32 protein-coding genes, 1 riboswitch and 1 other annotated feature (1 of these 34 only partly in view) are annotated in these 45,788 nt (G+C 47.3%); all 32 genes read left to right on the forward strand.

Annotated features, from left to right (window positions below):
- Positions 1-79: 79 nt before the first annotated feature.
- Positions 80-1,321 carry an MFS transporter gene (locus OIM03_04240; protein HJI73489.1) on the forward strand — a complete coding sequence of 414 codons (1,242 nt, stop codon included), beginning with the start codon at positions 80-82 and terminating at the stop codon, positions 1,319-1,321.
- 394 nt (positions 1,322-1,715) lie between these two features.
- Complete coding sequence (locus tag OIM03_04245) at positions 1,716-2,960, forward strand: MFS transporter (GenBank protein HJI73490.1); 1,245 nt, start codon at positions 1,716-1,718, stop codon at positions 2,958-2,960.
- A 73-nt stretch (positions 2,961-3,033) separates the two neighbouring features.
- On the forward strand, positions 3,034-4,149 hold the full coding sequence (menC, locus tag OIM03_04250) for an o-succinylbenzoate synthase (GenBank protein ID HJI73491.1): 1,116 nt from the start codon (positions 3,034-3,036) through the stop codon (positions 4,147-4,149).
- A 73-nt stretch (positions 4,150-4,222) separates the two neighbouring features.
- Entirely contained in the window at positions 4,223-5,383 is a 1,161-nt protein-coding gene (locus tag OIM03_04255; protein ID HJI73492.1) for a M20 family metallopeptidase, read from the forward strand.
- A gap of 77 nt (positions 5,384-5,460) precedes the next feature.
- Positions 5,461-6,573 (forward strand): o-succinylbenzoate synthase, encoded by a 1,113-nt coding sequence (gene menC, locus OIM03_04260; GenBank protein ID HJI73493.1) that lies wholly within the window; start codon positions 5,461-5,463, stop codon positions 6,571-6,573.
- Positions 6,574-6,920: 347 nt separating this feature from the next.
- On the forward strand, positions 6,921-7,052 hold the full coding sequence (locus OIM03_04265) for a hypothetical protein (GenBank protein HJI73494.1): 132 nt from the start codon (positions 6,921-6,923) through the stop codon (positions 7,050-7,052).
- Between the two features lie 67 nt (positions 7,053-7,119).
- Positions 7,120-8,133 carry an alpha/beta fold hydrolase gene (locus OIM03_04270; GenBank protein ID HJI73495.1) on the forward strand — a complete coding sequence of 338 codons (1,014 nt, stop codon included), beginning with the start codon at positions 7,120-7,122 and terminating at the stop codon, positions 8,131-8,133.
- Between the two features lie 64 nt (positions 8,134-8,197).
- Positions 8,198-8,429 (forward strand) — a binding site (T-box leader).
- Positions 8,430-8,488: 59 nt separating this feature from the next.
- A complete protein-coding gene (locus OIM03_04275; GenBank protein HJI73496.1) occupies positions 8,489-9,361 on the forward strand; it encodes a transporter substrate-binding domain-containing protein in 873 nt (290 codons plus the stop codon).
- Between the two features lie 128 nt (positions 9,362-9,489).
- The gene (locus OIM03_04280; GenBank protein ID HJI73497.1) at positions 9,490-10,848 is read left to right on the forward strand and encodes a M20/M25/M40 family metallo-hydrolase; all 1,359 of its coding nucleotides are present in this window, start codon (positions 9,490-9,492) and stop codon (positions 10,846-10,848) included.
- A 145-nt stretch (positions 10,849-10,993) separates the two neighbouring features.
- A complete protein-coding gene (gene dusB / locus OIM03_04285) occupies positions 10,994-11,989 on the forward strand; it encodes a tRNA dihydrouridine synthase DusB (GenBank protein ID HJI73498.1) in 996 nt (331 codons plus the stop codon).
- Between the two features lie 456 nt (positions 11,990-12,445).
- Positions 12,446-12,937, forward strand: coding sequence for a 5-(carboxyamino)imidazole ribonucleotide mutase (purE, locus tag OIM03_04290; GenBank protein ID HJI73499.1), 492 nt, complete (start codon positions 12,446-12,448; stop codon positions 12,935-12,937).
- Between the two features lie 26 nt (positions 12,938-12,963).
- Positions 12,964-13,827, forward strand: a complete 864-nt coding sequence (locus OIM03_04295) for a phosphoribosylaminoimidazolesuccinocarboxamide synthase (GenBank protein ID HJI73500.1) — start codon at positions 12,964-12,966, stop codon at positions 13,825-13,827.
- A 155-nt stretch (positions 13,828-13,982) separates the two neighbouring features.
- Positions 13,983-15,404 (forward strand): amidophosphoribosyltransferase, encoded by a 1,422-nt coding sequence (purF, locus tag OIM03_04300; GenBank protein ID HJI73501.1) that lies wholly within the window; start codon positions 13,983-13,985, stop codon positions 15,402-15,404.
- Between the two features lie 19 nt (positions 15,405-15,423).
- Positions 15,424-16,482: a phosphoribosylformylglycinamidine cyclo-ligase gene (gene purM / locus OIM03_04305; GenBank protein HJI73502.1), complete on the forward strand. Its 1,059-nt coding sequence runs from the start codon at positions 15,424-15,426 to the stop codon at positions 16,480-16,482.
- A 241-nt stretch (positions 16,483-16,723) separates the two neighbouring features.
- Positions 16,724-17,437: a 2,3,4,5-tetrahydropyridine-2,6-dicarboxylate N-acetyltransferase gene (dapD, locus tag OIM03_04310; protein HJI73503.1), complete on the forward strand. Its 714-nt coding sequence runs from the start codon at positions 16,724-16,726 to the stop codon at positions 17,435-17,437.
- Positions 17,437-18,588 carry an N-acetyldiaminopimelate deacetylase gene (locus tag OIM03_04315; GenBank protein ID HJI73504.1) on the forward strand — a complete coding sequence of 384 codons (1,152 nt, stop codon included), beginning with the start codon at positions 17,437-17,439 and terminating at the stop codon, positions 18,586-18,588. Before dapD ends, OIM03_04315 begins: the two co-directional genes overlap by 1 nt.
- Positions 18,589-18,660: 72 nt before the next feature.
- Positions 18,661-19,842: an aminotransferase class I/II-fold pyridoxal phosphate-dependent enzyme gene (locus OIM03_04320; protein ID HJI73505.1), complete on the forward strand. Its 1,182-nt coding sequence runs from the start codon at positions 18,661-18,663 to the stop codon at positions 19,840-19,842.
- A 207-nt stretch (positions 19,843-20,049) separates the two neighbouring features.
- The gene (gene purN, locus OIM03_04325; protein HJI73506.1) at positions 20,050-20,670 is read left to right on the forward strand and encodes a phosphoribosylglycinamide formyltransferase; all 621 of its coding nucleotides are present in this window, start codon (positions 20,050-20,052) and stop codon (positions 20,668-20,670) included.
- A 77-nt stretch (positions 20,671-20,747) separates the two neighbouring features.
- Complete coding sequence (purH, locus tag OIM03_04330; GenBank protein HJI73507.1) at positions 20,748-22,289, forward strand: bifunctional phosphoribosylaminoimidazolecarboxamide formyltransferase/IMP cyclohydrolase; 1,542 nt, start codon at positions 20,748-20,750, stop codon at positions 22,287-22,289.
- Between the two features lie 14 nt (positions 22,290-22,303).
- The gene (gene purD, locus OIM03_04335; protein HJI73508.1) at positions 22,304-23,581 is read left to right on the forward strand and encodes a phosphoribosylamine--glycine ligase; all 1,278 of its coding nucleotides are present in this window, start codon (positions 22,304-22,306) and stop codon (positions 23,579-23,581) included.
- Positions 23,582-24,002: 421 nt separating this feature from the next.
- Positions 24,003-24,181, forward strand: a riboswitch (cobalamin riboswitch).
- Between the two features lie 158 nt (positions 24,182-24,339).
- Positions 24,340-24,771 carry an OmpH family outer membrane protein gene (locus tag OIM03_04340; GenBank protein HJI73509.1) on the forward strand — a complete coding sequence of 144 codons (432 nt, stop codon included), beginning with the start codon at positions 24,340-24,342 and terminating at the stop codon, positions 24,769-24,771.
- 86 nt (positions 24,772-24,857) lie between these two features.
- On the forward strand, positions 24,858-25,322 hold the full coding sequence (locus OIM03_04345) for a hypothetical protein (protein ID HJI73510.1): 465 nt from the start codon (positions 24,858-24,860) through the stop codon (positions 25,320-25,322).
- A 328-nt stretch (positions 25,323-25,650) separates the two neighbouring features.
- A complete protein-coding gene (locus OIM03_04350; GenBank protein ID HJI73511.1) occupies positions 25,651-26,139 on the forward strand; it encodes a Plug domain-containing protein in 489 nt (162 codons plus the stop codon).
- Positions 26,140-26,165: 26 nt separating this feature from the next.
- On the forward strand, positions 26,166-28,436 hold the full coding sequence (locus OIM03_04355; protein ID HJI73512.1) for a TonB-dependent receptor: 2,271 nt from the start codon (positions 26,166-26,168) through the stop codon (positions 28,434-28,436).
- Positions 28,437-28,453: 17 nt separating this feature from the next.
- Positions 28,454-39,244, forward strand: a complete 10,791-nt coding sequence (locus tag OIM03_04360) for an autotransporter outer membrane beta-barrel domain-containing protein (GenBank protein HJI73513.1) — start codon at positions 28,454-28,456, stop codon at positions 39,242-39,244.
- Between the two features lie 374 nt (positions 39,245-39,618).
- Positions 39,619-40,014, forward strand: a complete 396-nt coding sequence (locus tag OIM03_04365; protein HJI73514.1) for a hypothetical protein — start codon at positions 39,619-39,621, stop codon at positions 40,012-40,014.
- A gap of 260 nt (positions 40,015-40,274) precedes the next feature.
- Entirely contained in the window at positions 40,275-41,159 is an 885-nt protein-coding gene (locus OIM03_04370; protein HJI73515.1) for a phosphate ABC transporter substrate-binding protein, read from the forward strand.
- Between the two features lie 159 nt (positions 41,160-41,318).
- Positions 41,319-42,230 carry a phosphate ABC transporter permease subunit PstC gene (gene pstC, locus OIM03_04375; GenBank protein ID HJI73516.1) on the forward strand — a complete coding sequence of 304 codons (912 nt, stop codon included), beginning with the start codon at positions 41,319-41,321 and terminating at the stop codon, positions 42,228-42,230.
- Positions 42,227-43,162: a phosphate ABC transporter permease PstA gene (gene pstA, locus OIM03_04380; GenBank protein ID HJI73517.1), complete on the forward strand. Its 936-nt coding sequence runs from the start codon at positions 42,227-42,229 to the stop codon at positions 43,160-43,162. Before pstC ends, pstA begins: the two co-directional genes overlap by 4 nt.
- Positions 43,159-43,977: a phosphate ABC transporter ATP-binding protein PstB gene (gene pstB, locus OIM03_04385; protein ID HJI73518.1), complete on the forward strand. Its 819-nt coding sequence runs from the start codon at positions 43,159-43,161 to the stop codon at positions 43,975-43,977. The genes pstA and pstB overlap by 4 nt, the downstream gene beginning before the upstream one ends.
- 106 nt (positions 43,978-44,083) lie before the next feature.
- Complete coding sequence (locus tag OIM03_04390; protein HJI73519.1) at positions 44,084-44,773, forward strand: response regulator transcription factor; 690 nt, start codon at positions 44,084-44,086, stop codon at positions 44,771-44,773.
- A gap of 50 nt (positions 44,774-44,823) precedes the next feature.
- Positions 44,824-45,788, forward strand: the 5' portion of a protein-coding gene (locus OIM03_04395; protein HJI73520.1) for a cell wall metabolism sensor histidine kinase WalK. 1,003 nt of this gene lie beyond the right edge of the window; 965 of the gene's 1,968 nt are visible here — the first part of the coding sequence; the start codon lies at positions 44,824-44,826; its stop codon lies beyond the right edge, outside the window.

Raw genomic sequence — 45,788 nt, forward strand, 5'->3', positions numbered from 1 at the left:
GCTCACGGGCAAAGAAGTCCATGCATCCGTATTTTTTGCATGGGTTTTTTAGTAGGTTTGGGAGTGTAGGAGGTCATCTATGGGTTGGGTGAAAAAGTTTCAAAGCGAAAACAAGTATGTGGTATTCTTCTTCCTCTATATAGGGTTCTGTATATCCTATATAGACAGGTCCGCCATAGGGCTCGCGCTTCCTTCGATTTCGAAGGACTTCGCCCTTGCGCCCACGCAGATGGGCGTCGTCATCAGCGCATTCTTCATCGGCTATTCCATCATGCAGATTCCTGGCGGCTGGCTGGCTGACCATTTCGGGTCCAAGACGGTCATCTGCGTTGCATTGACACTCTGGTCCATCTTCACCTTCACGACCGGCCATGCATCGACGCTGGCAGGACTCCTCTTCCTGCGTTTCGTATTCGGCCTCTGCGAAGGTCCGTATGCCGGTTCCTGCTACAGAGCCATTGCTGAATACTTCCCGCGTGAGCTTCGTCCTGCATTTACGACAGGCATTCTTTCCTCGAATTACATCGGAAGCGCCATTGCACCGATCATCATCGTGCCGCTCATCCTCTTTTTCGGATGGAGAGGCATGTTCCAGGCATTAGGCTGCATCGGCCTTGTTTATGTATTTTTCTATATTTTTTGTGTCAAACAGACAAAACCGGCAGAAGAAGTCAAAGCCGGCAAGAAAGAAAACAAGACAAAGTACTTCCTGCATCTGATGAAATTCTCCATCATCTGGAAACTTGTCCTCTGCGCATTCTGCGTATCCTGCATCAATAAAGGCCTCGATGCCTGGATGCCGACGTACCTCATCGCAGAACGCGGTATCAACCTGAAAGCCGTCGGCTATGTAACGCCGATCCCGTTCATGGCTTCCTTCCTGTCAACGGCAGGCTGCGGCTGGCTCATGAACAAGTATTTTGACAAGAAGGAAAATTACATGATCGCCATCTGCGCAGTCATGACCGCCATTTTCCTCTACCTGATGTACAATGCGGAAACTCTTTTCTGGGTCGTCGTATTCCAGTGCGGTGTTTACTTCTTCAAGGCATGCATCTTAGGTTCTGCTGTTGCTATCGTCCTTAAGATCGTCACCGGTTCCATTGCAGGCTCCGCTTCCACGCTCGTCAACATGGGCGGCCAGGTAGCCGGCTTCATTTCGCCAGTCATCATGGGCTACCTTGTTTCTGCATTCAACGGTTCCTTCAATGCCGTATTCTATTACCTGATTGCTGCTGCAGCACTCTGCGCAGTGAGCGCACTCCTGATCCCGAAGAGAAAAGAAGATATGCTTGATCTGGGTGAAGGCAGCGAAGAATAAGTTTCATAAGAGCTGTGAAAATGACACCCGTTTTTGCAGCTCTTTTAATTTTCTCCGGGGCATGACTGTCAGGGGCCTTATTGGAAATAAGGGACAGGAGGGAGGCGCTGTCTTTAAGTCAACCACATAGATTAATGTCGATTCAAGCGATATGTCCGAAAAGAAATACTCGATAAACTGCGAGAAAAGTTCCCTATTTGAGACACAATAAAGGTCTGTTAAGGACATTGTCTTTTACTTATGATTAGCGTAAGTGAGACGACAATTTCATAACATCGGTTCTGGAAGAACCGGCTCACGGGTAATGGGGCCCATGCTGCAGATCTTTTATGCTGGCATGGCTTTTTTTGTAGGTTTTTCTTTAGGAAAAGGGGTAAGGAAAAGGAGTGTTTCTATGGGTTGGCTTAAAAAGTTTCAAAGTGAAAACAGGTACGTAGTGTTCTTCTTTCTCTATGTAGGGTTCTGTATTTCCTATATAGACAGATCCGCTATCGGGCTCGCACTTCCTTCGATTTTGAAGGATTTCGCCCTTGCGCCCACACAGATGGGCGTCGTCATCAGTGCATTCTTCATCGGCTACTCGATCATGCAGCTGCCTGGCGGCTGGATGGCCGACAAGTTCGGGTCGAAGTCAGTCATTCTGATTGCGCTCACCTTGTGGTCTATTTTCACCTTCACGACCGGCCATGCTTCCTCTCTTGCAGGACTCCTTTTCCTGCGTTTCGTATTCGGTCTCTGCGAAGGCCCGTATGCCGGTGCCTGCTACCGCGGCATTGCAGAATACTTTCCGCGTGAACTTCGTCCTGCATTTGCCACAGGCGTCCTGTCCTCGAACTATATCGGCAGCGCCATTGCTCCAATCATCATCGTGCCGCTCATCCTCTGGTTCGGATGGAGCGGTATGTTCCAGGCATTAGGCTGCATCGGACTTGTTTATGTATTTTTCTATGCATTCTTCGTCAAGCAGGTAAAACCGGCAGAAGAAGAAAAAACCGGCGCCAAGAAGGGAAGCAAGAAGGAATATTTCGTGAAGCTTCTCCATTTCTCTATCATCTGGAAACTCGTCGTCTGCGCATTCTGCATTTCCTGCATCAATAAAGGCCTCGATGCCTGGATGCCGACGTACCTCATCGCAGAACGCGGCATCAATCTGAAAGCTGTCGGCTATGTAACGCCGATCCCGTTCATGGCATCTTTCCTTTCCACCGCTGTCTGTGGCTGGATCATGAACAAGTATTTCGACAGGGTAGAACAGTACATGATCGGCATCTGCGCTGTCATGACCGCTGTCTTCCTGTACCTCATGTATAATGCAGAAACCCTTTTCTGGGTCGTCGTATTCCAGTGCGGCGTTTACTTTTTCAAGGCATGCATCTTAGGCTCTGCCGTTGCTATCGTCCTTAAGATTGTTACCGGAAACATTGCAGGCTCGGCTACGATGATCGTCAACATGGGCGGTCAGGTGGCAGGCTTCATTTCTCCGGTCGTCATGGGATATCTTGTTTCTGTATTTAATGGTTCCTTCAACGCTGTTTTCTACTACCTGATCGGCGCTGCTTCCGTCTGCGCTTTGAGCGCATTCCTTATTCCGAAGAGAAAAGAAGCGATGCTTGATCTGGGCGAGGGCAGTGAAGAATAAACGGAGCGGATTTTCCGCTTTCCCTTGCAGTATATTTCAATGATTGTAGAATGGAAGTTAAGGAGGCAAAAGTATGAAAATTTCTAAAGTAGTTGTCCGCAGAATGAGTCTTGATTTCAAGGTGCCTTTCCGCACCAGCTTCGGACTGAATACGACAAAGGATTTCTCCATCGTCGAACTGCATGACAGCGACGGCAATGTGGGCTATGGCGCCTGCTCGGCGTTCATGCGCCCCTGGTACAATGAAGAGACGACAATGGGCGCTCTCTTCATTATCAAGGAATACCTGATTCCGGCTCTCTTCGATGCAGGCGATTTCAAAGATCCGGAATGGTTCTTCGACCATACATCCTGGATCCGCAGAAACCGCATGGCACGCGCTTCTGTAGACTGCGCTCTCTGGGAACTGTACTCCAAGGAACTCGGCATCCCTGAATACAAAGCTCTCGGCGGCGTCAAGGATTCTGTCGAAGCCGGCGTTTCCTTGGGCATTGAAGATACACCTGACAAGCTTCTTGCTACGATTGAAAAGTACATGAAGCAGGGCTACCGCCGCGTCAAATGCAAAATCAAACCGGGCTATGATATCAACTACATGAGAGCTGTCAGAAAAGAATACGGCGACATCATGCTCATGGTTGATGCCAATTCTGCATATACGCTCGCTGATATCGACCTCTTCAAGGAAATGGATGAACTGGGCCTTCTCATGATCGAGCAGCCTCTGGCATCCGATGATATCGTAGACCACCGCCACCTGCAGGCTGCCATCAAGACACCGATCTGCCTTGATGAAAGCATTGACAGTGTCGATGATGCCAGAAGAGCCATCGAACTTGGCAGCTGCAAGATCATCAACATCAAAGTAGCCCGCGTAGGCGTCCTGACTGAAGCCAGAAGAATCCAGAAATTCGCCGGTGAAAAGGGCGTTTATTCCTGGTGCGGCGGCATGGTCGACGACGGCGTCGCAAGAGGCCACAACATGGCTGTTGCTACCCTCCCGTACTACCGCTATCCGAACGATATCCCGGGAAGCGACCGCTACTATGCGGATGACATCGTAACCCCGTCCACATTCATTGACGATCATGCCATGATTCATCTGCCGCAGCTTCCGGGCACCGGCTTCGAACTGAATCAGGAAGTCGTTGAAAAACATACTCTTGAAAAGTGGGAATTCACAAAATAATCAAATAAAGAAGGAGCGCGGAGGGGAAGCCGTCCGCGTTTCCTGCTGTCATTTTTGAAACGGAGGAAAGGTTATGACGACAAGAGATAAAGCATACGAATGGATTGACGCGCATAAGGACGACATGGTCGACTTGTGGAAACAGATGGTGACCATCGATTCCGGCATCGGTGTCAAGGAAGGCGGCATGGAGATGGGCAATCTCTGTGCAGGCATCCTTGAAAAGCTGGGATTCTCCATCCGCCGCGTATCCTATGAAAAATGCGGCGATACGATCATCGGCGAACGCGGCGATCTGTCCAAACCATACACGATCCTCATGGGTCACATGGATACGGTATTCTTCAAGGGCGAACCTGAAAAGCGTCCGTTCACCATTAAAGACGGCAAGGCATACGGCCCGGGCGTCCTTGATATGAAGGGCGGCGTCTGCATCCTGCTCTCCACCCTGGAAGCACTCCATGCAGCTGGATTTGATGATTTCCCGTGCAAGGTCATCCTTGTTGCCGATGAAGAACCAGCGCACGTATTCTCCAATGCGCCCGAAGTCATCGAGAAGGAATCCAAAGGCGCCAAGTGCGCATTCAACTTTGAAACAGGCTTCCCGGATCACGCGCTGGTCGTCCAGAGAAAAGGCTGCTGGCGTTTCTTCATTGAAACCTTCGGCCGCGGCTGCCATGTAGGCAATGATCCGCAGAACGGCAGAAGCGCCATCCTTGAAATGGCTCACAAGATCATTGAAATCGAGAACCTGACCGACTACTCCAAACAGTACAATGTCAATGTCGGCACAATCGAAGGCGGCACGGTAGCCAATGCGGCTCCGGCTCACTGCAAGGTGGAATGTGATTTCCGCTACGTCCATCCTGAAGATCTCCCCATCCTCAGAAAGAAGGTCGAGGAAGTCTGCGCCAAACAGTATGTGCCTGATGTCACGACAAAGCTCTATGACAGCGTAGGCTTTGCTGTCATGCCGCAGCTCCCGGGCAACCTTGAACTTTTGAAGATTGCACAGGAAGTTGCAGAAGAAAGCGGATTCCCTGTTCCGGGCCCGAAACTCTGCGGAGGCGGCAGTGATGCAGCCTACACGGAAGCTGCCGGTGTTCCGACACTCTGCGGCACAGGCGTTGAAGGTTCCAGAAACCATACGGTTGAAGAATGGGCCGATGTGGACAGCCTCTTCCGCCGTGCTAAGCAGATGGCAGGCATTCTTCTCAAGCTGAACGAAAAATAATTTGAAGATCATTTCAATACGGCAGGCCGCCCGCTTCGATGCTGGCGGCTTTATGCCATGGAGGACAGGAGGACATTATGAGAATTGACCGCGTAGACATTATCCGCGTTTTGAATCCGTTCAAGCATCCGTTCCAGACAAGCTTCACTAAGTTTGAAAACAGGGACGCACTGCTTGTCAAAGTATATTCCGAAGGCCTTGTCGGCTGGGGTGAATGCAAGGCTTTCTACGGGCCTTTCTACAATCCGGAAGACAACGGCACCGTGCTTCATATCCTGAGCGACATCATCATCCCGGGCATCCTTCATACGGAAGTGGAAAGCCCGGAAGCTTTCATGAAACAGTTCGACTACATCAAGGGGAACCGTCTTGCCAAAGCAGCTGTCGAAAACGCCCTCTGGGAACTCATGGTCCAGCGCACAGGGAAGTCCCTGAAGACACTCCTTGGCGGCACGCAGAAGGAAATCAAGGTCGGCGTCTCCCTTGGCATTGAAAAGGATATCAACGTCCTTTTCAAGGAAATTGAACATTACTTAGAACTCGGCTATCACAGGACGAAGATCAAAATCCATCCGGGACGCGACATTGAAGTCGTCAAAGCCATTAGAAAGGAATTCGGGGACATTACGCTCACCGTCGATGCCAATTCCGCCTACACGCTTAAAGATATCGACCTCTTCCGCGCCATGGATGAATACCATCTCCAGTACATTGAACAGCCGCTCGGAGAAGAAGATATCGTCGACCATGCCACACTCCAGAAAGCCATCGAGACACCTGTCTGCCTGGATGAAAGCATCGTTTCCTACGAAGCGGCAGAAGCTGCAATCCGTCTTGGCAGCTGCAAGGTCATCAATATCAAATCCAGCCGCTGCGGCGGTGTCTATGAAGGAAAGCGCATCCATGACCTCTGCGTCGCCCATCATATTCCTGTATGGTGCGGCGGCATGACAGAGCTCGGCATCGGCCGCGCGCAGAATGTTTCCTTCGCAAGCCTTCCGGGCTTCACGGAACTGGCGCATGATGTGGCAGCTGCAAACCGCTACTTCGACGAAGACGTGACAAATCCGATGGTAGACATCACTGATCGCTGCACGATCATCGTGCCGGATGAGGAAAACGGAATCCATTACGACGTCGATGAAAAGCAGATCGATAAGATGGAAGCAGGCCACTGGATTTTCAAATAAACGAAAATTTTACAAAAATCCTGTTGACACGTATTTTGAATCGTGGTAAAGTACACACAACGAAACGATGAAGAAAAGAGTAAGCGTCTGAAGACAGCAAAGCGAGTCCGGATAGTGAGAGCGGATATGGATAGGAAGCTGAAGTGCATTTCTGAGTTTGACGGGCTGAAATGATAGTAGGTCCTTCCGGCAACTCCCGATACAGAGTCAGGGTTTGATAGAACCTTCTAAGGTGCATTTGGTGACAGGTGCATGAAATCGGGTGGAAACACGAAGCTATGGCTCTCGTCCCTTTACAGGGGCGGGAGCTTTTTGATTTACAAAATACAGAAAAGGAGCGAAAGACGATGGGAAAAATGATAGCCAGAGAAATCGACAACTTGACATGGAGAGTCGCAGGCTGCCTGCTTTTCATCGGAATTTCCGCTCCGGCATTCCATAAGTTTTACAGAAACGGCATTGAGGAAAGAGAGTATTGATCCATGAAAGAAAAAGAAATTTTCCGGTGTATAATAAAGAAAAATGACGGGAAAGGGATGATTCCTGATGGATGAGGAAAAACCGATCATATTGACCGCGCAGGGAAGTTTCTCTGCCGGTGGAAAGACGCTGAAGGCGGAAGGGACGTATGATCCTTCTCATGCGCTTGATTCTGCCGGACAGACAAAGCATGTCGATCATGCCTATGTGTTTTATCAGGTGCCAAAGGATGCCAGACCGAACGCTCTTGTGTTCCTCCATGGAGCCGGGCAGAGCGGAGCCGCATGGGAGACGACGCCTGACGGGCGCGAAGGCTTCCAGACGATATTCCTCCGTAAGGGATACAAGGTATTCCTGATGGACCAGCCGGGACGCGGCAGGGCGGCGAGTGTTTCGACAAGTGCATCCGTCGAGCCAAAACTGGACGAAGCGCTTTGGTTTGATATTTTCCGCTTCGGCCATTATCCGGAAAGATTTCCCGGCGTGCAGATTCCTGAAGGGGAAGAGGCCGCCGACCAGTTCTGGCGGAGGGTAACACCGGATACTCGTACATTTGATGCCGAGCTTGTCTCGGATACACTCTCAGCGGCAATCGACCGTGCAGGGCCTTCTGTCATCGTGACGCATTCGCGGGGAGCCGGAGCAGGCTGGCGTGCTGCCATGAAGAATGACAATGTCAGGGGCATCATTGCACTGGAACCGGGCGTTGGATTCCTCTTTCCTGATGACGATGTGCCTGATCCATTGATTTCCACAAGCCCCTTTGGCGCGCTTAAGGCAGAAGGCGTCGATCCGAGGGATTTCCACAAGCTGACGGAAATCCCGATCCTCATGATTTTCGGAGACAATATCCCAGACGACATGACACGCTGGGGCGGCGAGGACAACTGGAGAGTCCGCCGCATGGAAGCGGAAAACATGGCAGAAGAAATCAACAGGCAGGGCGGGGATGCCCGTGTCATACGGCTTCCTGACGTCGGAATCCATGGGAATACGCATTTCCTTTTCGAGGATCTGAATAACCGTGAAATCGCGGATCTCATGGAAGACTGGATGATCGAAAAGGAACTGGACAGGTAGGAAAATATCCCACGTTGACACGCCGTCAATTTAGTGATATTGTAGGTATATCGAATAGAACAAATATAATGTTATGACGAAAAGAGTAGTCATTCAGAAGCCGTAAAAGCGAGTCCGGAGGGTGAGAGCGGACGCGGACAGGATGATGAAGTGCATTTCCGAGCATCGAAGGCTGAAACGGCAGTAGGCTTTCCCGGGCGCTCCCGATACAGGGCAGAGGGTCTTAGGACTCTCAGAGGCATATCTGGCGACAGGTATGCGAATTTAGGTGGAATCACGAGTCTCTCGTCCTGAAAAGGACAGGGACTTTTTTATTTAGCAATCAACAGCCGGAAGGCAACGAGGAGGAAACTTTATGAACAAGAAAACAAAAATCGCAGCAGCAGCACTTATTTCATCCCTTGCAGCAGGACTCATTGCCGGATGCGGCGGAGACAAGAAGGCAACTTCTTCTGCAGCTTCTGCAGCAGCTGACGGAAAGAAACACGTGAAGGTCGTCCTTTCCAGCACGGAACGTCCGCTTTCCTGGACCGATGAAAACGGCAAGACACAGGGCTATGAATACGATATCCTGGAAGCCGTCAACAAGAACCTCAAGGGCTACCACCTCGATCTCCAGGCTGTTCCGCCGGAAACACAGGATGTCATGATGGAATCCGGAGATGCCAAGGTCGCAGCCGGCGGCTACTACCGCACACCGCGCCGTGAAAAGGACTACATCGTACCGAAGACACCGATCGGCGTATCTTCTGTCGAAGTATACATGACCAAGGAAAACGCAGCGAAGTACCACAGCCTTGAAGATGTCATCAAGGGCGGCGGCAAGCTCGTTCCGAACACACCGAACGGCGGCATCTACAAAGTGCTGACAGACTGGAACAAGGAACATAACAACATCCTGAATGAAGTTCCGATCCAGGACGGCCTGACTCCGGCTGAACGTCTGAGCTCCCTGAAGAGCGGCCAGTATGATGCACTCGTTTACCCGAACAACCTCGGTGTAGAAGACATTGCCAAAGCAATGAAGCTGGACCTTGTCGCTCTCGACAAGCCGATCAAAGTCAATGAAACCGTCCTCATCGTCAACAAGGATGAAAAGGAACTGGCCAATGAAATCGAAGCTGCCCTGGAAAAACTCTCCAAGGACGGCACTCTGAAGCAGATTTCTGAAAAATGGTATCACAGAAACCTCTTCGATCAGCTGGATGAAGCCAACGCACAGAAGTAAGATTTGCCTCTGGGCGGTTTAAATGATACGATAGCCTTATTATAATTATATGTATAAAATAAGAGGCGGGATCGCAGCCCGGATCAACCGAGGGAAGCGGCCCGCCTCTTTTTGTGAAAGGACGATCTATGGATTTGGAAAATAAGGGAGCCGAAATCAGCGCCCGGAATGAAAAGTACCTGCGCCATCTGCAGGGGCTGGTACAGATTCCTTCTGTATCAAGCGTGAATGATGAGCATACGGACTGGAGCAGGTTTGATGAGCTGCATCAGTACCTTCAGACGACATATCCGATGATCTATCAGAAACTGGAACTGACGGTGATCGGGAAGGCGAGCCTTCTTTTCCGCTGGCCGTCTGAAAATCCGGACAGAAAGCCTGTCCTTCTGATGGCGCATCAGGATGTCGTGCCGGCAGGCCGCGAAGAACAGTGGAGCCATCCGCCCTTTGCGGGCGAGGTGGAAGACGGTTTCCTCTGGGGAAGGGGATCGGAAGACTGCAAGTCGCTCCTCTCGGCCGAAATGGATGCCATCGAGGAACTTCTGGAAGAACATTTCAAACCTTCCTTTGATATCTACCTATCCTTTGGCCACAATGAGGAAGTGCAGTGCACACCGGACAAGAAAGGATCCATTCTGGCGGCAGAATACCTGAAGAGAAACGGCGTCGAGCTGGCCTGCATCTTTGATGAAGGCGGAAATATCATCGACAATGAAAGCGGCGTGAGGGCGGAAGTCGCACTGGCAGAAAAAGCGCCGAATGAATTCGTCCTCTACAAGGACGGTGATGGCGGACATGCCAGCCGCCCCGGAAAAGGAACAGTGCTTGGCGATATTGCAAGGGCCGTCGCCTCTGTCGAAGAACATCCGATGCCCTACCGCTTGACGCCGCTCGTCAAAGCCTTCCTCAAGGCTGAAGCGCGTTTCAAGGACAAGAAGACGGCCAAGGTGTACCGCCACCCGGGCAAGTATTTCAAAAAGCTCAAGAAGCTCGCCTCCAAAGACAGGACACTGGATGCCATGCTTCATACGACATTTGCCGTAACGATGGCAGAGGGCAGCGCGCAGGCCAATGTCCTTCCGTCCCATGCAGAGGCAACGATGAGTGTCCGCATCCTTCAGGGTGATACCGTGGAATCCGTCAAGAAGTACCTGGAATCCATTATTCCCGAAGGCGTCCTTGTCAAAGTTCCTTTTGCTGAAAATCCAAAACGGGCAGGAAGCACGGACAGCGATGTCTATGAACTCCTCTGTGATACGATCCATGAAGTCTATGGAGAAAAGACAGCCATCGTGCCAAAACTCATGCTCGGTGCTTCAGATTCCAGAAACTATGCCGAAGTATCCCCGGCTGTTTTCCGCTTCTCCGGCCGCGTAAAGACACCGAAATGGGGCGAAGCCCATCAGGTGGATGAAAGGATGCCGGTAGACAAGCTCTTCATGCCTGTTGATTTCTTCAAAACATTCCTTGGTAATTATAATAAGTAAAATATATATAAGGGCTTTGGTGAAATGGATTCACAGGATTCACATTTTGCCAGGGCTCTTTTATTGTCCGTTTATATTGTATTTATTTGGAGGAGCATACCTTCTATGGTACAATATACATGTTTTTCGGAAATGGGAGGGAATTATGGATAAACCAGTCATAGGTACCGTCAAGCTTGACGGCTGGGCCGTACTGGCTCCGATGGCGGGCGTCAGCGATCTGGCGTACCGTGTCATAGCAAGGCGTTTCGGCGCAGCGATGACGACAGCGGAAATGGTCAGCGCCAAGGGGCTGTATTATAAAAACGGAAAGACAGAAGACATGCTGAAGATCGATCCGGATGAACATCCGGTAGCTCTCCAGCTTTTCGGAAGCGATCCTGAAATCATGGCGCTTGGGGCGCGCGAGATGGCAAAGGCGGGTCCTGATATCATTGATATCAATATGGGCTGTCCGATGCAGAAGGTCGTCAAGAACGGCGACGGATCAGCGCTCATGAAGAATGTGCCGCTGGCCGCTTCTATCGTCAAGGCCATGGCAGATGCTGTGGATATCCCGATCACGGTCAAGATGCGTCTTGGCTGGACAAGGGATACGGAAAACTGCGTGGAACTTGCCAAAGCCGTCGAAGAGGCAGGGGCAGCAGCCATTACTATCCATGGACGCACAAGGGAAGATTTCTATACAGGAAAGGCGGACTGGAAGAAGATTGCCGAAGTCGTCAAGGCGGTTAAGATCCCGGTCATTGGAAACGGGGACGTCGTAGACGGTCCTTCTGCCAAAACGCTTCTGGAAGAAACAGGATGCGCCGCCGTTGCCATCGGCCGTGCTGCCTGGGGAAATCCCTGGGTGTTCAAGGAAGTGAATGCATACCTTGAAAATGGAGATATCATTGATCCGCCTTCCTGGGAGGAACGCCTTGCCATGGCAAGGGAGCATCTTCACGGCCTTGTCATTGAGAAGGGGGAGAATGCAGCCGTCCGCGAAATGCGTGCGCATGCAAGCCGCTATTTCCACGGACTTCCTGAAGCCGCTGCCCTTCGCCGCGAAATCATGAAGGCACTTACCGAGAAGGAATTCGATGAGACGATTGACAGGTATGAAGAAGAAAAGCATCTGACCGAACCGTCAAAAATCTGATTCTTTCCGAACTCTCTCATGGAAATGAATGCATGACGAGAGAATCATTAGGAAAAATAAAGAATTGGTAAGATATGCATTATAATCATGTTGTCTTGCCATATATGGTACCTTTTTACAGTCAATTTTTATTGACAAGGTAAAAGGGAAATATTAGAATGATTAAAGAACGCGAGTAATAGAGCGTGGTGATCGTCGAAGCTTGTGCAGGTTTGTGCGCGCAGGCTTTTTTATCTCACTACGGAGAGGAGAAAAGATGTCCACTGAAATGGTCCTGCTTTCCGAAGGCATCCGGGCGTATGGAATCGTATCCCGAATGACCTGTTCTGTTGCCGTGTGTTTCTTCAGGTCTTGTAAACCACTCCTCTTACGGGGGTCTGTGTCTTTGGCATAGTGTACCCCTAAAGAGGAGATTTTTTGTTATACGGCTAAGCCGTAAAGAGGGAGGATATTACAATGCATGTAGGAATCGTTATGGGCAGTGACTCCGACCTGCCGGCCATGAAAAAAGCATTTGAAATCCTGGACGGATTCGGCGTTACATATGACGTTGCCATTGCTTCCGCTCACCGCACGCCAAAGAAACTGGCTGAATTTGTTGCGGCAGAAGAAGAAAAAGGCGCAGGCGCATTCATTGCCGGCGCTGGCATGGCAGCAGCCCTTCCGGGTGTGGTAGCCAGCCTGACTTTAAGACCAGTCATCGGCGTACCGCTCTCCGGCGCAAAGCTCGACGGTATGGATGCGCTCTTCTCCATTGTGCAGATGCCATCCGGAATCCCGGTAGCTACCGTTGCCATTGACGGCACGAAGAATGCAGCCTTCCTCGCTATTGAAATCGGAGCTGTCTCCGATCGTGAATTGTACAGAAAGTACAAGGAATACCGCGAAGAAGCCGCTGCTGAAATTTACAGAAAAGATGAAAAACTGCAGAAGGAATTGGGCCGTTAATGAAGGCCTCCAAAGGAGAAAACGAAATGAAAGAATACAAACCATTCAAATCCGGCAAGGTACGTGAACTCTATGATCTGGGCGACAGCCTCGTTATGGTCTGCACTGACCGCGTTTCCGCTTTCGACAACATTCTGAAAGACCCGATCCCGCAGAAGGGCGTCGTTCTGAACCGCATGTCTGAATTCTGGTTCGATTTCACAAAGGACATCGTTCCGAACCACATGATTTCCATCGACACAAAGGATATGCCGGAATTCTTCCAGACTGAAGAATTTGAAGGCCGTTCCATGAAGACACAGAAACTCGACATGATCCCGGTAGAATGCATCGTCCGCGGATACATCACAGGTTCCGGCTGGGAAGGATACCAGAAAGACGGCAAAGTCTGCGGCATCACTCTTCCGGAAGGCCTGAAGGAATGCCAGAAGCTTCCGCAGCCGATCTTCACCCCGTCCACCAAGGCTCCTGTCGGTGAACATGACCAGAACATTTCCATGGAAGAAGGCGTGGAATGGGTCGAAAAGTTCTTCCCGGGCAAGGGCAAAGAATACATGGAAAAACTGTCTGAACTGACACTCGCTCTTTACAACAAGTGCGCTGACTATGCTCTCGAAAGAGGCATCATCATCGCTGATACCAAATTCGAATTCGGCCTCGACAAAGAAGGAAACATTGTCCTGGGCGACGAAATGCTGACACCGGACAACTCCCGCTTCTGGCCGGCAAAGGGCTATGAAGCAGGCCACGGCCAGCCGTCCTTCGACAAGCAGTTCCTGAGAGACTACCTCAAGGCTCATCCTGGAGATACCGTTCCGCAGGAAATCATCGACAAGACGATTGCCATTTACAAAGAAGCCTATGAACTTCTGACCGGCATCAAGTTCTAAGATCGTATTTACAGAGTGCGGGAAAGGCTTTCCTTCCGCCCGGGAGCGGGGAGGAAAGCCGCCGCATTTTATATCCCGCTCTGGCGGGTGCTCCCCAGAAAAAATGGGAGGGGTCATCCCTCCTGCTGTTTACAGAAAGTCAGGAGAATTCCGGAATGTATAAAAGTATTGATATCTATGATGACAAGCCCCATGAAGAATGCGGGGTATTTGGCATTTTTGACCGTGAATTGTCTGCTGCAGCCGAGACCTATTACGGGATTTTCGCACTCCAGCACCGCGGCCAGGAAAGCGCCGGCATCACAGTGTCTGACGGAAAGGTTATGGAGACTTTCCGCGGTATGGGACTCGTTACCGAAGTTTTCCGCCATTTACCTGAAAAGGATGGGCATATCGGTATCGGACACGTACGTTATTCCACCACAGGCTCTTCGATTCCTGCCAATGTGCAGCCGCTGCAGGCTGACAGCATAGACGGGTCGATGGCATTGGCACATAACGGCAATCTGGTCAACACGAAGAACCTTCGCAGAAGACTGCTTCTGGAAGGCTCCACGTTCCAGACTTCCATGGATACCGAAGTCATTATCAAGCTTCTGGCAAGAAGCCGCAGAAAAACAGAAGAAGAAAAGTTTATTGAACTGATGGATGAAATCCATGGCGCATATGCTATCGTAGCATGCACGAATGATGCGCTCTACGGCTGCCGCGATCCTTTCGGCTACCGCCCGCTCGTACTGGGCAGGACGGAAAAGGGCTGGGTGCTGGCTTCTGAAACACCGGCGCTTGATGCCATTGATGCGAAATTCGTCAGGGACATCCTTCCGGGCGAAATCGTTTCCATCGATGACAACGGCGTCCGTTCCACCATGTACTGTCCGGTGGAAAATCACCGTCACGGAATCTGCTCCTTCGAATATATTTACTTCGCCCGTCCGGATTCCATCATGAACGGACAGGATATTTACCAGGCCCGCCTCAATATGGGCAAAAAGCTCTGGGAAGAAACCCATTTCGACGGAGACGTCGTCATGAGCGTGCCGGACTCCGGCAACGTGGCAGCTCTGGGATATGCCCAGGCTTCCGGCATTCCTTTCGTGGAAGGCCTTCTCAAGAACAAGTACATGGGACGCACCTTCATCCAGCCGGGACAGAAGCAGCGTGAAAGAGCCGTCCGCATGAAGCTGAACCCGATCCGCATGAATGTCGAAGGAAAGAGGATCATCCTCGTCGATGACTCCATCGTCCGCGGCACGACAAGCGGCATCATCATAAACCTTCTGAGAAACGCAGGCGCCAAGGAAATCAAACTCTGCATCAGCTCGCCGCCAGTCAGATATCCATGCTTCTTCGGCATTGATACCGCTGAAAGAAAGCAGCTGATCGCCGCTAAATATTCAACAGAGGAAATCTGCAAGATGATCGGCGCTGATGCGCTCCATTACCTCTCGCAGGAAGGCCTCGCTGAATCGATTTCCACACTGAAGAAGACGGATATGTGCTTTGCCTGCTTCGACGGCATTTATCCGGAACCCGTACCGAACAACAGTCTGGGCGGCATGGAAGAGGAAGAATAGGACAAGGGAGAATAGGGACATGACTGAAAAGAAAAAAGGCCTGACTTACGCGGAAGCCGGCGTTGATATCGATGCTGGCGAAAGAGAAGTGGAACTGATCAAGAAATCAGTCCAGGCAACATACACCAGAGGCGTTCTGGGAGATCTGGGAGGCTTTGGCGGCCTTTTCCGCCTGAAGGATGAACTCTCAGATGATCCGGTTCTCGTATCCGGCACTGACGGCGTAGGCACAAAGCTGCGTCTTGCTATTGAAATGGGCATCCATGATACCATCGGCCAGGACTGCGTTGCCATGAGCGTCAATGACGTCCTCGTACAGGGCGCAAGACCGCTCTTCTTCCTGGACTACATTGCAACCGGCAAGCTCGAACCGGAGCTGATGGCTGAAATCGTCAAGGGCGTTGCCAATGCCTGCATCGAATCCGGCTGCGCACTCCTCGGCGGCGAAACTGCTGAAATGGCAGGCTTCTATGCCAAAGGCGATTACGATGTAGCAGGCTTTGCTGTCGGCATCGTAGACAAGAAAGACCTCATCACCGGCGAAACGATCGCTCCTGGCGACGTCATTCTCGGACTTCCGTCCACCGGTGTCCATTCCAACGGATACTCCCTCGTACGCCGCATCATCGAGGACAACAACCTGGACCTGAAGAAAACGTATGAAGGCTTCGACAAGCCGCTGGGAGAAGTTCTCCTTACACCGACCCGCCTCTATTCAAGACCGGTCCTGCCGGTACTGAAGGGCGCTGATGTCAAAGGCCTCGTCCATATTACAGGCGGCGGCTTCTACGACAACATCCCGAGAGTCCTTCCAAAGGGCACCCGCGCTGTACTGAATGCCGATCTCTGGCCGATGCTTCCTGTATTCCCGTTCCTGATGAATCTGGGAGGCGTCGATCCGCATGAAATGTACCGCACATACAACTGCGGTCTTGGCATGCTCCTGATTCTCACCCGCGAGGAAGCAGAAAAGGCAAAGGAAATCCTCGCTTCCATCAATGAACCGGTTTACGAAGTCGGCGAAATTACTGAAGGCAGCCAGGACGTCATTGTGACGGGCGGCTTGTTTAATAAATAATTGCCTTAAATGATAGCCGGACTTCTGAGCGGAGTCTGGCTTTTCATTAAAAACCATCTGAAAATATGAGCTGCCCGCGCGGAAGAAGGGCAGCCGAACTGAAAATTTGTGCCAGAATTTCCTGAAATGATTATATATCCATGGGAATACGATTCTTACCCTGGTTTCGATATAATAAAAATATCCTGGTTTTAGGAAAGGGCATGGCCCCAAGGCAGATAAGAAGAAAAGGAGATATATTATGGCACAATTAGATGCACAGTCCATCATCAATTTCATAGGCAGCGCTCCTAAGAAAACATTTGTCAAAGTATATGTAAAAGGAAAAAACCTTGACTCCCTGACATATCCGGAAGGAGTGGATGCCTTTGTAGAAAGCAGGACAGGAATCCTCTTTGGCGACTGGAAAGAAGTAAAGCCGTTCTTGGATGAGCATGAAAAGGATTTTGACGCAGTCAGAATTGAAAATGAAGCAAGAAATTCTGCTGTTCCGCTTCTGGACACAAAGAATATCAATGCACGTATCGAACCAGGCGCTGTCATCCGCGATCAGGTACTGATCGGAAAAAATGCCGTCATCATGATGGGAGCTATCATCAATATCGGCGCTGAGATCGGAGAAGGCACCATGATTGATATGGGAGCCATCCTCGGCGGACGCGCTATCGTCGGCAAGCATTGCCATATCGGTGCAGGTACTGTACTGGCAGGCGTTGTTGAACCGGCATCTGCTGAACCGGTACGTGTCGATGACAATGTCCTGATCGGAGCCAATGCTGTTGTTATTGAAGGCGTTCACATCGGTGAAGGTGCAGTCGTTGCCGCAGGAGCCATCGTTATTCATGATGTTGCTCCTCATACCGTAGTAGCAGGATCCCCTGCCCGCTACATCAAGGACGTAGACGCAAAGACCACATCAAAAACCGGTCTTGAAGAAGAATTGAGGAATCTGTAATGCTCAAAGAGGACGATCTGATCACGATCCGTCGTCATCTGCACCAGATACCGGAAGTCGCACTGGAAGAAGTGGAAACACATGCATTCCTCATGCAGGTGATTGACATGATGGACCAGAAGTTTTTGAAAATTCTGGAGCCGAAAGAACTTCCGACCGCGATACTGGTAAGAGTGCAGGGATCCGATCCGTCCCGGACAATCGGGTACAGGACGGATATCGACGGGCTTCCTGTTGATGAAAAGACAGGACTTCCGTACGCATCGCAGCATCCGGGAAAGATGCATGCCTGCGGTCATGATATGCATATGACAGTCGCGCTTGGCGTATTGGATTATTTTGCGAGCCACCAGCCTAAGGACAATCTGGTGTTCTTCTTCCAGCCTGCGGAAGAAAGCGAAGCAGGCGGGAAGCGTGCCTATGAACTCGGCCTCTTTGAAGGAGAATGGCGTCCGGATGAATTCTACGGACTTCATGTAAATCCGAAAATGCAGACAGGGGTCATCGGATGCCGTATGGGAACACTCTTTGCCGGCACGACTGAAGTCAATATCGATGTGATCGGCAAAGGCGGCCATGCTGCATTCCCGCAGGATGCAAAGGATGCCGTCGTTGCTGCCAGCGCTCTGGTCATGCAGATCCAGACAATCATTTCCCGCTCGATCAATCCGATAGAATCAGGGGTCATTACCCTTGGAAAATTCGAGGCAGGCACAATCAGGAATGTCATTGCCGACCATGCGCGCCTTGAAGGAACGATCCGCGGCCTGACACAGGTGATGATTGAAAAGATCAAGGAACGTGTTCAGGAAATCTGCGAAGGAATTGAAAAAAGCTTTGAAGTGGAAGTCAGGCTGGGACTCAATCAGGGCGGATATTTCCCTGTTGAAAATGATCCCGTGCTGACGAAGCGCTTCATCGGATTCATGCAGAAGAATCCTGATGTAGTCTATGAGGAAGTGCCGCCTGCCATGACAGGAGAGGACTTCGGTTATCTTCTGCATCAGTTCCCTGGAACCATGTTCTGGCTGGGCGTTGATGGCGGAGCCCAGCTTCATGAAGCTTCCATGAGCCCTAAGGAAGGGGCTATCCAAAAGGGAATAACAGCCATTACTGAATTCTTAGAATACCGCATGACTGCAGAAGAGTAATTTTATAATAGAACTGAATTTGTCCTCCAGAGAGACATGATCCCGATGGACAGGAAACAGGAGGTAGATTGTATGCCATCAGTTATTTCAGAATTAAGCGGGATGATTAATCAGAAGCTGACAGAGGTACCGCCGTCAGCGATTCGTGCATTTGACAATGAAATTTCATCTGTCCCGGGAATTATCAAATTAACATTGGGCGAACCGGATTTTGCTGTGCCTGACCATGTCAAAATGGCTGCGGTGAAGAGCATTGCAGAAGACGATTCCCATTACTCACAGTCAGCCGGAAAGATTGAACTGAGGGAAGCCATCGCAGCATATCTGAAACGCACAAGAAATGTCGATTATGATCCGGCTTCGGAAATCGTAGTTGCTGTCGGGGCAACAGAAGCACTGGCTGCCTGCACATTTGCTCTCCTGAATCCGGGAGACAAGGTCCTTGTTCCGACACCTGTTTTTCCGCTGTACTTCCCGCTCATTTCTCTTACGGGAGCAGAGGTTGTCATGATCAATACAGCTCCGGAGGGGTTTGTACTGACTCCGGAACGTCTGAAAAAGGTGCTTGAAGAGGAAGGAAGCAGCGTCAAGGCTATTCTCCTCAATTATCCGTCGAATCCGACAGGACGTTCCTATTCGGCCAAGCTGCTTGATGAACTGGCTGAAATCCTGAAAGAACATCATTTGCTGGTTCTGGCGGATGAAATCTACTCCGAACTGACTTATGATGCGGAGCATTCATCCCTGGCAACCCGCCTTCCGGGACAGACTTTGCTGATTTCCGGCTTGTCCAAGTCCCATGCCATGACCGGATATCGTTTAGGATACGTGGCCGGACCTTCCGCGCTGATCGGTGCAGTCACAAAGATGCATGCATTTATGGTGACCTGCATCAATGACTCCGCACAGGCCGCTGCTGTCGAAGCATTGAATCATGGAGATAACGATCCGGTTGTCTTCAGGGAAGCATACAGGCACCGCAGAGATTATATGGTGGGCCGCATGCGCAAGATGGGATTTGAAATGGCAGTGCCTGAAGGCGCATTCTATGTATTTGCCAAAATCCCGAAGGAATTTGGAACAGACGACTTTGCTTTTGCATTAAGACTGGCCAAGGAAGGCAGGCTGGGGATTATCCCAGGATCCGTCTTTGGAAACGGCGGCGAAGGATATGTAAGAATTTCCTATGCGGCATCCGATGAGAAAATCGAAGAGGCAATGAACTGTCTCGAAGAGTTTGTCAGCCATATCTGAAACCAGGCGGGAAGGCGCAGAGCGCCGCTCCAGATATTTTCCCGTATCAGATAAATGCTATAATCAGTTGGATTTCCATATGAAAGGCAACCATAAAATCAGGCAAAATTTCCTGCCTTTAGATGGAATGCTGCCAGCTTGCCAGGTCAGTCTTTGTTGAAAACAGGAATTGGCTGACAGGAACTATTTACTTTGAGGATTTCGTGTATGAACAAAAAGAGAATTGTAATATTTGCATCAGGCCGCGGCTCAAACGCCGAGGCCATCCATGAGGCCTGCGAAAACGGGATAGTCAACGGAGAGGTCGTTGGCGTCATCTGTGATCACGCAGGAGCGCAGGTTCTTGAAAGAGCCAGACGCTGGAATGTACCCTCCACGGTCATCGAATTAAAATCCTTCGAGAACAAGGCAGCTTTCAATGATGCCCTCCTCGAAGCAGCCGCATCATATAAGCCCGATCTCATCTGCCTTGCCGGCTACATGAGAATCTGCGGGGAAAATCTGATCCATGCATTCCCGAACCGGATCATCAACATCCATCCGGCTCTGCTTCCGAGCTTCCGCGGGCTCCATGCCCAGAGACAGGCCATTGAAGCCGGCGTCAAAGTTGCAGGCTGCACGGTCCACTTTGTCGGAACGGGCCTTGATGACGGCCCGATCATCACGCAGACTGCCGTTCCCGTCTATGATGATGATACGGAAGACACGCTGTCCGCACGCATCCTGGAACAGGAGCATCCTTCCTACGTCCGCGCTGTCGCTGCCTACTGCAGGGATGAGCTTACGATTGAAGGACATCATGTTTCCGGCATGCACGGCCACCATTAATTCAGACTGAATATCTGATGATTTCAGATTCACATAGTATCGCCCGGAAACGGGCCGTTCACAAAGGAGGAGTTATAATGGCAGTCAAAAGAGCGCTTATCAGCGTATCTGATAAGACAGGTGTTGTAGATTTCGCAAGAGGACTTCATGAACTCGGCGTGGAAATCATTTCCACAGGCGGAACCATGAAGGCAATCGCAGATGCAGGCATTCCTGTAAAATCTGTTTCTGAAGTTACCGGTTTCCCGGAAATGATGGACGGCAGAGTCAAGACACTGCATCCGATGATCCACGGCGGCATCCTTGCTATCCGTGACAACCCGGAACATGTCAAGGCCATGAAGGAACACGGCATTACCGGCATCGACCTCGTAGCCGTCAACCTGTACCCGTTTAGGGAAACCATTGCAAAACCTGATGTCACCAGAGCTGAAGCTATCGAAAACATCGATATCGGCGGCCCGTCCATGGTCCGTGCAGCAGCAAAGAACTATAAGTACGTTGCTGTTGTTGTCGACCCCAAGCAGTATGATGACATTCTTGAAAGAATTAAAAATGACCAGCTGACTGAAGAATTCCGTCTGGATCTCTCCAGAAAGGCATTCCTCCACACAGGCCTTTACGACTGTGCTATCGCTGACTACCTGACAAAACAGGTCAACGGCACAGAAGATACACTGCCGGATATTTACAGCATGGCCTATGTCAAGCTGCAGGACCTGCGCTACGGTGAAAACCCGCATCAGAAAGCTGCTTTCTACAAGGATCCGGAAGCAACAGGCGGCATCGCTGCTGCCAAGCAGCTCCACGGCAAGGAACTTTCCTACAACAATATCGTTGATATGGAAGCAGCCTGGGATCTTGCCTGCGAATGGAAAGACCAGCCGGCATGCGTCATTGTCAAGCATACGAACCCATGCGGCACCGCTCTTGGAAGCACAGCTCTTGAAGCATTCCAGAGAGCTTTCGACGCTGACAGCAAATCTGCTTTCGGCGGCATCGTTGCCATGAACCGTGAATGCGACAAGGAGACCGCTGAAGCTATGAAGCCGATTTTCTTTGAAGTCGTCATGGCTCCGAAATTCTCCAAGGAAGCTTTCGACATCCTCAGCACGAAGAAAAACATCCGTCTGATCGAAGTACCGGCTTCCGAAAAAGAAGAACTCCAGCTGCACAAGGTTTCCGGCGGACTTCTCGTACAGACACCGGACAACAGCGCTGAAACAAGAAAAGACTGCAAGGTAGTTACCGACCGCGCTCCGACAGAAGAAGAATGGCAGGCACTGGAATTTGCATGGAAGATCGTCAAGCATGTCAAATCCAATGCCATCGTTCTGACCGGCAAGGACGTAACACTCGGCGTCGGTGCAGGACAGATGAACCGCGTCGGCGCAGCTGACATTGCCATTGCTGAAGCAGGAGAAAAATCCAAGGGCTCCGTCATGAGCTCCGATGCATTCTTCCCGTTCGGCGATACCATTGAAGCCGCAGGCAAGGCAGGCGTCACCGCTGTTATTCAGCCAGGCGGATCCATCAGAGATCAGGAATCCATCGATATGGCCAACAAGTACGGCATTGCCATGGTATTCACCGGTCACCGTCATTTCCGTCACAGCTAAGAGAGGAAGTTTAAATGAAAGTATTGGTTATTGGAAGCGGCGGACGCGAACATGCGCTGCTTTGGAAGCTCTCCCAGAGTCCTTCCGTTACAGAACTTTATGCAGTCCCGGGCGATGAAGGCATGGCAGACATCGCCTCTCTCGTTCCGGTAAAGAGCAATGAAGATATTCTGGATTTCGCAAGACTCATGCAGATCGATTTGACCGTAGCAGGACCGGAAACGGTTCTCACCGAAGGCCTTGCCGATCAGTTCGAGGCAGAAGGACTTGCTTTCTTCGGTCCGTCCAAAGCGGCAGCCCGCATTGAAGGCTCCAAGAGCTTTGCAAAATCTCTCATGAAGAAATACGGCATCCCGACAGCCGCTTACGAAGTATTCACTGACGAAGACAAAGCTGTCGAATACCTGAAGACACAGTCTTTCCCAATCGTCATAAAGGCTGACGGACTGGCAGCAGGCAAGGGCGTCATCATTGCCAAGGATCTGGAAGAAGCTACCCATACCGTCAAGGATATGCTCGAAGGCAATTCCTTCGGTGATGCAGGCCGCTCCGTTGTCATTGAAGAATTCATGACAGGCGAGGAAGCGAGCGTTCTCTGCTTCTGCGACGGAACGACAGTCGTTCCGATGGTTTCCTCCCAGGATCACAAGAGAATCGGCGACGGGGATACCGGCCCGAATACCGGCGGCATGGGCGCCTATGCTCCTGCTCCGGTCATGACCCGCGAACTCATTGAAGAAGCCAATGTAAGAATCCTCCGTCCGATGGCAGCTGCCATGAAGAAGGAAGGATATCCATTCAAAGGCTGCCTCTATGCAGGCCTCATGATCACCGATGAAGGACCGAAGGTCGTTGAATTCAACTGCCGCTTCGGCGATCCGGAAACAGAAGCTGTACTTCCGCTTCTCGACGGCGATCTCGCACAGATCATGCTCGACTGCGTCAACGGAAAACTCACGCACGAAGAAGTGACATGGAAAGACGGCTATGCTGTCGATGTCGTCCTGGCATCCGGCGGTTATCCTGCTTCCCATACATCCGGCGAAATCATCAGCGGCATTGAAGATGCGAAGAAAGAAGACTGCATCGTATTCCATGCAGGCACTGCCAAGAAAGACGGCGAATTCGTCGTCAATGGCGGCCGCGTGCTGAACGTTGTCGCCATTGCCCCGACACTGGAAGAAGCAAAGGAAAAAGCCTATAAAGGCGTTTCCCGCATCCACTGGATGGGCATGCAGTATCGTCACGACATTGCTGACAAGGGTATCAGGCATATTACGGATAAAAATTAATTTATAATAGTCATAAGAATTAATCGACAAGGAGCATCATTTGATGCTCCTTTTTTTCATATCAAATATCGGAAATTGGGTTTATGAATAAAATCAATGAGGAAAAGAGGATGTATTTATTTCAACCTCCATCTGTGAAAAGACTTGTGATATGTGCTGTCTCAGAGACATAAAGGCGTTATTAGAAAATGAGAGAAATCTTAAATATTCAATGAGGAAGGTATTTTTTTTAGGTGGCAGAAGAATAGTATACTATATATTATTAAAATAAAATCAGTGAAAAAATACAAACATTTAATGATAAATTTCAATAAGATGAATGAATTCTGAATAATTTACTAAAAATCATAATTGACGGATCTAATTAGATAACGTAAAATAGAATTGTCGGATATAAATTAGAGATAAATGTGGAATAGACTAATATAAATTTAGATAAAGTTTACAACTTAATAATGTAAAAATAGCAAGTGGGGAATTCGGTGAGAATCCGAAACTGTCCCGCAACTGTAGGGGGAGCTGATCGATTGCAAGCCTTTCACAAAGGAATTGATGAGCCATGATCCGAGTCAGAGTGCCACACTATTTTATAGACATGACAACTTACGAGTTATGAGTTCGCATGCATAGAAATAGCCAGGATGGAAAAGTGACTATATTGTTTTAAATTGCTATTTCTATGTTATTTTCTATGTTATTTGCCTCATAGCTCTTTTTTTATCTGACAGGGAAAAGTTCATAATTTGAGGAGGAATTTTATGAAAAAGTTTAAGAGATTGCTGTTAGCTGGAGCACTTATGTCTGGATTTATTTGTGTTCCGGGAATGTCTGATGCAGCGAATGGATATGTAAATTATCCGGCGGTATTACAGGCGGCGCCACAATTAGTGGAAGCACAGAGGGAAATAGTCGAAACGCAGAATTCTCTGCAGAAAGAATTTAATGAAAAATCGCAGAAGATGACCGATGCGGATAAAAGAGCGTTGGCAGATAGATTAAATAAACAGCTCCAGAGAAAGCAGCAGAATATTGAGAAGAACAAAATTGTTCCCACAATCAACAAAATTCGTTCCGCCATTGCCGCAGCGGCAAAGGAAAACAATATTGACTTTGTAGTACAGGAAGGCGCCTGGCTTTATGGCGGGAAAGATCTTACTCCCGAGGTTATTGCACGGGTAAAGGCAAAATAATGTTCTTATACAGGATTCATCCTATTGGGATATGGGAAGACCCGGAATGAACCTGAAAATATATTCATAAGAAAAGGAGAATGATTATGGCAACAAAAACAACAGGGAAAATTGAAGAGACAGTAGTGCAGAGCAAGGATAAAGCATTCCAGAAATATTTGGATTCCAATAAAATTTCTGGTTTCGGCAAACAGTATGCTGGTGAAAAAGGGGAAGTTGTTCTTTATAGAAGCAATCTTCAGATCCAGGGAAAACCAATTCCTTTCATGATTGTTCTTGATAACAGTGTATATGCTGTTATTCAATTCCAGGTGGCTGATGGTATCGTTGCCAAAGAGAAAAAAGACAGAATCTCCTCTTATTTCAATGATTTGAATAACCGGTATAGAATGCTCAAATTTACCTGTGATGAAGCCGGGAATGTACTCCTCACTGTAAGTATTCCTGCGGGTGCACAGTACTTTGACCCCACATTGGTTATTGCGCTCCTTAATGAGGTTGAAAAACTTCTGAGTGCTGAATATGAAGATCTTATGAGTGAACTTAAATAATAAAGGAGCTGCATTCTGGCATTAAACAGGTTCAAACAATAATACAAATGAACAGATGCGATAAATGAACAGATGTGATAAATGAACAGATGTGGGAAAAATCATTAAATAATTTTTGTCAGCAGAATTATCCAAGTCTGTTCTTCTTGTATATGCATGCTTGTGAAAACAAGTGGGTATTTGGATGAAAATCTTGAGGGAACATGATTATTCTTGAACATACTCCATTTATTTTCACGAGCTTTTTATTAATAACAATTATGGGTTTTACTAGGTAAAAACGTAAATGCCCCTGATAGGGAAGCACCGGGGGCAGAGGGAGAAACTCATGAAAAAATATATGTATGGGCTGTTATCTGGACTGGTGTTATCTTCGTTATCAGCTTATTACACGGTAAGCGCCGCAGAAGTTGGACAAATAGGCCCAGAAAATGTTTATACGTTCGGGACGGTAACGGTAGAAGCACCACGACCTAAATGGGAGGATAAGTTATCTCCGGGGACGGTGACAGTCATCGAGCCGGCAAAATATAAAGGGGAACAGAAGACACTTCCGGATTTGTTAAAAGAAGTGCCTGGCGTTCATGTCCGTGAGGTTAATGGCAAAGGGCAGTATACAACGGTTACGGTTCGCGGATCCACTGCCGCGCAAGTAGGAATTTTTGTAGACGGAGTACTTTCTAATTTAGGTGGGGATTCAGCAGTAGATATCTCCACTATACCAATTAAAAACGTAGAGAGAGTCGAAGTTTACCGTGGTTATATTCCCAGCAGATTTGGTGGAACTTTTTTATTGGCGGCGTTATTAACATCGTAACGAAAAAGCCAAAAAAACCAGATGTGGTGGCAGAAATTGGAAAGAGCTCCTATGGAGGAAAAAGTATCTCCGGATCGGTTACCATGCCGCTTGGTTCAGGCAATTTGATGGTATCAGGCGATTATGAATCCAGTGACGGGGACTTCAGGTATGATAACTACGCTGCAGAACGTGCTATTCCTGATATTGAGCATGATATTGCTATGTTTCAACGATCCGTGGATAACTTTGCAGAAAATAAGATTACTACATGGACCAGGTACAACGCTAATAGTTACTATGTGAAACTTGATAAATCCGCTATAGATTACTACAAAACAGCTCCTGCCGAATGGGACAAATTTATTAGAAGTGATGCTTTAGAAAATAATGTACATGATCAGGCAGTACAAAAGGCGAAAGAATTTGTCGAAGGAAGCGGATTTAGGTTTAGTAATGAAGATTTTGAGGCTGCAGGACTGAAGGAGCGTTATGCGGCAGTAGGAGTTGACGAAAATTGGCTTCATGACATAGTGACTATTAACTGGGATGGTGACGTCTATGGCTATGGAGTAACCATTACTGATGAAGATAAAGAAAAAATTGCAGAGCATTATATTAAGCGTAATACGGAGGCAGAAACAGAAACTATTCGGAAAAGAGCAATTATAGAGGGCGATCCAAGCTATGCTGCAGATGCAGCTAAAGTAAAAGAGGGAAAGAAAAAATTAAGTGAAGCAGAGCAGAAGGCGCGATGGCGTAAATACAATAGCTATGAAAATAGCAGTGCCTTTGTGAAATGGCAAAATAATACATGGATGGTAAAAGGTGCCTGGAACCATATTGACAGGTATCTTCCTGACAGTCTTTGGGGCGGAGACGCCAATTCAGCTGTTGTCCATTATAATACCGATCTTTATGACACGATGTATTTCGATGCTCGTCATCAGAAATTGACAAACTCAGAACTTCTCGTACAAAACAGACATGATAATGGAAATCTGGAATGGGGATGGATGGCAGACTACACGCACCAGAAAAAATCCTATCGTGCGGAAAATATCATGAGAGACGCTTCTGGCGTGGATTTCGAATTGATGAATATCCCGCTTCGTGAATGGAGCAAATATACTTCGAATAAATATAATTTCCAGATTGATGGGACTTATAGATTGTCAGAAAACAATATGCTTGATTTTCAGTCAAACTATTCTCACGAACGGCTCCATGTTGATGGTTCTCTGATGGATAAAGTCTTGGGGGACTCGGATCTCGCTGGTGTATTGGGACAAACCAGAAACCGATATGATCAGGATATTTTAAATATACAGCTTCAAGATACTATTACCTCAGGAACTTGGCAGTTCACGCCAAGTATCCGGTACAATCGTTCCTCTATTACAGGTTACAGCGACGGAAAACGTTTTGATGTAAACCAGAAAAGGCGTTATCACTGGATTCACCCTAAAGATCAACAAACGGATGACAAAGTAACCTGGCAGATGGGGATAAAGAAAACTATCAATGATAAATTGAAACTTCGGTCCTCCGTGGGTACCTATTTCCGCTTATTGAACATGTATGAAATTGCCGGGGACGGTGCGGGAATCTTACCAGCTCCATATGAAAATGGACGAAACACGGCATTCCCCAGACCAGAATATGGTAAACAGTTTGATTTCTCGGTCGATTGGGATGGGAATTTACTTCATGCCCGAAATAGTACCACTCTGACCTTTTTCTGGCGTAAGTCTGATCGTATGCTTCAGCTTGTGCGCTTCGGAAAAGATTACTGGTCTTACTTGAATGACAACCGGGGGAAAGTCCATGGAATTGAATTCCAGTCTACCTTTAATTGGGACAAGGTGGAGCTGGATGTACGGGCTACGTATACGAAATCCCATCTACAGAGGAAAAATAGTGCGGTCAATTATGATTATTCCGATGTCTGGGCTACATTCCAGCCTGAATGGGAAAGTAATGTACGCCTAACCTATTATCCTACTAAGAAATGGGCGGTATTCGGAGAAATGCACTATACAGACGATTACTTTACCAGCAGCAGCAAAGATAGTAGAGGCGGTGAATATGCTATTCTTTCAGGACGGCCGGTTAGCTCTTTGACAGTATATAATGCCGGGGTTAAATGGAAGCCATCCGATGATTGGCAAATTACCGTAGGCTGCAATGATATCTTCAATCATGGTCCGAAGCAAAAAATTAGAAGCCAGATTGCCTTTACTATCCCGGGATATATTAATCCGGAATTTCCCCATCAGGGAAGGACATATTATGCAACTGTTCGATATCAGTTCTAAGAAAGGAGACATTGGAAATGAGGGAAGGAACTAAGCGCAATGCACTGATGCTGACAGCATTGGTTTTGGGAGCACTTGTGGGAGGAAACACTGCTTCTGCTGCCAATCTGGTGGCAGCAATTCCATCTGATTATGCTCATAGTCAGCTGGGGAGTATTACAGGGTCTAAAGTCACGACCCATGTAGATGCCAAGGCATCCGCAGGAGACCTGACAGGGCTTAATCAAGATCCAGCTCTGTATCCTTTGTGGGTAAACGGAGAAGGAGACTTGTATCTGCGTCAGTATACATATAGCACTACTGATTTGCTTAATAGCAGGCTGATTAATGGACAGGGAGAATGGGATGATACATCCGCCCCGTCAGGAAAAATTACTGCGGTAGCAAATGCTCATGCAGCTGCAGGATATAACGGATACGTGTATGCAACTGGTTATGACAATGGGAAAATTGGTGCAGCGACTCTTGAGGGTACTGAATTAAAAGAAAATACGGATAATGTTGTAAACCTGAAGGAAGATATTATTAAGTATACTGCAGATGGCGCAGCAGCCGGTTATACAGATGCTACAGCAATGCACGGAGAGGGGCTTATTACAACTCTTGATGATGGTTATCTCTATGCGGCTGTTAATGTAAATAAACAGGGAGGATATGACGATTACGATAATGGCTATCTTATGCAGTATAAAATTGGCTCTGATGGAAAACTAACATATTCCTCGTATTCACGAATCGGGAAAAATACAGATTCTGTGCGAATTAATCAATATAATAATCAATTTGTTTTGAGTGCCATTGGTGGATATCAGAATTTTGGATCCGGTAACGCGGATACTGCAATTACCATCAATAAAGTTGCCTCGCCTGGTAAATTAAATCCTACATCTACTGTAATTCGGAAACCGGATTACGTGCCTTACGATTTCAGGGATGTAAAGGTGCTCCCAAATGGTACTGTGTATATCCTCACCTATAATATTGGTGATGGTGGCAGTGCCATCAATTCCAAAGTGTATAAAACTACGATGGCCAATTTAACGAATGGGAACAAGGAGCAGTGGGAGGAAATCATTAGCGGTTCCCAGGAAGGCTGGTTCGGTAAACTTAACGCAGAATACTACACTAAACGTTTATGGCTGGAAATGGGAAATACCTTGTCTGTATATACGGATGGCAGTACAACTCCTGCGTATACTTGGGAAAGCAAAGATTTTTCGACGGATCAGCAGTTCTATCAGTTCAATTCTGTTGCCATGATTCCTTCAGATCGTATTAATGGAGATTTGGTCCAGCTTACAATGTATAATCCGGAAGGACTTACATCCTCTTCGGAAAGTGCAATGGAAATCATTAATCCTGATACCTCTTTGGCAACGCCTACGAGACATATAGAAATTACAGGTGTGGAGGCAAAAGATAAGGGTACCTATGCTTCTGAAACCACTGATTACAGCACATATACATTTACAAAAGATGAAGTTGTTGGCGTAGGAATTACCCGGACAGGAGATCTCAAAAATAATATCTCAGCAGATATTTATGCATCTGATGGTAATGACATAACGGTAAATGCCGGAGACCATACTCTGACACTTTGGGCAAATAATTATGTCAGCAGTCCGGTCGGTGTTTATGCGGGTAAAGGAAAGAGCGTCACAATTAATGCAGCACAGACAAATATTGTTACCAGCGGATATGAAAACGGAAATTCATTAACAAATGCTATTTGGAATGATGCTGCAAAAGATGCTGCAAGCAGCATTACCATTAACGGGGATACCAATATTGCCATGAAAGGCGGATATGGCGGTAATGGTATTGCTATCCAGAAGACAGACCGCTGGGGCGAGGCTAGTAATGAAACTACGCAAACATCTAAAATTACTCTTAATGGAGATGTTGTTATTGCGGGAGAAAATGAAGATACTTGGGGAATTCCTGCTAATAAGGAAAATGTTTATTCCCGCTTTAATAATTCCGGTATTCTTACGTCTGTCGATAAGAGTGAAGTAACGGTAACTGGAAACGCGAAATTATCTGTGTATGGCAATGGTATTACTACCAATGCAAAAGATAGCAAGGTATCTATTGGTGGTGGTCATATAGTAGTTCCGAAAAACACTAATTATGGATACTATACGTTGGGGGCTTACCAGGGGACAATTAATGTTAATACAGGTACAACCGGGAATAGCCCGGGAGCAAATACCGTGCAGCTTGATGGGGATATCTTTGCTCTTGATACCGGTACCGTCAACGCAGCCCTGACCACGGCAGATTCTTACTTGAATGGTATTGTTGATAATGGTGGCACTGCAAACGTATGGCTTCAAAATGGTGCTGAATGGTTTAATGCTGCCAACAATACCCGCTACAAGAATGACAACGAGGATGTTGGTGCGGGTGGAAAAAGCCTTGTAACGAAACTGGTTGGCGGCACAAGTGAATCAACAGCAGGAAATATTTTCCAGAACGACAGCAATCCTCTGACAATCGATAATTACAGCGGGTATGCAAATATTTACTATGCACATACCAGTGACGGTACGAATGCTTCTGATTATGCAGCCGGCGATACCGTTATAAAAAAGGCAGCATCGGGATCTGCTGTAAATATGATTACTGCCAACAACGGAATTAATATGCAGGATACCGATCAGGTGGCTGGTGCATTGAACACACTGGCAGGGAAATTAACATACAGCGGCTTTGGCAACGGTGAAAACAATTTGACAGGGAAAGTCAAGATAGCAGATGGCTTAACGGCTTCATCTGCTGCACTGAAAACAGGAGATATTGTTTTCTCTGATGGCACAGGCAAGGGAACCTATGTAAAATCAGATGATAATGAAGGCGGTGCTATTACCGAAACAACTACATTGACTAATGATTACACAGCCACTGCTTCGGAAAAGAATGTACAAGGCAGCGGTAGCTCCATGCTCATCTCGGCTCTTTATGCTGGCAGCAGTGAAACCGCATCTAAAGAAAAGCCGATGGTAGTTGATATGAATGGACACAACTTAACATTGAATGCACAAGGAGACGGCGGAGTAGCCAGTGCCATTGTTTTGGGAGCAAATCAGTCTATTCAAATCAAGAACTCAGATTCGAAGAAACAGTTGACCTTGAAGGCAAGCCATCCTGATGATACGAGAGCAGTGAACGGCATTTATGTTGGCGGCAATAATTCCAGTCTTACTATTGATAATCCGGTTGTCATTGAAGCATTAAGCAATACCGGGAGAAGCGGAGTTGTTGGAATTAATGTCCTTGGAGGTGGCAGCGCTGGCAGTGACAGCGCGATTGATGTAATCATTAATGGGCCGCTTACGATTAAAGGAGCTTCCAGTAAAAATATTAGCGCGCAAACCCCGGCTAATGCAGGCATTAAAACAGTAGCTAATGGAAGTGCCGTAACTGTCAATGGCAGTGTCGATATTGAGCATGTCAAAGGAGCAGCACTATACACGGTTGGCGCAGATTCTACGATTTCCGTAGCAGGTGGCTCTATAACGGCTGAAGCTAATCCTGAGCATGATAAAAACTATTCTGCTGTCAGAGTAGACAAAGGAACAGTCAATCTGAATATGGAGGAAGGGCAGCCTGGCTCTAATGTTACTAATGTAGTAGGGGATTTCTACCTGACAAAAGAATATGGAAAGAAAGTTGTAGAATATTCTGGCGGGGAACTGATAGATTTCGAAAACAGCGGGGTTATTAACGCTGCATTTACCACAGGCGATTCTTCCTGGACCGGGGCCATGACTTATATTGTTGATAAAGATGATTATGGCAGTGGTGGCTATACAGCACATGATGCAGGTAATTTTAATCTTTGGCTGCAGAATGGTGCCATCTGGAATAATGAGGTACAGGGAGGCATTACCCCTGATGAAAGTCAGAGAAATACCTTTAACGGTTCTCATGTTCTGAACTTTACAGGCGGTACAGAAGGACATGAAGGAAACATCTTCCAGAAGGATGCAAAAACTCTTACTATCGATAATTACAGTGGAAGCACTAATATTTTCTACGCTCATACTGATGATGGCACAACGGCTGATGATTATGCAGCTGGCGATACCATTATAAATAAAGCAGCAACAGGTTCTGCTGTAAATATGATTACTGACAGCAGCAATATTACTACCACTGATGATGAACAGGTAGCAGCCGTCCTTAACACTTTGGCAGGGAAATTAACATACAGTGCTTTTGCCAGCGGCGAAAAGAATTTGACGGGAACGGTAAAGATTGCTGAAGGACTTACCGCTTCGTCTGCTGAAGTTAAGACGGGAGATATTACGTTCCAGGAAAGTAATGGGAAAGGCAGTTATGTAGTTCCTTCGAAAAGATTAATCTTTAACACCCCAATCACTGGTCAAGATGATATAGATACGGAATATGTCAATGCAGGTGTCCTGAAAAATGATCTGTATACATTCGATAAGGACAGTCAGATTTTAATTTCTGAGAGTGCAGCAACAACGAGCATTGGAACGGAAGACGAAAAAAATGTTGTGGGGGGCATTTTAGGTAATGGAAATTCAATTAACATTGATGCGAGTGGGCAGGACCTTTCAATTTCTTCTGAAGAGCAACCGTCGGATAGTCAGGGAATTTATGGTGTATATACAAATGACGACCTTACTATAACTGCAGATAATCTTAATATAAACACCACATCTACTGCTGATAATAGTGCTGATCGTGGAGTTCTTGTAGAGGATGGTGGTGTTCTTACTGTTAATGGGAATATGAACATAGCAGTCAATGTTTCAGAAGATAATGAAGAATATATTTATGGTATTAATAGTTATGATTATGATGGGGCTGGTGGTAAAGTAACTGTTAATGGAAAAGCAAATATAGCAATTGCTAATGCAGCATCGGGTGCTGCCATAAGAACAGAAAATGACGCAAATAATGATAATGTTGTTACTATTGAATCGGCAAATATTACGGGTCCAACAGATAGTAGCAGTTCATTCTTAGCGATTGAGAATGTTGGCGGCACTATTAATGTAGGGATGAATTCAGATATAACAGCAAGTAATGGTAAGGATGTCACAATTACAGGCAATGTTAGCGATATGTATGGTGTTACAAATTTAGGGTTAGGGACAAAAGATTCCTTCTTAAAGGGAATTATATCCAACCGAGAGGACATGTTCGAGGGCACTGTCAATCTCTATATGAACAACGGTGCCATTTGGATAAATGAATTAAAAAATAATTTTGAGGATGATAGCGGCGAAGATTTTGCTGGTAGCCAGGTTACAAATTTCTTTGGCGGGAGCAGTGAATCAACCGCAGGAAATATCTTCCAGGATGACAGCAATCCACTGACAATTGATAATTACAGCGGATACGCCAATATTTACTATGCCCATACCAACCATGGGGAAGATGCATCGGATTACTCCGCTGGCGATACTATTATTAAGAAAGCTAAAACGGGATCGGCAGTTACATTAATTACTGACAACACTGGAATCAGCGTCAATGATGTAGACTCTGTCGCCAAAGTATTGAATTCTTTGGCCGGAAAACTGACTTATAGCGAATACGCTTCTGGGGTTAAAAATCTGACTGGTACGGTGAAAATTGCAGATGGTCTTACCGCTTCTTCCGCTGAAGTTAAGGTTGGAAATATCACATTCCAGGACAGTGACGGCAAAGGGACTTATAAATCTAATGGTTCTATAATTCCGGATTCTCAGACCAATTCAACTTTTACCACACCTATTACTGGCAATTCTGATGCAGATACAGAATATGTCAATGCAGGTGTTCTTAAAAATGACCTGTATACATTTACCAAAGACAGTCAGATTGTAATTGCTGGAGATTCAGATGTTACAAAGGTGGGTTATTACAAAGCAGTAGGCGGTATTTTAGGCCAGAATTCTAATGTTACCATAGATGCAGCAGGAAAGACTCTTTCCATTTCCTCTGTTACTCCGGTAGCCGCTTCTGAGGCAACTTATGGTGCATATACTGGTAAGGAAGCTGTTGTTACTGCAGATAAACTTAAAATAGAAACTGTTACTAATGGGAATGGCAATCGTGGTATTTTCGCTGATAGTAATGCAAGCTTTACAATAAACGGAGATGCAGATATAAAAGTCAGTGACACCAGCAATGGCAGTACTTATGGTATTTATTCTTACAGAAATGCCAACGTTTCTGTTAATGGTGATGTAACGATGAAAGGGGATGGCACAGGCGACGCACAGTATGGCGTATACTCTGCAAGCAAACCGAGCTATTCAATGCCAACCGGCATTTATACCTATAGCGGCAAGGTGAATATTAAAGGTAACGCTGATTTAGCGGTTAAGGGGGTCGCTGTTGATGCAAGGAGTGATGGTGAGATTATCATTGAATCTGCTAATATAGTGACTCCTGCAGACGAGGAAACGGATTATAAGGCAATCAGCGCTGGCGGAGGTACCGTAACTATAGGAATGAATAAAGAAGTTACGAAAGCCAATGGCGAAGATGTCAAAATTGTCGGAAATATTTATGCTACAGGTACAGTTAACTTGGGACTTGGTTCCGGCCAATCTGCTTTAAAAGGCGTCATAGAAAATAGCGATGGTACAACCAAACTTTTCATGGAGAATGGAGCTTCTTGGAATAATGTTATGGTGGGGCATCCGGGAGCATTTAGTGGAAGCCATCTGACTAGTATTAATGCAGGATCTTCTGCAGATACAGCAGGAAATATCTTCCAGAATGACGGCAATACTCTGACGATTGATAATTACAGCGGGTATGCAAATATTTACTATGCACATACCAGTGACGGTACGGAGGCTGCTGATTATGCGGCTGGCGATACCGTTATAAAAAAGGCAGCATCGGGATCTGCCGTAAATATGATTACTGCCAACAACGGAATTAACATGCAGGATACTGATAAGGTGGCTGATGCATTGAACGCACTGGCAGGGAAATTAACATACAGCGGCTTTGCCAGCGGCGAAAAGAATTTGACCGGGAAAGTAAAGATAGCGGACGGCTTAACAGCATCCTCTGCGGTACTGAAAACGGGAGATATTACTTTCGCTGATGATACAGGCAAGGGAACCTACGTAAAACCAGTGGTCCCGATTGAACCCAAGTCTGAATTTTCAACGGCAATTACCGGTGATAAAGCTGTAGATACAGAGTACGTGCATGCAGGCGTCCTTGATGACAGTAATATCTATAATTTCACAGAAGATAAAACAACCATTGATGTCGAGACGGGTTATTCTATTCCAGGCGGACCTTGGATGAGCAAGATTACTGCTTTGGTCTCTGGGAAAGATGATTCGCATTCTGTTGATGTTAATATGAACGGTCACGATCTTACGTTGAGGAGCAGTAATTCTACAGTTGGTATTGCGGCTATTGGTAAAGGAAAGGTAGAAGTTAATAATGCCGGAGCGATTGATATCGATGTAGACACTAGTGGGCGTGCAGCACTTTATGCAAATGGTGGCGGTACGATTGTTGTACATAACGGCGGAGATAATCTTGAAAATAAAGTTCTGAAAGTAAGAGCTGAAGGATCGACTCCGCTGAATACAGCTGTTATCAAAACCATGAATGGAGTAAATAATGTACATTCTTCTATTACGATTGACGGTCTGGTGGATGTCGTAGCTGATGGTGAAACTGCGAATGAAGCAGTAAGTGCCGTTGCTTCTAATATTGAAATCGGCGGAGGACATATTGAAGCGAAAAATGGCGCTTGGGCAGCTATCCGTGCTTATGGTGAATTTGTAAGCCAGAATTATGGTATTGTTAATGTTAATGTAGCTAAAGACCAGAACGGAAATATCATTGGCTCCGGCGAAAACAAGACTACGATCATCGGTGATATCGTGACTAATGGCGGCATGGGAACTAAAGGTAAAATCAGTGTTGGACTTAATGGCAAGGATTCTTACTGGAAAGGCAATTATGCCGATACCAGAGGTTACGGAGTCACACCGGGGATCGAAGGCGCGGTAAACCTTTATATGGAAAACGGATCTCATTGGCTTGGCTTTGGCAACGGCACTATGAATGTAAATATGAGTGGGAAGGATACCTATTGGACAGGATTCAGTATCGCAAGGAATAATGGATTGCGGCTGACCCTGAATGATGGAGCTGTCTGGTATAATGCTTTTTCCAAAGGACAGACGGATAAGGATGGAAATCTGACTGTCAGCAGGGTCACAAACCTCTCCGGCAATGGCGGTATTATTGACATGAGTGGGAGCAAAGGAATCTATGTCGCTGACAGTACCAGCCTGAGCGGTTCTCCCACAAAGGCAGGGGCTTCCGGCTTCGCTAAAGATGACTCGAAAACCGAGACTGGTAATGCCTTCATAGAAAAATACAGCGGAAATCATACTGTTATTTATAAAGATAACAGCTTCATTGATAACACAGAAAGGGAACATGCGTTACTGTATGGAAATAAAGAAGCCCATATTGCTGGCGGTACTTTCACCATTTTCAAGGCGGATGCAGGTTCTGCAATCACGCTTCTTACTGGTAACAATGGAATCAATACTTCCGCAGATGCTACTTATGTTGAGAAAAACCAGTTGAATGATACATTAAATAAACTGGCCGAGAAGTTATTCTATACAGCTAACGATGGAAATCTTTCCGGTAAAGTAGGTATTGCATCAGGGCTGACATCTTCTGCAGCTTATGCAGTAGTAAAGAGCGGAGACATTACCTTTAAGGATAAAGGCCAGGGATCCTATGTATATGACCTGGTTAAGCCATCCGAGCAGGCCGTCAATCCGATTGATAAAGTAATAGACGGAAGCAAGGATTCTCAAAATTATTATGAAGATATCGGTATTTACAACAAAAATAAAAATTCCTACAATTTCACAAAGACACCGTCTGATATAACTGCATCTGATAAGACTGATGGCGTAGTTCATGCTAAAGACGGAAATCTGAACATCAAGGCTAATGATACAATCAACATCAGTGCAGGAGATAATGGCGTAGGTGTAGCGGCTGAAAACGGCAAGAAAGTTATTCTTAGTGGTATAACCAATATTACAGCTTCGAAAGCATTGGATGCGAATGGTGAAGAATCTGCAATCAATATGGAAGCAGGTCATGTAAGAGGTACGGTAACTGCAGAAAATGGTGGTAAAATCACCATGGATGGTGCAGAAGTAACCGGCGATATTACTGTGGCTGATGAAAAATCTTCCTTGAACGGTACGTTTAAAGGAGGAAATGGTATTCAGGGCAAAGTAACTAATAATGGCGAAGCAGTGCTCACGTTTACCGAAGGGGCAAACTGGACAGGTAATTCTGCAGGTACAGGATCCACAAATGTGGATATCGACAAAGGGTCTGTCTGGACAGGTGCATCTGCTAATAAAGGAACCAACCTTGACCTCAAGGGAACCTGGAAACAAACCGGTGAGTCTGCAGTGGGTCAGGTAATTTCTGATAACGGTACACTGGACAAGACAGATTCGTCCTCTGGCAAGACAAGTATCCAGAAACTCTCTGGTGAATTAAATGTCACCTATGGACATAATGAAAGCGATCCGACCAGGATCATTGGAGGTGATACAGTAGTAGCTTCTGCTGCTAGCGGGTCAAAGATTAATTTAATTACTGATAGCAAGGGACTCAAGCTGGACAGTAATAGAGCAGCAGCCAAGAATCAAGTCAGCGAAACACTGAACCAGCTGGCTCATAAGCTGACTTACACAGCGGATGATAACAATCTGGAGGGGAAGGTAAAAATTGCCGAAGGCCTGACTTCTGCATCAGCTGCTATGAAGGCAGAAAATATCACCTTTGACAAAAACGGTGTAGGTTCATTCGTTTATGATCCAGTTAAGAATGGGTTGGATATTGAATACGGTTCCGAAGAAACCCAGATGATGAGAGGCACCAAGTCGGCTCTCTTTGGCGCAGCCATGATGTGGAGATCGAATAGCAATGATCTCCAGCGGAGAATGGGTGATATACGACTGGGGCAGGAGGAGTCCGGCGTATGGGCTAAGTACATAGGCGGCAAGAACGAATTCAACAGTCAGAGTACTTACATGAATCAGAGCTATGATATTGCTCAGGCTGGCTATGATAGGAAAGCAGGTGATTGGACAGTCGGTATTGCTTTGGATCATGGAACCGGTGATGTACATTACACCGGCGGCAAGGGTGATGAAAAGATGACAACTCTTGCTGTATATGGAACCAAGGTATCCGATGATGGCAAATATGTAGATATTATCATAAAATCTGGCAAAGTCAGCAATGATTTTGAAGTAAGCAATGAAATCGGCAACGAGCTTTCCGGAGATTACGATACTTGGGGAAGCAGCTTGTCCGCAGAATTCGGCAAACGCTTTATCAAGGATAATGGATTCTATTTGGATCCATCTGTAGAATTTACCATAAGCAGACTGAACGGCAAGAGCTTCACAGGTCATAGTGATCTTGGAGAACTTGCAGTCAGACAGCATGCATTCAACAGCGCTATCGGCAGGATCGGGTTAGGCATTGGCAGACAAACGGCAAAGAGCAATCTGTATGCTAAGGCTTCCCTGGCTCATGAGTTTGGTGGCAACTTCAGGACAGACTTTTCTGCAGATGATGGTGGTGCAAAGGGGACTAAGATTGATTTGCAGGATACCTGGATGGACCTCGAACTTGGCGGCAGCTATTCGCTGAATAAGAATGTATATCTATATGCAAACTACACACGCTCCTTTGGCGCAGAAATGAGCACAGAATGGAGAGCGGACGTAGGAGTTCGCTATTCTTTCTAGCAGGTAAGATGCGGAAGCGATTCCTCCTATTCTAATATGATGTACTCGCCGCTTCTGCTCTTATAGGTAAATCTTCATGTTATTTCTTCCCGTATGAGGTTTACCATTATTTTCCTTTTCATTTGGTAGAGAGGAAATTGAAGATTTCATCTTTCAATTTCCTCTTTATCAATTCTTTTTTTATATGTGGAGAGAATGTCGAGCGATAATACTGGACTTTACGTTTTCTGGTGGATTTAACCAGGGAATCATCGTTTCCTGAAAGTTAGTTTAATAGTTTGGATGATATAAGTGAAAAACAGAGAAATCGGCATTTCATTACAGGGATGAAAGTGAATGAGAGGGAAGTCTATTTTTAGAAAGGAAATTTTAGTATGCATAAAAAGATAATAGCTTTTGTATTGTGTGGTTTACTTTCTGGCTCATCGGTCTGTGTCATGGCAGAAGAAGCTTCATCTACACCAGCAGAACCCACGAAAGCAATGCAGATTGATCCGACATTAACAAATATGACAATGCCTTATCCAGATCCTGATACGATTCTGCCTGCAGCACCCAAGGTGCCAGAGGGTGGCATCAAAAATGTTTCAAGCTTTATGGAATATGGGAAGGAAGTAGATGCTTATGTAAAGGTGGCCCAACAGTATATTGATGGCGCAACCAATGATGCTAATGATATCATCCGCAAGCGAAATGCAGCGGCTGAAGAGGCGCAGAAAGTTGTGAATGCTTATAATGCACAAGTGGAAGCAGCTAATAATGCAAAATGAAATGTTATTCCTATATATAAGTAAAATAAAATAAAATTGGCGGTAAGTATGTAAAGAGCATCTGGATATCAGGTGCTCTTTTTTCGTTAAAAGAATTCTTTGACACATAATATCCTGTGAAAGGGGCAGTTATTTACAAGCCTCTTACAAAGTAGACGTAAATTAGACGCATCTCCCTCTTTGGTTTTTACAACCGTTCGATAAACTAAAACCATCATAAAAACAATTAAAACAAGCAAGTCATTTCAAGGAGGACAAAAATGGAACTTAAAAAATGGATGGCACTGGCAGTATCTTCAGCAGCAATCGTAGCAGTCGCAGGATGCGGCGGCGGAAACTCCGCACCTGCTAAGAGCGGCGCTGCTTCTGGAGCAAAGGTTACCGGTCAGGTCACCGTTTCCGGTTCTTCTGCACTTCTTCCGCTCGCGAAGGATGCAGCAGCAAAGTTCAAGACAAAGAACCCTGAAGTTTCTCTGACACTGAATGCAGGCGGCTCGGGCACAGGTCTGAAACAGGTTGCTGAAGGATCCGTAAACATCGGCATGTCCGACGTACCGGCTGAAACAAAGCTCCCGAAGGAAAAAGCAAAAGACCTGGTTGACCACAAGGTCGCTGTCCTGACCGTAGCACCGGTTGTCAACAAGGATGTCGCTGAAACTGTTAAGTCCCTGACCAAACAGCAGCTGCAGGACGTATTCACAGCTAAGGTAACCAACTGGAAAGATGTTGGCGGCCCAGATGAACCGATCGTTCTCGTAACCCGTCCGACCACCTCCGGCACCAGAGCACTCTTCACTGAACTGGCTCTCGGCGGCAAGGAAGAAGCTTCCAACAAGTCCCTGGAAACCGACGACTCCGGCACACTGATGCAGAGCGTTGCTCAGACCAAGGGTGCTATCGGATACGTAGCACTGTCCTACCTCGTCAGCAATAAAGACGTTGCAGCAATCGCTATCGACGGTGTAGCTCCGACACTGGAAAACACCTACAACGGCACCTACCCGGTATACGGCTATGAACACATGTACACCAAGGGCGAAGCTAAAGACGCAGTCAAAGCATTCCTTGACTACATCCAGTCCGATGAATATGGCCATGAAATCGAAAAACAGGGCTACGGCGTAGCTTCCAAGATGAAGAAATAATCCGGCCTCGGAAACACCTTACTGAAGAGTCATAAAACCGTACAGAACACAGAAGAGCGGCTGCACAAATGTGCGGCTGCCCTTCCTGTTTATAAAGAAAAATTCATTTATGTAAATTATTAATATAATAAAGGAAAGTTAGAGACAAAAGGAGTTCTTATGGATCAAAATATGCGGCAGCAGCACATGTTCCGCAGAGAATATTTCGGGAAGAGCGTGGCAGTCCTCTGCGGCATGTTCCTCATCGTGCTGACAATTGCTATCGGCGCCTTCCTTCTGGCGAAAGGGATGCTGACCTTTACCCAGTTCCATCATTCTATCGGAGAATTCCTCTTTTCATCCGCATGGAAACCATCAGATACTGAAATGGGCGGCGGCCAGGTCGGCGCAGCCATCTACATCTGGGGTTCCATCCTGACCTGTACCTTGGCACTTGTCATTTCCGTACCATTCAGCCTGGCAACTGCTGTATTCATGACACAGATCGCACCGAAGCTCGGCGAAAGAATCATCCGTCCGGCTGTTGAAATCTTCGTCGGTATTCCATCCGTCGTTTATGGCTGGGTCGGCCTCGTCGTACTCGTTCCTCTGCTCCAGAGAATATTCGACCTGCCGCACGGCCAGTCCGTACTGGCAGCCGGCATCGTGCTCTCCGTCATGATTTACCCGACAATTACCTCGGTTTCCGCCGATGCGATCCGAAGCGTCAACAACAAATATGTGGAAGGCGCTTACGGACTTGGTTCGACACGCTGGCAGATGATTTACAAAGTCCTTCTCCCGGCTGCCCTCCCAGGCATCCTGACCGCTATCGTCCTCGGCCTTGCAAGAGCCTTCGGCGAAGCACTTGCGGTTTCCATGGTTATCGGCAAGATGAGAGCATTCCCGGACAGCCTCCTGGCTCCGACAAACTCGCTTACAGCAGCCATTGCTTCTGATATGGGCGGCGCAATGGACGGCGGGGAATTCAATGCAGCTCTCTGGTCCATGGCACTCCTGCTCTTTATCATTTCCCTTTTATTCATCCTTGTGATCCACCTGATCGCAGCTAGAAAGGAGAGAATCGCATGACAACCTCAGCCGCAGAAATTAGAGATCCGGCTTCCGAACTGCGCAAGGCAAGCGGTTCGCTCAAAAGAGCGCATCTGGCAGATCAGCTGGCAACAGGCGTATTCTATGTCGTATCCGGCGCATTCGTTTTACTTCTGATTTTCTTTACACTCTATGTAGTCTGGGGCGGTATTCATGCTTTCAGACCTGAAATCTTCTCCTTTGAGGCAACGGGCATCGGCAATCAGTTCTTCAACACCGTATACCTCGTCATTCTTTCCCTTCTGATTTCCTGCCCGATCGGAATCATGGCAGGCGTTTACATGGCAGAATATGCTCCGCCAGGACGCGCAAGCAGTGCTTTCCGCATCGCGATCGAAACACTTTCTTCCCTTCCTTCAATCGTCGTCGGCCTGTTTGGTTACCTGGTATTCATCATCATGGCAGGATCCCAGTGGAATCTGTTCTCCAGCGCGCTTGCTGTATCGATTCTTTCCCTGCCTCTCATTACTGCAACGACATACGATGCTTTCGTAGCACTCCCGAAAGGTTATAAAGAAGGCAGCCTGGCACTCGGAGCTACACACTTCGAAACGATCTGGAAGGTTATGCTTCCGGCGACCGTCGGACCGATTGTAACAGGCATCATCCTGGCAGCCGGCAGAGGCTTCGGCGAAGCAGCAGCCCTTCTTTACACAGCCGGTATGAGTACCGACATCAGCTGGCAGGTATGGGACATCACCTCCCCGGTATGCCCGCTCAACCCGTTCCGTCCTGGCGAAACCCTTTCACTTCAGGTATGGGCAGCCCGCACAGAAGGCGTGGGAGCTTCCGCATCCGATACCGCAGCTGCAGCATCTGCAGTATTAATGGTTATGGTTCTTGTATTCAGCATCGGCGCCCGTCTGGTAAGCCGCTATGTGTCTAAAAAGACAGAAGGAGAAAATTCATGATGACAACTAATGAATCCTTAGCGCTGCGCGCCAATCAGGCAGCAGCAGAAATCTCAGTTTATAACAATATCAGTTTTTCCTGCAGCCATGTAGATCTCTACTACGGCGCTTTCCAGGCACTGAAAGACGTCAACCTGCGTATTGAAAAGAATCAGATTACCGCTCTCATCGGACCATCCGGCTGCGGCAAATCCACATTCCTGCGTACGCTGAACCGCATGAATGACCTCGTTCCGGGCTGCCGCGTAGAAGGGGATATCCTTCTCTCCGGCGTCAATGCATACACTGAAATCGATCCGATCGTTCTCCGCCGTCATGTAGGCATGGTTTTCCAGCAGCCGAACCCGTTCCCGAAGAGCATTTATGACAACGTTGCCTATGGCCCGAGACTCAAAGGCATCACCAAGAAATCTGATCTTGATGAAGTCGTTGAAAAGAGCCTTCGCCAGGCAGCTATCTGGGATGAACTGAAAGACCGTCTCCACAAATCCGCACTTGGACTTTCCGGCGGCCAGCAGCAGCGTCTCTGCATCGCAAGAGCTCTTGCCGTTGAACCTGATGTCCTCCTGTTGGACGAAGCAACATCCGCACTTGACCCGATTTCCACAGCTCATATTGAAGAACTGGCTGTCAAGCTGAAGGAAGAATATACGGTCATCATGGTTACACATAACATGCAGCAGGCACAGCGTATTGCCGACAAGACTGCTTTCTTCTATTTAGGGGAAATGGTTGAATACGGCAATACCGAGAAAATATTCGAACATCCGGAAATGGAAAGAACACAGCGTTATATTTCCGGCAATTTCGGCTGATACTATGGTAGAATATAAGTAGTGACGAACCGGCGGGTTCTATGACTTCGATCGGAAGGCATGGACCGCCGGCTTTCAGTATCTGTTATTTTACGAGGAGACGATTATGCCGTTAATTTACTGCGTAGAAGATGATGAAAGTATCAGGGAACTTGTCAGTTATGCCATGAGAGGGCAGGGATATAAAGTAGAAGGGTTCGGTGATTCGGGCGAATTTTATGAAGCCGTCCAGAAGAACGTGCCCGATCTCATTCTGCTTGACATCATGCTCCCCGGAGAGGACGGACTTTCCATTCTGAAGAAAATCCGCAGCGCAGGCCCGCTGCAGAATGTTCCCGTCATCATGATGACAGCCAAAACTACTGAATTTGATATCGTGCAGGGACTCGATCTCGGCGCCGATGATTATGTAACAAAACCTTTTGGTATTATGGAACTCCTTTCCAGAATACGCTCTGTTCTTAGAAGAACGAAAAAAGCGCCGGAAGCAGGGAGAAAACTTCTTACATACAGCAAGATTTCCGTCGATCAGGAACAGCATATCGTAACTGTTGATGGAAAAGAAGTACAGCTCACATTAAAAGAATTTGACTTATTGTGCTATTTGATATTAAATAAAGGCATCGTTTTATCCCGCGACCAGATTATGCAGGCCGTTTGGGATTCACCCTTCGAGATGGAAAGCAGAACCATTGATATGCATATCATGAGTCTGCGCCAGAAACTCGGGAGCGAAGGCTCTGCCATCCGCACAGTAAGAGGTGTTGGCTACCGTCTGGGGGATCGAAAATCATAAGAAACCAGGAGAGATAAATGAGAGCAAGAGTATATAGGAGTCTCCTATCAATGGGGATTATTTCGGTACTGCTGACGTTTCTGCTGTCTGCCATTCTTTATTATCAGGGCATGCAGGACCAGTTCAGCCATGAAGTCGGTCATTTGACGGAAACAATGGCGCAGGCATTATCGAAATCAGATGAAGCACGAAGTGAAGAGTACCTGGACCGCATGTTCAAGGAGAATCACGGGAAAATGCACATCGTATGGATGAACACAGATGGAACCGTTCTGTATGACAGCAAGCCTGATCCGGGAAGGGATTATCTGACGAATCCTGTCGTTCAGGAAGCGCTCGATAAAGGCAGCGCCTATGAAGTCCATAAGGAAGGCAACGATACGCCGAAGAACTATTATGCGACAATGGCTCCTGATGACACGCTGCTTCGTATATCCGTAGAAAGAACGATCCCTTACAGGGGATTCTCCTCCTATTTACCTGAAATCATCGTATTCCTCCTTGTTTTCATGGTTGGATGCCTCGCGGCTGCCGAGAAGGAGACAGAAAAAATTCTCAGGCCGTTTCATCTTTTGGGAGATCTGGTCCAGCAGATCATGGAAGGCAGGCCCGCTCATAAGCTGCCTGACGATTACAAGGAACTCCAGCCTTTGATTGCAAAGGTGGAAGAACAGCATAATGATATAGAGAACTATCTGGAAGATATCGAGGAAGAAAGAAATACGATCCGCACCGTCGTCGATACGATTGCGGATGGCATTATCCTTTTGAATGAAGACAAGGAAATTGTCGATTACAACAAGACCGTCGAAGAACTCTTCGGACTGAAGGAAGACAAGCGCTTCAGAAGAATCGCAAGCCTTTATCATGACGAAGACTGGCTGCGCGCCATCGGCCGCGCATACCACGCTGAAGGACGCCAGGAATATACCATGACGCTTTTCGGCCGTCCTTACCGTATGGTCATGAACCATATCGAGCTGAATGATGGCGAGGAGAAGGGCCTCCTGATCGT

The organism is Veillonellaceae bacterium, assembly GCA_025992895.1.
Lineage (GTDB): Bacteria > Bacillota > Negativicutes > Veillonellales > Dialisteraceae > Dialister.

Excerpts from the sequence above, each read along its gene's own strand:
- pstC (HJI73516.1), top strand. The coding sequence starts at position 41,319 with ATGGATCAAAATATGCGGCAGCAGCACATGTTCCGCAGAGAATATTTC.
- purE (HJI73499.1), top strand. The coding sequence starts at position 12,446 with ATGCATGTAGGAATCGTTATGGGCAGTGACTCCGACCTGCCGGCCATG.
- OIM03_04280 (HJI73497.1), top strand. The coding sequence starts at position 9,490 with ATGGATTTGGAAAATAAGGGAGCCGAAATCAGCGCCCGGAATGAAAAG.
- OIM03_04370 (HJI73515.1), top strand. The coding sequence starts at position 40,275 with ATGGAACTTAAAAAATGGATGGCACTGGCAGTATCTTCAGCAGCAATC.
- purF (HJI73501.1), top strand. The coding sequence starts at position 13,983 with ATGTATAAAAGTATTGATATCTATGATGACAAGCCCCATGAAGAATGC.
- purM (HJI73502.1), top strand. The coding sequence starts at position 15,424 with ATGACTGAAAAGAAAAAAGGCCTGACTTACGCGGAAGCCGGCGTTGAT.
- OIM03_04390 (HJI73519.1), top strand. The coding sequence starts at position 44,084 with ATGCCGTTAATTTACTGCGTAGAAGATGATGAAAGTATCAGGGAACTT.
- OIM03_04255 (HJI73492.1), top strand. The coding sequence starts at position 4,223 with ATGACGACAAGAGATAAAGCATACGAATGGATTGACGCGCATAAGGAC.
- OIM03_04340 (HJI73509.1), top strand. The coding sequence starts at position 24,340 with ATGAAAAAGTTTAAGAGATTGCTGTTAGCTGGAGCACTTATGTCTGGA.
- purD (HJI73508.1), top strand. The coding sequence starts at position 22,304 with ATGAAAGTATTGGTTATTGGAAGCGGCGGACGCGAACATGCGCTGCTT.
- dapD (HJI73503.1), top strand. The coding sequence starts at position 16,724 with ATGGCACAATTAGATGCACAGTCCATCATCAATTTCATAGGCAGCGCT.
- OIM03_04275 (HJI73496.1), top strand. The coding sequence starts at position 8,489 with ATGAACAAGAAAACAAAAATCGCAGCAGCAGCACTTATTTCATCCCTT.
- purN (HJI73506.1), top strand. The coding sequence starts at position 20,050 with ATGAACAAAAAGAGAATTGTAATATTTGCATCAGGCCGCGGCTCAAAC.
- OIM03_04265 (HJI73494.1), top strand. The coding sequence starts at position 6,921 with ATGGGAAAAATGATAGCCAGAGAAATCGACAACTTGACATGGAGAGTC.
- OIM03_04320 (HJI73505.1), top strand. The coding sequence starts at position 18,661 with ATGCCATCAGTTATTTCAGAATTAAGCGGGATGATTAATCAGAAGCTG.
- OIM03_04350 (HJI73511.1), top strand. The coding sequence starts at position 25,651 with ATGAAAAAATATATGTATGGGCTGTTATCTGGACTGGTGTTATCTTCG.
- OIM03_04345 (HJI73510.1), top strand. The coding sequence starts at position 24,858 with ATGGCAACAAAAACAACAGGGAAAATTGAAGAGACAGTAGTGCAGAGC.
- OIM03_04365 (HJI73514.1), top strand. The coding sequence starts at position 39,619 with ATGCATAAAAAGATAATAGCTTTTGTATTGTGTGGTTTACTTTCTGGC.
- pstB (HJI73518.1), top strand. The coding sequence starts at position 43,159 with ATGATGACAACTAATGAATCCTTAGCGCTGCGCGCCAATCAGGCAGCA.
- menC (HJI73491.1), top strand. The coding sequence starts at position 3,034 with ATGAAAATTTCTAAAGTAGTTGTCCGCAGAATGAGTCTTGATTTCAAG.
- OIM03_04245 (HJI73490.1), top strand. The coding sequence starts at position 1,716 with ATGGGTTGGCTTAAAAAGTTTCAAAGTGAAAACAGGTACGTAGTGTTC.
- purH (HJI73507.1), top strand. The coding sequence starts at position 20,748 with ATGGCAGTCAAAAGAGCGCTTATCAGCGTATCTGATAAGACAGGTGTT.
- OIM03_04315 (HJI73504.1), top strand. The coding sequence starts at position 17,437 with ATGCTCAAAGAGGACGATCTGATCACGATCCGTCGTCATCTGCACCAG.
- pstA (HJI73517.1), top strand. The coding sequence starts at position 42,227 with ATGACAACCTCAGCCGCAGAAATTAGAGATCCGGCTTCCGAACTGCGC.
- OIM03_04240 (HJI73489.1), top strand. The coding sequence starts at position 80 with ATGGGTTGGGTGAAAAAGTTTCAAAGCGAAAACAAGTATGTGGTATTC.
- OIM03_04360 (HJI73513.1), top strand. The coding sequence starts at position 28,454 with ATGAGGGAAGGAACTAAGCGCAATGCACTGATGCTGACAGCATTGGTT.
- dusB (HJI73498.1), top strand. The coding sequence starts at position 10,994 with ATGGATAAACCAGTCATAGGTACCGTCAAGCTTGACGGCTGGGCCGTA.
- OIM03_04295 (HJI73500.1), top strand. The coding sequence starts at position 12,964 with ATGAAAGAATACAAACCATTCAAATCCGGCAAGGTACGTGAACTCTAT.
- OIM03_04270 (HJI73495.1), top strand. The coding sequence starts at position 7,120 with ATGGATGAGGAAAAACCGATCATATTGACCGCGCAGGGAAGTTTCTCT.
- menC (HJI73493.1), top strand. The coding sequence starts at position 5,461 with ATGAGAATTGACCGCGTAGACATTATCCGCGTTTTGAATCCGTTCAAG.